General features: G+C 34.3%; 46 protein-coding genes (1 of these 46 only partly in view). 21 read left to right on the top strand and 25 right to left on the bottom strand.

Annotation, left to right across the window (positions count from 1 at the left end; translation table 11 throughout):
- Nucleotides 1-743, top strand: partial view of a dipeptidase gene (locus ASE21_RS08530; protein WP_057122171.1) — the 3' portion only. Its footprint begins 328 nt before the window's first position; the window shows 743 of its 1071 coding nt (coding positions 329-1071); its start codon lies off the left edge, out of view; the stop codon is at nt 741-743.
- Here ASE21_RS08530 and ASE21_RS08525 read toward each other — a convergent pair.
- Nucleotides 740-1516, bottom strand: a complete 777-nt coding sequence (locus ASE21_RS08525; protein ID WP_057122170.1) for a DeoR/GlpR family DNA-binding transcription regulator — start codon at nt 1514-1516, stop codon at nt 740-742. The genes ASE21_RS08530 and ASE21_RS08525 overlap by 4 nt on opposite strands.
- A gap of 184 nt (nt 1517-1700) precedes the next feature.
- Here ASE21_RS08525 and ASE21_RS08520 point away from each other — a divergent pair, with 184 nt between their 5' ends.
- On the top strand, nt 1701-4004 hold the full coding sequence (locus tag ASE21_RS08520) for a family 20 glycosylhydrolase (protein ID WP_057122169.1): 2304 nt from the start codon (nt 1701-1703) through the stop codon (nt 4002-4004).
- 251 nt (nt 4005-4255) lie between these two features.
- Here the strand turns inward: ASE21_RS08520 and ASE21_RS08515 are convergent, their stop codons facing one another.
- The 3 genes from ASE21_RS08515 to ASE21_RS08505 all read right to left on the bottom strand — a co-directional run bounded on the left by ASE21_RS08515 (nt 4256) and on the right by ASE21_RS08505 (nt 7779).
- A complete protein-coding gene (locus ASE21_RS08515) occupies nt 4256-5002 on the bottom strand; it encodes a succinate dehydrogenase/fumarate reductase iron-sulfur subunit (RefSeq protein WP_057122168.1) in 747 nt (248 codons plus the stop codon).
- Nucleotides 5003-5097: 95 nt separating this feature from the next.
- Nucleotides 5098-7098 (bottom strand): fumarate reductase/succinate dehydrogenase flavoprotein subunit, encoded by a 2001-nt coding sequence (locus tag ASE21_RS08510; protein WP_057122167.1) that lies wholly within the window; start codon nt 7096-7098, stop codon nt 5098-5100.
- Between the two features lie 15 nt (nt 7099-7113).
- Nucleotides 7114-7779 carry a succinate dehydrogenase cytochrome b subunit gene (locus tag ASE21_RS08505; RefSeq protein WP_057122166.1) on the bottom strand — a complete coding sequence of 222 codons (666 nt, stop codon included), beginning with the start codon at nt 7777-7779 and terminating at the stop codon, nt 7114-7116.
- Between the two features lie 355 nt (nt 7780-8134).
- Between ASE21_RS08505 and ASE21_RS08500 the strand changes: the two genes are divergently transcribed.
- On the top strand, nt 8135-9496 hold the full coding sequence (locus ASE21_RS08500) for a hydroxymethylglutaryl-CoA synthase family protein (RefSeq protein WP_057122165.1): 1362 nt from the start codon (nt 8135-8137) through the stop codon (nt 9494-9496).
- Nucleotides 9497-9686: 190 nt separating this feature from the next.
- On the opposite strand, the gene ASE21_RS08495 is transcribed toward ASE21_RS08500, so the two are convergent.
- Both ASE21_RS08495 and ASE21_RS08490 read right to left on the bottom strand, forming a co-directional pair.
- The gene (locus ASE21_RS08495) at nt 9687-10121 is read right to left on the bottom strand and encodes a GNAT family N-acetyltransferase (protein WP_057122371.1); all 435 of its coding nucleotides are present in this window, start codon (nt 10119-10121) and stop codon (nt 9687-9689) included.
- Nucleotides 10122-10125: 4 nt separating this feature from the next.
- Nucleotides 10126-10737: a hypothetical protein gene (locus ASE21_RS08490; RefSeq protein WP_057122164.1), complete on the bottom strand. Its 612-nt coding sequence runs from the start codon at nt 10735-10737 to the stop codon at nt 10126-10128.
- A gap of 565 nt (nt 10738-11302) precedes the next feature.
- Here ASE21_RS08490 and ASE21_RS08485 point away from each other — a divergent pair.
- Together ASE21_RS08485 and ASE21_RS08480 are read left to right on the top strand one after the other, a co-directional pair.
- Nucleotides 11303-12595: an aminopeptidase P family protein gene (locus tag ASE21_RS08485; RefSeq protein ID WP_057122163.1), complete on the top strand. Its 1293-nt coding sequence runs from the start codon at nt 11303-11305 to the stop codon at nt 12593-12595.
- 193 nt (nt 12596-12788) lie between these two features.
- Nucleotides 12789-13565, top strand: coding sequence for an alpha/beta fold hydrolase (locus tag ASE21_RS08480; RefSeq protein WP_057122162.1), 777 nt, complete (start codon nt 12789-12791; stop codon nt 13563-13565).
- Between the two features lie 76 nt (nt 13566-13641).
- Here the strand turns inward: ASE21_RS08480 and ASE21_RS08475 are convergent, their stop codons facing one another.
- Nucleotides 13642-14016 (bottom strand): hypothetical protein, encoded by a 375-nt coding sequence (locus tag ASE21_RS08475; RefSeq protein ID WP_057122161.1) that lies wholly within the window; start codon nt 14014-14016, stop codon nt 13642-13644.
- A 19-nt stretch (nt 14017-14035) separates the two neighbouring features.
- A complete protein-coding gene (locus ASE21_RS08470) occupies nt 14036-14356 on the bottom strand; it encodes a roadblock/LC7 domain-containing protein (RefSeq protein ID WP_057122160.1) in 321 nt (106 codons plus the stop codon).
- Between the two features lie 281 nt (nt 14357-14637).
- On the opposite strand from ASE21_RS08470, the gene ASE21_RS21835 reads away from it, so the two are divergent.
- The gene (locus tag ASE21_RS21835) at nt 14638-14781 is read left to right on the top strand and encodes a hypothetical protein (protein ID WP_157848774.1); all 144 of its coding nucleotides are present in this window, start codon (nt 14638-14640) and stop codon (nt 14779-14781) included.
- Between the two features lie 434 nt (nt 14782-15215).
- Here ASE21_RS21835 and ASE21_RS08460 read toward each other — a convergent pair whose 3' ends face one another.
- The 6 genes from ASE21_RS08460 to ASE21_RS08435 all read right to left on the bottom strand — a co-directional run bounded on the left by ASE21_RS08460 (nt 15216) and on the right by ASE21_RS08435 (nt 25118).
- Nucleotides 15216-17978: a PD-(D/E)XK nuclease family protein gene (locus ASE21_RS08460; RefSeq protein ID WP_057122370.1), complete on the bottom strand. Its 2763-nt coding sequence runs from the start codon at nt 17976-17978 to the stop codon at nt 15216-15218.
- 64 nt (nt 17979-18042) lie between these two features.
- Nucleotides 18043-19509 carry an OmpA family protein gene (locus tag ASE21_RS08455; protein ID WP_057122158.1) on the bottom strand — a complete coding sequence of 489 codons (1467 nt, stop codon included), beginning with the start codon at nt 19507-19509 and terminating at the stop codon, nt 18043-18045.
- A 113-nt stretch (nt 19510-19622) separates the two neighbouring features.
- Nucleotides 19623-20816 carry a glycine C-acetyltransferase gene (kbl, locus tag ASE21_RS08450; protein ID WP_057122157.1) on the bottom strand — a complete coding sequence of 398 codons (1194 nt, stop codon included), beginning with the start codon at nt 20814-20816 and terminating at the stop codon, nt 19623-19625.
- A gap of 80 nt (nt 20817-20896) precedes the next feature.
- Complete coding sequence (locus tag ASE21_RS08445) at nt 20897-24055, bottom strand: UvrD-helicase domain-containing protein (protein ID WP_057122156.1); 3159 nt, start codon at nt 24053-24055, stop codon at nt 20897-20899.
- Between the two features lie 139 nt (nt 24056-24194).
- Entirely contained in the window at nt 24195-24794 is a 600-nt protein-coding gene (locus ASE21_RS08440; RefSeq protein WP_057122155.1) for a lipoprotein signal peptidase, read from the bottom strand.
- A gap of 117 nt (nt 24795-24911) precedes the next feature.
- Nucleotides 24912-25118, bottom strand: coding sequence for a hypothetical protein (locus ASE21_RS08435; protein WP_057122154.1), 207 nt, complete (start codon nt 25116-25118; stop codon nt 24912-24914).
- A 181-nt stretch (nt 25119-25299) separates the two neighbouring features.
- Here ASE21_RS08435 and ASE21_RS08430 point away from each other — a divergent pair, with 181 nt between their 5' ends.
- Nucleotides 25300-25656 (top strand): roadblock/LC7 domain-containing protein, encoded by a 357-nt coding sequence (locus ASE21_RS08430; RefSeq protein WP_057122153.1) that lies wholly within the window; start codon nt 25300-25302, stop codon nt 25654-25656.
- Nucleotides 25657-25688: 32 nt separating this feature from the next.
- Nucleotides 25689-26069: a hypothetical protein gene (locus ASE21_RS08425; protein ID WP_057122152.1), complete on the top strand. Its 381-nt coding sequence runs from the start codon at nt 25689-25691 to the stop codon at nt 26067-26069.
- Nucleotides 26070-26313: 244 nt separating this feature from the next.
- On the opposite strand, the gene ASE21_RS08420 is transcribed toward ASE21_RS08425, so the two are convergent.
- The 5 genes from ASE21_RS08420 to gdhA all read right to left on the bottom strand — a co-directional run bounded on the left by ASE21_RS08420 (nt 26314) and on the right by gdhA (nt 34770).
- Nucleotides 26314-26694 (bottom strand): TraR/DksA family transcriptional regulator, encoded by a 381-nt coding sequence (locus tag ASE21_RS08420; RefSeq protein WP_012022792.1) that lies wholly within the window; start codon nt 26692-26694, stop codon nt 26314-26316.
- Nucleotides 26695-26701: 7 nt separating this feature from the next.
- A complete protein-coding gene (gene ileS / locus ASE21_RS08415; protein ID WP_057122151.1) occupies nt 26702-30103 on the bottom strand; it encodes an isoleucine--tRNA ligase in 3402 nt (1133 codons plus the stop codon).
- Between the two features lie 130 nt (nt 30104-30233).
- Nucleotides 30234-30947: a DNA repair protein RecO gene (gene recO / locus ASE21_RS08410; protein ID WP_057122150.1), complete on the bottom strand. Its 714-nt coding sequence runs from the start codon at nt 30945-30947 to the stop codon at nt 30234-30236.
- Between the two features lie 72 nt (nt 30948-31019).
- Nucleotides 31020-33299, bottom strand: coding sequence for a T9SS type A sorting domain-containing protein (locus ASE21_RS08405; protein WP_057122149.1), 2280 nt, complete (start codon nt 33297-33299; stop codon nt 31020-31022).
- 127 nt (nt 33300-33426) lie between these two features.
- Nucleotides 33427-34770 (bottom strand): NADP-specific glutamate dehydrogenase, encoded by a 1344-nt coding sequence (gene gdhA, locus ASE21_RS08400; RefSeq protein ID WP_057122148.1) that lies wholly within the window; start codon nt 34768-34770, stop codon nt 33427-33429.
- Between the two features lie 321 nt (nt 34771-35091).
- On the opposite strand from gdhA, the gene ASE21_RS08395 reads away from it, so the two are divergent.
- Nucleotides 35092-35886 (top strand): THC0290_0291 family protein, encoded by a 795-nt coding sequence (locus ASE21_RS08395; RefSeq protein WP_057122147.1) that lies wholly within the window; start codon nt 35092-35094, stop codon nt 35884-35886.
- 83 nt (nt 35887-35969) lie between these two features.
- Here ASE21_RS08395 and ASE21_RS08390 read toward each other — a convergent pair whose 3' ends face one another.
- The gene (locus tag ASE21_RS08390) at nt 35970-37112 is read right to left on the bottom strand and encodes a cystathionine gamma-synthase (RefSeq protein WP_057122146.1); all 1143 of its coding nucleotides are present in this window, start codon (nt 37110-37112) and stop codon (nt 35970-35972) included.
- Nucleotides 37113-37216: 104 nt separating this feature from the next.
- Between ASE21_RS08390 and ASE21_RS08385 the strand changes: the two genes are divergently transcribed.
- Together ASE21_RS08385 and ASE21_RS08380 are read left to right on the top strand one after the other, a co-directional pair.
- Entirely contained in the window at nt 37217-37960 is a 744-nt protein-coding gene (locus ASE21_RS08385) for a DUF3298 and DUF4163 domain-containing protein (RefSeq protein WP_057122145.1), read from the top strand.
- A 72-nt stretch (nt 37961-38032) separates the two neighbouring features.
- Nucleotides 38033-38860, top strand: a complete 828-nt coding sequence (locus ASE21_RS08380; RefSeq protein ID WP_057122144.1) for a hypothetical protein — start codon at nt 38033-38035, stop codon at nt 38858-38860.
- Nucleotides 38861-39045: 185 nt separating this feature from the next.
- On the opposite strand, the gene ASE21_RS08375 is transcribed toward ASE21_RS08380, so the two are convergent.
- The 3 genes from ASE21_RS08375 to ASE21_RS08365 form a co-directional block, all read right to left on the bottom strand.
- On the bottom strand, nt 39046-40185 hold the full coding sequence (locus tag ASE21_RS08375) for an ATP-binding protein (protein WP_057122143.1): 1140 nt from the start codon (nt 40183-40185) through the stop codon (nt 39046-39048).
- 104 nt (nt 40186-40289) lie between these two features.
- Nucleotides 40290-41045: an SDR family NAD(P)-dependent oxidoreductase gene (locus ASE21_RS08370; RefSeq protein WP_057122142.1), complete on the bottom strand. Its 756-nt coding sequence runs from the start codon at nt 41043-41045 to the stop codon at nt 40290-40292.
- Nucleotides 41046-41192: 147 nt separating this feature from the next.
- Nucleotides 41193-42065 carry an aldo/keto reductase family oxidoreductase gene (locus ASE21_RS08365; RefSeq protein WP_057122141.1) on the bottom strand — a complete coding sequence of 291 codons (873 nt, stop codon included), beginning with the start codon at nt 42063-42065 and terminating at the stop codon, nt 41193-41195.
- 212 nt (nt 42066-42277) lie between these two features.
- Between ASE21_RS08365 and ASE21_RS08360 the strand changes: the two genes are divergently transcribed.
- The 8 genes from ASE21_RS08360 to ASE21_RS08325 all read left to right on the top strand — a co-directional run bounded on the left by ASE21_RS08360 (nt 42278) and on the right by ASE21_RS08325 (nt 51599).
- The gene (locus ASE21_RS08360) at nt 42278-43282 is read left to right on the top strand and encodes an AAA family ATPase (RefSeq protein ID WP_057122140.1); all 1005 of its coding nucleotides are present in this window, start codon (nt 42278-42280) and stop codon (nt 43280-43282) included.
- A gap of 80 nt (nt 43283-43362) precedes the next feature.
- Nucleotides 43363-44226, top strand: a complete 864-nt coding sequence (locus ASE21_RS08355; RefSeq protein ID WP_057122139.1) for a DUF58 domain-containing protein — start codon at nt 43363-43365, stop codon at nt 44224-44226.
- 140 nt (nt 44227-44366) lie between these two features.
- On the top strand, nt 44367-46001 hold the full coding sequence (locus ASE21_RS08350) for a hypothetical protein (RefSeq protein WP_057122138.1): 1635 nt from the start codon (nt 44367-44369) through the stop codon (nt 45999-46001).
- Nucleotides 46001-47005 carry a vWA domain-containing protein gene (locus tag ASE21_RS08345; protein WP_057122137.1) on the top strand — a complete coding sequence of 335 codons (1005 nt, stop codon included), beginning with the start codon at nt 46001-46003 and terminating at the stop codon, nt 47003-47005. The genes ASE21_RS08350 and ASE21_RS08345 overlap by 1 nt, the downstream gene beginning before the upstream one ends.
- Before the next feature lie 86 nt (nt 47006-47091).
- Nucleotides 47092-48126 carry a VWA domain-containing protein gene (locus tag ASE21_RS08340; protein WP_057122136.1) on the top strand — a complete coding sequence of 345 codons (1035 nt, stop codon included), beginning with the start codon at nt 47092-47094 and terminating at the stop codon, nt 48124-48126.
- 42 nt (nt 48127-48168) lie between these two features.
- On the top strand, nt 48169-48945 hold the full coding sequence (locus ASE21_RS08335; RefSeq protein ID WP_057122135.1) for a tetratricopeptide repeat protein: 777 nt from the start codon (nt 48169-48171) through the stop codon (nt 48943-48945).
- Nucleotides 48946-49060: 115 nt separating this feature from the next.
- Nucleotides 49061-50812, top strand: coding sequence for a BatD family protein (locus tag ASE21_RS08330; RefSeq protein WP_057122134.1), 1752 nt, complete (start codon nt 49061-49063; stop codon nt 50810-50812).
- Nucleotides 50813-50852: 40 nt separating this feature from the next.
- Complete coding sequence (locus tag ASE21_RS08325) at nt 50853-51599, top strand: tetratricopeptide repeat protein (RefSeq protein WP_057122133.1); 747 nt, start codon at nt 50853-50855, stop codon at nt 51597-51599.
- Nucleotides 51600-51864: 265 nt separating this feature from the next.
- Here the strand turns inward: ASE21_RS08325 and ASE21_RS08320 are convergent, their stop codons facing one another.
- Both ASE21_RS08320 and ASE21_RS08315 read right to left on the bottom strand, forming a co-directional pair.
- The gene (locus tag ASE21_RS08320) at nt 51865-52437 is read right to left on the bottom strand and encodes a 5-formyltetrahydrofolate cyclo-ligase (RefSeq protein ID WP_057122132.1); all 573 of its coding nucleotides are present in this window, start codon (nt 52435-52437) and stop codon (nt 51865-51867) included.
- The gene (locus tag ASE21_RS08315) at nt 52424-53404 is read right to left on the bottom strand and encodes a succinylglutamate desuccinylase/aspartoacylase family protein (RefSeq protein ID WP_057122131.1); all 981 of its coding nucleotides are present in this window, start codon (nt 53402-53404) and stop codon (nt 52424-52426) included. The genes ASE21_RS08320 and ASE21_RS08315 overlap by 14 nt, the downstream gene beginning before the upstream one ends.
- Before the next feature lie 137 nt (nt 53405-53541).
- On the opposite strand from ASE21_RS08315, the gene uvrC reads away from it, so the two are divergent.
- Together uvrC and ASE21_RS08305 are read left to right on the top strand one after the other, a co-directional pair.
- Nucleotides 53542-55335, top strand: a complete 1794-nt coding sequence (gene uvrC, locus ASE21_RS08310; RefSeq protein WP_057122130.1) for an excinuclease ABC subunit UvrC — start codon at nt 53542-53544, stop codon at nt 55333-55335.
- A 9-nt stretch (nt 55336-55344) separates the two neighbouring features.
- Complete coding sequence (locus ASE21_RS08305; protein WP_082603451.1) at nt 55345-57624, top strand: patatin-like phospholipase family protein; 2280 nt, start codon at nt 55345-55347, stop codon at nt 57622-57624.
- The last annotated feature ends 47 nt before the right edge of the window (nt 57625-57671 follow it).

Here is a 57671-nt window from a genome sequence, read left to right as displayed (position 1 = left end):
AATCACTTTTAAAACAAATTGATTTATGGAACGACGGAACGCCAAACGATAAAAAACCAATTGGCTATATTCTGAGTTTAGAAGGCGCTGATTCTATTATTGATATTTCATATCTGGAAAAAGCATACAACTACGGATTACGAGCAATTGGCCCGGCACATTATGGTCCCGGACGCTACGCAAACGGAACAGACGCAACAGGAAAAATGAATCAAAACGGAATTGATTTATTAAAGGAAATGGAACGTTTAAATATTATTTTGGATGCTACGCATTTATGCGACGATGCTTTTTGGCAGGCTTTAGATCATTATAATGGCCCAGTTTGGGCAAGTCATAACAATTGCAGAGCTTTGGTTGACCATAACCGTCAATACAGCGATGAAATGATACTGGCTTTAATTTCAAAGGGGGCTGTTATTGGAGGTGCTTTAGATGCCTGGATGCTGGTTCCGAATTGGGAAAGAGGAGTTTCTACGCCGCAGGAAACAAACTGCAATTTAGAAACGGTTTTTAAACATATGGATCATATTTGCCAATTGGCCGGAAATGCTAATCATATTGGGATAGGTTCAGATCTTGACGGCGCTTTTGGAACAGAACAATCTCCCTATGATTTAAATACGATTGCCGATTTGCAAAAACTGGTTCTGATTTTTAAAAACAACGGCTACTCTGATGCAGATTTGGATAAAATCTTTCACCAGAACTGGATTAACTTTTTAATAAAAAACTGGGATTAGATAAAAACCAGACTTGGAACTGCCTTTTTATACGCTTGTAGTTTTTCGTCTGTAGGATCAACTTCCGTCACAACGTAATCCACTTCAGATAAACTGGCAATTTTCATTTTTAAAACCGTATCCAGTTTTTCAGAAATCGTAAGAATTGCTGTTTTTTCTGAAGCCTGAATCATTGCTTTTTTGACCTGAACCGTTTCCCAGTCAGAATCTGAGAAACCGCCTTCAATATCTAAAGCATTGGTTCCCAAAATTAATAAGTCCACCTTAATGTTCGCTAATTGATTGTAGACATCGCCGCTCACACACATTTGACTGTATGATGAAATGCTGCCGCCAATCATGATAATTTTGACGTTGGGTTTGTCTAAAAGTTCAACCGCAGACAAAACGGTGACGGTAAAAATAGTCAGGTTTAAGTCATTAGGAATTAAACGGATGAATTCTCGAATGGTGGTACCGCCGCCAATTAAAAGAACCATTCCGTCATGAAGCAGTCCTAAAGTTTTTTGCGCGATAATTTGTTTTGATTCGCCTGCATAAGTCTGATTAGAGGAAGAATGATGGTACGCTTTTGTCATCGCGCCGCCTTTTACTTTAATCAATAAAGATTCTGACTCAAGTTCGTTAATATCACGTCTTACAGTATCTTCTGAAACAAATAATTTAGCCGAAAGGGTTTCAAAACTTACACGAGTATGCAAGTTAATCTCTTTTAAAATAAGATTTTTACGTTCTTCTTTAGTGTAATTAACCACTTCATTATCATTATTCATGCGAATTCTTTTTTGAACAAATGTAAACAATAAATGCAATATTCTTGCGAAACAAATTATAACACAACGTAATTAAAAAGTTAATTGCACTATTTTAAAGACATTTAAACCAAAATACCTTTTGCAAAAAAAATGCAAACTATTTTACAAACCTTAAATTTGTTTAACAAACAAAAAAGTAACCATGCAAAAAAGTATATTTCTCTTTTTAATTTTCTTTTATTCTTTCGGAAATGCTCAAAGTACTTCCGGCAATATTTCTATAATTCCTGCACCAAACTCGTTTCAAACGACCGGCGACAGCATTCAGATAAACGGAAAAATTAAAGTTGCATTTGAAAAGAATAAATACAGTGCAAAAGAATTTAAAACTGCACAGATTTTTGAGTCGGCTGTAAATTCAAATACAGCAAATAAAAAAAGTAATATTGAAGTTTTGTTTATTGCCGAAAAGCCCTCTTTTTCTCCAAAAAAAGAAGCTTATAAAATCAATATTACATCTAAAAAAATTACCGTTACCGGAAGTGAAGAAGGATTATTTTATGCTGTTCAGAGTTTATTACAGCTTTTACCCAATAATCCCAAAAATCAGGAAGTAAAATTACCGTTTTTAACCATCGAAGACCAGCCCCGATACGGCTACCGCGGCCTTCATCTCGATGTGTGCCGGCATTTTTTCTCTGTTGATGTTATAAAAGATTTTATAGCACAAATGTCATATTATAAATTAAACAACTTTCACTGGCATTTAACCGATGATCAGGGCTGGCGAATTGAGATTAAAAAATATCCAAAATTAACAGAAGTCGGATCAAAAAGAGCACAGACTTTAGTGGGAAATAAATTCGAAAGATTTCCTTATTTTTTTGATGGAAATCCATACGGTGGTTTTTATACTCAGGAAGAAATTAAAGACATTGTAAAATTTGCCGAAGAGCGTTATGTCAATATTATTCCGGAAATCGAAATGCCGGGTCATGCAACTGCAGCCGTTACTGCTTATCCAGATTTATCGTGTTTTCCTGATCGAAATTATAAAGTCGCAGAATCCTGGGGCGTTTTTGAAGATATTTTTTGCGCGGGAAAAGAAGAAACCTTTACTTTTTTAGAAGATGTTTTAACCGAAGTTATAGCCTTGTTTCCGAGTAAATATATTCATATTGGAGGCGACGAATGTCCAAAGGCAAGATGGAAAGAATGCCCGAACTGCCAAAAACGAATTGCGTCTTTAGGTTTAAAAAACGAACACGAATTACAAAGCTACCTGACTACCCGAATAGAAAAATTCTTAAATGCCCATGGAAGGCAAATTTTGGGCTGGGACGAAATGCTCGAAGGCGGACTGGCACCAAATGCAGCCGTGATGTCATGGCGTGGAGAAGCCGGAGGAATAAGTGCTGCAAAACAGAAACATTTTGTAATTATGAATCTGGAACAGGTTTTGTATTTAGATTACAATCAGGGATATTCGCCTCAGGAACCTTTAACTATCGGACGATTAACAACGGTTGAAAAAATCTATAACTATAATCCAACTCCTGTCGATAGTTTAACGATTGAGGAACAAAAATATATTATGGGCGTGCAGTCGAATCTTTGGTCAGAATATTTAACAAGTCCGGCTAAATTAAATTATATGCTTTATCCGCGTTTATTTGCTTTAGCAGAAATTGCCTGGACCGAACCACAAAACAAAAACTATAATCGTTTTATTTTAAATCAGATTCCGCATCATTTAGAAAAACTGGAATCGCAAAAAAGACTTTATAAAGTTCCGACTCCTTTTGGTGCTGAAGAAACGGCTTTAATTGCATCAAAATATATTTTAGATTTAAAACCAACGATTAAAAACGGGCAGATTTTTTATACCATTGATGGCTATAATCCGGATGAAACGGCTGAACTTTATACCAAACCTGTAACGATAAATATTCCGAAAGGCGAATTCCGAATTATTAAAACGGTTCAGATAAGTCCCGGCGGAAGAAAAAGTTCCATCAATAAAATATTGGTTAGAAATCCGGAATTAAAATCGGCTTCAGCTATAAAACTGACCAAAAACGGATTAAAATTCGATTATTATACCGGAACATTCTTTCAGCAGACTCAGGATTTAGAATTGGCAAAACCAGTTAATTCAGGCATTTTCGAAGGCAAAATTAGTTCCGAAAAATGGAAAACGAAATTAGAGCGTTATATCGGTTTAAAATTCAGCGGTTATATCTTTATCCCGGAAACGACAAATTATACGATTTCGACTCTTTCAGACGACGGATCGAAGCTTTTTATAGATAATGAATTAGTTATAAATAACGACGGAATACATTGGCTTAATGAAGCTTTTGGAGCTGTTAAACTCGAAAAAGGATTTCACAAACTCAACATTAGTTATTTCGACCAGATTGGCGGCACAACTTTAAGTTGTTTTATACAGCAGGAAGGAAAAGAAAAACAAGAAATAAGTGCTACGCAGTTGTATTATGAGTAAAAAACAAAAAACGCATTCATTAATTTGAATGCGTTTCTTAATTTATTTAGAAGCTCTCATTGTTTTTATAGGTGTAATCGACATAAACCTGAGAGTAATTTTCAAAACTGATAATCAGCATTACGGCAAGTAAAATTCTTTTCATTAAAATGATTTTGTTTTTTGGGTTAGATTTTAAGTGAAAATAGGATAAAAAAAAACGCATTCAATTAATGAATGCGTTTTTCGAAATATACTAAATTGTTTTTGGATTAACCTTTTAAGCTTGCTGCTAAATATTCACGGTTCATACGCGCAATATTTTCAAGTGAAATTCCTTTTGGACATTCGATTTCACAAGCTCCTGTATTTGTACAGTTACCAAAACCTTCTAAATCCATTTGGTGAACCATGTTTAAAACACGGTCAGTAGCTTCAACTTTACCTTGTGGTAATAAAGCATATTGAGAAACTTTTGCAGAAACGAATAACATTGCCGAAGAGTTTTTACAAGTTGCCACACACGCTCCGCATCCAATACATGCTGCAGCGTCAAATGACTTATCTGCATCATCTTTAGGAATCGGAATAGTATTCGCATCGATTGTATTTCCTGAAGTATTTACAGAGATAAATCCACCAGCGTGCTGGATTCTGTCAAAAGAACTTCTGTCAACCACTAAATCTTTAATTACCGGAAAAGCTTTTGCTCTAAATGGTTCGATAAAAATGGTATCGCCATCTTTAAACATACGCATGTGTAACTGACAAGTTGTAACACCTCTGTCTGGTCCGTGTGCTTCACCGTTGATAAATAAAGAACACATTCCGCAGATACCTTCACGGCAATCGTGATCAAATGCAACTGGCTCTTCTCCTCTGTTGATTAATTGTTCGTTAAGAACGTCAAGCATTTCAAGGAAAGACATATCTGGTTCGATTCCATCGATAGGATATTCTACAATCCCTCCTTTATCTTGGGCGTTTTTCTGACGCCATATTTTTAATGTAAGTTTCATACCGTTTTAGTTTGAAAGTCATCAAGTCGAAAGTCGAAAGTCACCTGACACATTCTGCCTTTGGACTTTAAGACTTTGGACTTTCGACCAAATTCTTATTTGTAGCTTCTTTGAACTAATTTAATGTTTTCGTAATTAAGAGGTTCTTTGTGTAATACGGCATCGCTTGGTTTTCCTTTGTATTCCCAGGCTGCAACATATGCAAAGTTTTCATCATCACGAAGTGCTTCTCCTTCTTCTGTCTGGTATTCCTCACGGAAGTGACCTCCACAAGATTCGTTACGGTGTAAAGCATCTTTCGCGAACAATTCTCCTAATTCTAAGAAATCGGCAACACGAGTTGCTTTTTCCAGTTCCTGATTAAATTCGTAAGCGCTTCCAGGTACTTTTACATCTTTATAAAACTCTTCACGTAAAGCAGCAATTTCTTCGATAGCTTCAGTTAAACCTTTAGCGTTACGAGCCATACCTACCTTATCCCACATGATTTTTCCTAATTTCTTATGGAAATAATCTACAGAATGTGTTCCGTTATTATTGATAAATCTGTCGATTTGATCTTTTACGTTTTTCTCAGCTTCTACGAATTCAGGTAAATCTGTAGAAATTGGTCCCATTTTAATATCCGGAGCAAGATAATCTCCAATAGTATAAGGTAATACGAAATATCCATCAGCTAATCCCTGCATCAAAGCAGAAGCTCCAAGTCTGTTTGCTCCGTGGTCAGAGAAGTTAGATTCTCCAATTGAGAAACATCCCGGAATTGTAGTCATTAAATTATAATCAACCCACGTACCACCCATTGTATAGTGAACCGCAGGATAAATCATCATTGGTGTTACATAAGGATCTTCGTCTACAATTTTCAAGTACATCTGGAACAAGTTTCCGTATTTACTTTTAACGATTGCAGTTCCTAATTTAGTAACCAAAGCGGCATCATTAGCATCTAAACCTTTTACATAAGCTTCTTCAGTTCCGTAACGTTTGATCGCTGCTGCGAAGTCTAAGTAAACTGCTTCTCCGGTTTTGTTAACTCCAAATCCGGCATCACATCTTTCTTTAGCTGCACGAGACGCAACGTCACGAGGTACAAGGTTACCAAAAGCAGGATATCTTCTTTCTAAGAAATAATCTCTTTCTGATTCCGATAAATCTGTTGCTTTTTTCTTTCCTTCACGAATTGCCTGAGCATCTTCTAATTTGGCAGGAACCCAAATACGACCATCATTACGTAAAGATTCAGACATCAAAGTCAGTTTTGACTGATGATCTCCTGAAACCGGAATACAAGTTGGGTGAATTTGTGTGTAGCAAGGATTTGCGAAGAACGCTCCTTTTTTATGAATTTTCCAGGCTGCTGTTGCGTTTGATCCCATAGCATTTGTTGAAAGGAAAAATACGTTTCCGTATCCTCCTGAACCAATTACTACCGCGTGAGCAGAATGTCTTTCGATTTCTCCGGTAATTAAGTTACGAGCGATAATACCTCTCGCTTTTCCATCAACGATTACTAAGTCAAGCATTTCGTGACGGTTGTACATTTTAATTTTTCCACGACCAATCTGACGGTTCATTGCAGAATAAGCTCCTAACAATAATTGTTGTCCTGTTTGTCCTTGTGCATAGAATGTACGGGAAACCAAAGTTCCTCCAAAAGAACGGTTATCTAAAAGTCCGCCATATTCACGAGCCAATGGCACTCCTTGAGCCACACACTGGTCGATAATATTTGCAGAAACTTCAGCTAAACGGTGAACGTTTGCTTCACGAGCGCGGTAATCTCCTCCTTTTACAGTATCATAAAATAATCTGTAAACAGAGTCACCGTCACCTTTATAGTTTTTTGCCGCATTGATACCACCTTGTGCTGCGATTGAGTGCGCACGACGTGGAGAATCCTGAAAGCAAAATGCTTTTACGTTATATCCTAACTCTGCCAGAGTAGCCGCAGCTGAACCTCCGGCCAAACCTGTACCAACAACGATAATATCAAGATTACGTTTGTTAGCAGGGTTTACTAAATTAATATGATCTTTATAATTTGTCCATTTGTCCGCTATAGGACCATTTGGAATTTTTGAATCTAATGCCATTATAATTGATATTAATTATTGGTTGAAATGATGAAATAATGCGATAATTACGAAAGCGGCCGGAACTACAACTGCGAACCAGTATCCTACTTTTGCTAAAAATCTAGAGTATTTGTTATGCATCCCCATTGACTGAAGAGATGAACCAAACCCGTGCCATAAGTGAAAACCTAAAAGGATAAAAGACACACAGTATAAAGCCGTACGGATTGGGTCGTGAAATTTATGAACTAACTCGCCATAATATCTTGTAGCATCTGGTGCTGTTCCGGCTATGTATTTATAGCTTACTTCAGGAAACCAGAAATCATAAAAGTGCAATCCTAAGAAAGCCAAAATAACCAATCCAGAAATAATCATATTTCTAGAACTCCAAGAAGCATTTGCAGCTCCGTTGTATTTTGCGTATGCAATTGGTCTTGCTGCGCTGTTTTGAGCCGTAAGTACAAATCCCATTACGAAATGGAAAATTACTCCAAATGCCAAAATTGGCTGCATTACATACTGAATCAGCGGATTGTATCCCATAAAGTGAGAAGCTTCGTTGAAAACGTCTTCACTCAAAATAGAAATAAAATTTAAGGAAACATGCAGCGCTAAAAACGTGATTAAGAATATTCCCGAAAGAGCCATAGCTACTTTCTTTAAGATGGAAGCATTCAACTGTGCAGATTGTGCCATAAGTGTTTAAGTAGTTTGTTTTAAAAAATTAGACAAAAATAACGCAATTACCAAAGAACTACAACCATTTCGTTGTTATTTATAATCATTTTAAAATAGAGAACACCTAAGTATTTTTACTTACAAAACAAATACTGCTAAAAAATAATTCATTATAAAAAAACCAAAAACCTGCTTTTTAAGCTTTAGCGCCTAGATCAACTCTAAGTACATGACTAAAAATTTATCATATTGTTATTTTATTCAAAGTTTTAATTTATTTTCTTCAAAAGTGATTCTTAAGGTTCAATTTATAAGACCAAAAAATTGTCAGTCCGTCACATAGTTTTACCTTTAGCAGCTCAAAAAAATAAGAATGAAAACAGGAATTGACGCTATTTCTTTTGATGTAGCCAACATACATTTACCCATAAAAACTTTGGCAATTGCCAGAAATATTGAACCAGAAAAATTAGAAAAAGGTCTTGGATTATTAAAAATGACTTTTCCGGACGTTCATCAGGACGCGGTTGTGTTTGGTGCAAATGCTTTGACCAAACTAATTCAGGACAATCATATAAACCTACACGAAATCAGTCGAATTTATGTTGGTACAGAAAGCGGCATCGACAGCTCTAAACCAATTGCATCTTACCTAATTAGTTTAATGGAGCAAAAATTTGGCGAAGATTCTCTGGCCGAATGTGATGTTGTCGATTTTACTTTTGCCTGCATTGGCGGAGTCGACGCGATGCAAAACTGTCTTGATTTTGTAAAATTAAACCCTGCAAAAAAAGCAATCGTAGTTACAAGTGATTTTGCTAAATACGATTTGAACTCTGGCGGAGAATATACTCAGGGCGCCGGAGCTGTTGCAATGTTAATTTCCGCAGATCCAAAAATTATTGCTTTTGATGATAATTGGGCAACAAGCACAAAAGGTGTTTTCGATTTCTTTAAACCTTACAGAACGATTTCTAAAGAAGCGATTACTCAAAATACAAACAACGACAATTGGTTTGATAATTTAGAAGCCGAAATCGAAATTCATAAAGACCAGCCAGTTTTTGACGGTCAATATTCCAATCAGTGTTATATGGATCGTACGCGGAATGCGTATTTTTCATTCAAAAAATTAAAAAACACTACTGAAACCTTATATAATACCTGGCACAGCATTGTAATGCATTTGCCTTATTCTTTTCAGGGAAGAAGAATGTTGTCTGAAATTTACGCTTTAGACAATGCCGAAAAAATTATTTCTGATGATATTGCTCCTGCGGATTATCAGATAAAAATTAAAGAAATTGGCAAATCTGAGGAATACAAAAATTTTGTAACCGAGAAATTACAACCCGCAGAGTTGGCTTCTTCATTAATTGGAAATTTGTATACAGGTTCCATTTTCATGGGATTATTATCGACTCTGGCTCACTTTTATGATACCAAAACAGAAATTGCTGGCGAAAAATTTGGTTTCTTAGCTTACGGAAGCGGATCTAAATCGAAAGTTTTTGAAGGAACAATCCAGCCGGAATGGAAATCAGCTTTAGAAAAGGTGAAGCTTTTTGAAAATTTAGCCGAAAGCATAGAAATTGATTTCAACACTTACGAAAGACTTCATAAAAAAGAACAAAAAGAAAGTGTTAGAACTCCAAAACAAGAATGGGTTTTAGACCGAATCGAGAAAGAAATCCCAGTTTTGATTGGGGCGAGATATTATAAGTGGATTGATTAAATTCGAATAAAAAATTCCAAATTGCAATTATAAAAAACCGAAGCAAAAAGCTTCGGTTTTTTTATTTTACATATAGTTTGTCATTTCGACGAAGGAGAAATCTCCGTTAGAAGCTCTATAAAGATTGGATTATAGTTATGGAGTTACTTGCGAAGATTTCTCCTTCGTCGAAATGACAAAAAAACTGCCATCAAGAAATCGTAAACTTATTATACGACAAAGTAAAACCCAGATTTTCATAAATTAAAACATTTTCTAACCGCTTTTTATTCGTCGTTACTTCGATGCTTTTTAAATTATTTTGTTCTGAATAAAGAATTATTTCATCAACCAATTTTCTTCCGATACCTTTTCCGCGATGGTTTTTATCAATAAAAAACTCCTGAATTTCGCCAACCAAACCGCAGTGATGCAATAAGTTTTGAATATGAAACGTAATAAAACCTAAACTTTCGTTTTCATTTTCAGCGATTAAATAAAGATGGTTTGGATTTGAAATGTTTTCATTGAATATTGATTTGAAAGTTTCGAAATCAAAAATTTCATTTTCTAGTTCGCATATCGATTTGTAGACAAAGTCTAAGTCTTGGATTTGGATTTTTCTTATTTTGATGTTTGAGTTCATAATTTTATAAATTACCATAAACTACAATATAATCTGCGTAGCTTAACTTATCATCGAACCAATTTATTAGTTTATTCAAAAAAGATTGAACCTCCTCATCATTATTTTTTAGCATTTTTATTTCTCTTACAATTAATTGGCAAATTTCATTACTAAAAAAATTATGTCCTGTAATATCAAATGATTCCTGTCCTACAAAACCTAAATCATTACAAATGGGAAAAACAGATTCAAACAACCTCTGAACAAGATTAAAATCTTCTGTCGAAATAAAAACATCATTTCTTTTTTCTGTTTTATAAAATTCTCCTTTTTCATTTCCAGGCCACAAAACAAACCCAATTTTTGCGTCGGAAAATTTTCCTGTTCCTATTTTCACAGGCTTTTGGTTAATTCTTTCAGTAGTTTTTATTACATCCAAATTACAAATCTGATATTCTTTTTTAGCTGTTTCTTCATCACAATCTGTTGTTTTGCAAATTTCTATTATATTTTCATCATGGAAATCTTGTTCAGAAAGCACCACATCGCCATTATTCTTTTTGAGAAGTTCAATTGCCTTGTTCAAAGGAATAGAAATTTTGCTTCTTAATATTTTTATGCTTTCATTATTCATTGAACTAATAGAATTTGCTTTTTCTTAACGAAAATACTAATTAAAATCATTGTTATAAAAACTACTTGTAAAACCGTATTCGCGTGAGGGTAAAAGCCTTTTATAAAGCGATAGCGGAATAAAAGATATAGCCGAAGCCCGACCCAGAGGGACACGCCCAAAATATTAAGGTCCAAATTAAAATTATCGCCACAATTTTGTCATTTCGAGGAACGAGAAATCTCCGTAAGAAACTCGACAAAGATTGGCGATTTTGATTGCGGAGATTTCTCGTTCCTCGAAATGACAAGATTGGCGGAAAATCTGCCAAATCTGTGAGAAACAAACTTTGTACTGATCCTTCGACTTCGCTCAGGGAGACAAAACAGGACAAAAACTTTGCGTCTCCGCGACTTTGCGAGCAAAAAATAGTCCGTGCGTACTTTGCGTAAACCTTAGTGCACTTCACAGTTAAAATAGAACAAATCAAAATCCACAACAAATAAGAAAACTTTAATAAATCAATTTCCCGCTGTTTGCCTAAAAAACGTAATTTTGAAATTCGAAGTTCAAAAACGAAATAATTATGAAATATCATCAAATAAACAGTGGTCTTTTTGTAAAAAACCGCAGAAAGTTCATGGCAGAAATGAAACCTAATTCTGTTGCCGTGTTCAACTCCAATGACATTTATCCAATCAGCGCCGACAGTACTTTGCCGTTTGCGCAACACAGGGATATTTTTTATCTGAGTGGTGTCGATCAGGAAGAAAGTATTTTACTTTTGTTTCCGGATGCTCCTTACGAAAGTCAGAGAGAAATTCTTTTCCTAAAAGAAACCAACGATCATATTGCAGTTTGGGAAGGTGAAAAACTAACTAAAGAACGTGCTTTTCAGGTTTCGGGAATCAGAACCGTTTATTGGTTACAGGATTTTCATAAAATTTTGAACGAAATGATGACGTATGCCGATACGATGTACATCAATACAAACGAACATTACCGCGCAACTGTAGAAACAGAAACCCGCGAAGCTCGTTTTGTAAAATGGTGGAAAGAGCGTTATCCAGCGCACAATGTGGCGAAAAGCAACCCAATTTTACAGCGCATTCGTTCTATAAAAGAAAGCGAAGAAATCGATTTGATTCAGCACGCTTGTGATATCACAGAAAAAGGTTTCCGCAGATTATTAGGATTTGTAAAACCAAATGTTACCGAATACGAAGTGGAAGCCGAACTGGCGCACGAATTTATACGTAACCGTTCTAAAGGTTTTGCTTATACACCAATTATTGCTTCTGGAAACAACGCGAATGTTTTGCATTATATCGAAAACAATCAGCAATGTAAAGCAGGAGATTTGTTATTGCTTGACGTTGCGGCAGAATATGCAAACTATTCAAGCGATATGACCAGAACGATTCCGGTTTCTGGAAAATTTACAGATCGCCAGAAAGCAGTTTACAATGCTGTTTTGAGAGTGAAAAATGAAGCTGCAAAAATGTTGATTCCAGGAACGCTTTGGAAACAATATCACGTTGAAGTCGGTAAAATCATGACTTCTGAATTGCTTGGTTTGGGCTTAATTGACAAAGCCGATGTTCAGAACGAAAATCCGGAATGGCCTGCTTACAAAAAGTATTTCATGCACGGAACGTCGCACCACATGGGACTTGACACGCACGATTACGGATTACTTCATGAACCAATGAAAGCAAATATGGTTTTCACCGTTGAACCGGGGATTTACATTCCGGCAGAAAAATTCGGAATTCGTTTAGAAGATAATGTTGTGGTTCAGGAAAAAGGAGAACCTTTCAACTTAATGCGCAATATTCCGATTGAAGTAGACGAAATTGAGAGTTTGATGAATTCTTAAAATGAAAACACAATCAGGATTACTATATAGACGGCTTTCAGAAATGAGAGCCGTATTTTTTTAAAGCATATCAGAAATATAAGTGCATTTAATTTGAACTCAATTGCTTATATTCTTTAACTGAAATGAACTTATATTTCTGATATGATTTTACCTTTTTTATCTTTGCACTTTACATTATAAAAACAAGATTTTGAAAAATATCCTATATAAAAACACTAAAATATCTTTTACAGATTCTGGAGAAGGAAATGCAATTGTACTGCTTCACGGCTTTTTGGAAAACAAGACAATGTGGAAAGAATATGTTGAACTGTTTTCAAAAAAATATCGTGTTATTACCATTGATTTATTAGGTCACGGAGAATCTGATTGTTTGGGTTATGTGCATGAAATGGAAGACAATGCAGGTGCAGTGAATGAAGTTTTGGAATATCTGAAAATTGAAAAAGCTGCAATTCTTGGACATTCTATGGGAGGTTACGCTGCTTTGGCTTTCGCCGAATTATATCCGGAAAAAACACAAAAAATAGTTTTACAAAATTCAACTTCTAAAGAAGACAGCGCTGAGAAAAAACTAAACAGAACCCGAGCGATAAAAGCCGTAAAACAGAATTATGTGAATTTTGTGAGTTTGGCAATCGCTAATTTATTCAGCGAAAATAACAGAACCCGTTTAGCAGACGAAATTGAAAAAGTACGAGAACAGGCTTTAAAAACCCCTTTGCAGGGAATTATCGCTTCTCTTGAAGGAATGAAAATAAGAAAAGACCGTGAATGGCTTTTACATGAAAACCGATTTTCGGTTTTATTGATTTTAGGCAAAAAAGATCCGGTTTTAAATTATGAAGAAAATCTTGCCCAAATAGAAGATACAACTGTAGAGTTAATTTCTTTTGAAGACGGACACATGAGTCACATCGAAAATAAGGAAGAGCTAAAACCTATATTATTAGATTTCTTCAACTAAATAAAAACACTTTAAAAGCAGAAAAGGCCATTCCGTATAAATCGGAACAGCCTTTTCTTCATTTTGGGGGCAAAACTTATAATTTCGAAATAATATCTTTCTTGAATTTTCCCAAAGTTGCTCTTGTTAATCCAAGATTAGCTTTTTTGGCGTCGACAGCTAAGTAAATAAAATACTGTCCATCTTCAGAAACATCTATAATATGTATTTGATCCGTCAATGTAATTAAAATATCGTTTATTTTTTGATCTAATCCTAAAGCTTTAATGGCGTTTATTTTTGCTTTTACAACTTCTAAATTATAAGCAGATGCTAATTCCGGATCAAAATCTGGATTTACAGAAAGTGAGCAATAAGACATTCCTGTCTCAACCTCAGTTACTGAAACTGCAATAAATCCGCTAACATTCTCTCTTAAATCATTTTGAAAATTCTGTAAAAAATCTGACATGTTTGTATATTGGTTTGAATTAATTATTAAAAACGGTATCCATTTTTCTTAGCAATAAACCCATTTTGCTAATATCTTTAGAAAGTAAGGCTACACAATTATCGTCCTGATTTTTATTTGCAACCACGATGCCGTCATTGTTTTTAATCATAACTTGTTTTAGATCGCCATTGTTAACATCTTCAGACATTTCTAAACACATTTTTAAAATCATTCCAATCATTGCCGCAACATTTCCATCATATTCTAAATTGACAGATTCCAGCAAAATTCCATCTATATTAAAACTAATTCCAGATTCTGCTCCAGTCTCTTCTACCAGTGTATTTAAATCAATCATAAGGCTGTTAATTATTTAAAAAGTCAAAGTTATTTGTAATAAGTAAAACTGTGCTATAAACACATGTTAAAAAAATGCGGTACACAACTAGCTGAACCACTTTTATTTATAGTATAATTTATCGCATTGTTTAAAAGAAAATCCTTAAAAATATTTAACAGAAAAAAAGGAATTGCCCGAATTTCAAACATTTCAATCCATAAAATTCAAAACACACCTCTTAGAGGCTCAGATAATCAGTTTAATAGAAGTTTTTCTTAAATTTGCAAAAAATTATTCCAATGAAAACAGTTGACGAATTACGCTTTGATTTAAATGTAAAATTGATGAAGTTTAGAAGATTTCGTTTTGAAAACGGACCGGTTAACAATACGAATTCACAAGAACCTGAAAAAAAAGGCTTTTTCAAAAAAATATTTAGTTAAAAACTACTTACAAAAAGCTGCGATAATTATGCATTGATAATTGCAGCTTTTTCCTTTATGATGTGAAGCTTACATTTTGCAAAAAAAATTAATCACTTTTAGTCAGGATTACATTTTCAAAATCGTGTTAATAAGCTTTACTTTTTTCTATGTCGATTTTTTTATCTTCTAAAATTGATTTTCAGACAGAAAACAATTTATTACACAGCCTTGAAATAAGTCAATTCAGTAAAACTAAAAAACTGATTTACGATTCAAATTCAAGGAATTTTAAAGTGCTTTTCTTAATTTATTTATTTTCTCATGTAACAGCAATTTCATTCGCAAATGTTAAAAAATGCAATATTTTGTTTAGCGCTAAATAAATTTGATCATTAAAAATGTTCCGCTCTCTAAAATAAATCAGTTTAAAATAATGAAAGCTTTTGGGCTTATTAGATTTTTTCTTCAAAAGGAATACTACTGTCAAATATTTCACTCAGCAATAAAACTAATTCCTCTGTATAACTACTTAAAATAGCTTTGCTCACTGTTATCTCCAAATCTCTTTCTTCTCTAAATCCGAAAGGCAGAAATCCAGATTTTAAATTTTTAAAAGAAATGATTCCAACTTCTATTGGCGTATCTCCGGCTTGTTCCTCAAACATAAAGGCATAAGCTAGAACCTGAATAATTTTGTCGTTTTTAAGCTCCTGTGTTAATCCATTCCATGATTTAAGGATAACATTTGTTTTTTCGACTTTTCCGGTCTTATAATCGATAATTCTTATTCTGCCGTTCCGAAGTTCGATTCGGTCGACATTTCCTTTTATTAATACCGGAAACGGCAGACCTGGATGAATTAAATTTCTTTGAAAAGTTTGTTCCAAAGCAATAATCTGAATCGCGTCTCCATTTCTGACAGATTCCAATTCCATTCTAAGGAAATTAGAAACATTTCGCTTGGCAACTTCAAATGCCAGAAGGTTTCGCCCTTTTTTAATTTCCCCTTCTTTATAAACCAATTTGAATTGTTTTAAAACTTCTTCATCCAACAAATCAAAACGGCTCAATAAATCAGATTCTGAAATAAACTTCCCTATAAAAGGTTCGTATAAAACTCTTAATGTTTCGTGAATAATGGTTCCAAGTGTATTTAATGCAATGTTTTCCTCTACTTCTTCGACTTCCCTAATTCGCAGGATTTTTTGAAAGTAAAATTCAATTGGGTTTCGAATGTAACTCGTTAGCGCTGAAGGAGAAAATCCGGCAGCGGCAATTTCTTTTAAACGTTCCATAACCGCTTCTGATTTCGGAATAACCATTGGCTGATAAGCCGTTGCCGGCAAAACTGGGTTATAGATATCAAAAGTCAAACTATGTTTTGATTTTTTCTCTACTTCTAACTGCGTTATAAAACGGCTTCGCTCACCGGCATCTAATCCATCATTTTCTGTATTATATATCAAATAAATGTTTTTCGCCCGCTGTAGCAAATGATAAAAATGATAGGTATAAATTGCATCTTTTTCTTTAAAAGTAGGCAGGCCCAATTCTTTTTTAACATCGTAAGGTATAAATGAATTCTGAGATTTTCCTGCTGGAAATTTCCCCTCGTTCATAGAAGTTATAATTACGGTTTCAAAATCAAGTACACGACTTTCAAGGACACCCATAATTTGGAGACCGCGCAAAGGCTCTCCTTCAAACGAAACTTCTGCCACATCGATTATCTGCTTATAAATTGCGTGAAGTGTGTCTATATTATCTATATGCTCATGTTGAGAATAATAATTAATAAGTTTATTAATTACCTTAAAAACAGCATATACAAAAGTTTTTGCTATTTTTTCTTCTTCATTATCATTGTCAAAATTTTGCTTTATAAGAAGTAAAATTGCAGAGATATTTTCCAGAACAGCAATCGATCCGTTTTCCCATTTTTGAAATAATAAAGAAAATAATTGTGATGGATTTTGATTAAGTTCTAAAATTTTATTTAGTGTAATAAACGTATAGTTGTTCTCTTTAATAATTCTAACAATATGATTTGTCTTTGCATAAGGCTCCACTAATGGATGCGTCAAAATATCCAAAACGTCTTTATAATAAAAAACATAACTGCCGCCAGTCCGCGAGAGTGCATTTGTATGCATTTTGAAAAACTTAGCAACCAAAATCTGTGATGGATTATTCTTGCCGGAATATCCCATTGTTATATTAAGTGCGCCAACTGAAGCAGGAAGAGAATACAAAACCGGGATTAATAAATTTTCCTCCCCTAAAACTATTGCAGTTTTATCAAGAGAAGCTGTAGGGTTTTCATTTATCAACTCTTCTATAATACTTCCGGCCAGCTTAGCCTGTCCAATGGTCTTTGGAGTGCCAATTATTTTAATATTTTTAGACTGGGAAAAATCATCCACAATCCACTCAAAAGGATGAAATTTATAGTGTTTCCAACTTTCTTTAAATCGGCGGACAAAAAGCCCTGCATCATGATAAGGATCGTTTAAAAATGCCTGATCAACATCCCAATAAATCTTAGCCTGATCTAAAGCTAAAAGATGCTGCACAATCTTTTCTTCGGCTGCATTTAAAGCATTAAATCCGGCAAAAATAAAATTGCGGTTTACAATTGTGTTTGAAAAATGATTTAGATTGTTTACCGCTTCTCTGTAAATTAAACCTTGATAACCAATTGATTTATTTAAAAGATGACTGTAAAGTGATTCGTAATACAGAGGGAGTAACTTCCAAAAATCAATATAATTTTCTAAAAGCTTAGTTTTGTTTTCAACTTCGATTCCCCATTTTTTAATATCTTCAATATCTTTCAGATAAGATAAAACATGAGCGGGGTCCAAAAGATAACGATCGATTTCATTAAAATCCTGAAGAAGTGTTTTTGCCCAGTTAGCAAACAATTCAAAAGACTGCTGATGCTGTTTTTCAGTAACCGATAAATAAACTTCATAAAACTCAAATAATAACTCAATAGAATCTACAGATCTTATTGATGCAACATCCTGTACAAAATCTTCTATACTAATAATTTCAGGAGAAAGAATTGTTTTTGTGGTTTCTTTTTTAAGCGCTTCGATTAAAAACACCTTTGTCCTTTTGTTAGGTAAAACAATGGTGGTTTCTGCAAGTTTATCCGAATATTCGTGAATTACAACAGCCGCAATTTTATCTAGAAAAGAAGTATTTATCATTTGATAAAAATAAAAAAAGCCATTCAATTAAGAATGGCTTTTAGTATTTTATTTACAAAGTAAATTATAGTTTACCTTGGTATTTAGAACCTACGTGTTTAATTTCAGTTCTTCTGTTTTGTGCTTTACCTGCAGCAGTTTTGTTACTTGCAACTGGTTGAGAAGATCCAAATCCTTTAGCTTCTAAGTTTTCTGGATTAACACCTCTTTGAACTAATGCATCTAATACAGCTTTAGCTCTGTCTTCAGATAATTTTTGGTTGATTTTAGCAGAACCAGTGTTATCTGTGTGTCCTTCAATGCTGAATTTAGCGTTTGGATAGTTTTTAAGGATTTCTTTAATAGCATCTAATCTAGCTGGAGTTTCTTTATCACCAGTTTTGAAAGTAGCTTTACCAGAGTTAAAGTAGATAGCTCTTGCTTGAACTTTAAGATCTTCTAAAGCTTGAGAGCTTACTTCTGGACATCCTCTGTTACTAGCTGGACCAGCAACTGTAGGACAATCGTCATCTTTATCTAAAACCCCATCTTTGTCAGCGTCTAAGAAAGGACAACCACCATTTTCTTTAGGACCAGCAACTGTAGGACATTTATCATCTTTATCAGCGATACCGTCACCGTCAGTGTCAGGACAACCTTTTAAAGCAGCTAAACCAGCAACATCTGGACAAGCATCATCTTTATCAGCAACACCGTCTCCGTCTTTATCAGGACATCCGTTTAATGCAGCTAAACCAAATTCGTTTGGACAAGCATCAGAAGCGTCAACGATTCCGTCTCCGTCTGTATCAGGACATCCGTTGAATTGTTTTAAACCAGCAACATCTGGACAAGCATCATCTTTGTCATAGATTCCGTCTCCGTCAGTATCTTTACCTCCGAATTTGAAAACTAAACCTGCAGTGTGTTGGAAGTGAGATGGAGCATCTGGAGTTCCAGAAGCATCTTCTCTATCTCCACTTACAGACCATTTGTATCTTGTAGCTAACTCAAGACCAATAGCATCAGTAAACCAGAAAGTTAAACCAGCACCTGGGTTAACAGTTCCGTAGCTGCTATCTCCAAAGAAAGTATAACCACCACCTACAGATAACGAAGGATCAATCACTTTAGATTTGATTAATTCCTGAAAGCTGTATTTAATAGTAGCATCAATTCCGTAGTACATTAAGTCTCCAGGATTGTAAACAACCATTCCTCTTCCATCATGCCCTGCAGCATTTGGAGCAAAAACAACATATTTATCAATTTTGTTTACAGATCCTTGTAAACCAACTGAGAAACCACTACCAACATATCTAGACACTCCAATGTAGGATAATGACGGAAGAATATTCCAGTTATTTTTTACATCAAATGGCTGAGAAAAGTGTGCTGGGAAAAAGTCAACGTGTTCTGGACTTGCACTAGTCCTTGTATCCACGGCATTAACCCCAAAAGAGATCGCCCATGGATTGTTACTGTCTTGCGCAAAAGAGCTTACACCCATCGCCATCATTACAGCAACTAAAAGTTTGTTAAGATGTTTCATACTTAATTTTTTTAATTACAATTTAGTTAATTACAAGCAAAAGTAACACCAAATTTTTTAAATACAAAATCAAATGTTAAAAAAAACCTACAAAAATTACTCGAATGTGGTAATTATATAACTTTTAACATTTTACCTGTTAATTTAAATGCTTCTATCGCTTTGTCTAAGTGTTCCTTAGTATGAGCTGCCGAAAGCTGCACCCTGATTCTGGCCTTGTCTTTAGGCACTACCGGGAAGAAAAACCCAATAACATAGATACCTTGTTTTAAAAGTTCATTTGCCATTGTTTGTGACAATTTTGCATCATACAGCATAACTGGTACAATTGCCGAATCCCCATCTATAATGTCAAATCCTGCTTTTTTCATTCCTTTCTTAAAGTAATTAGTATTCCATTCTAATTTATCTCTAAGTGCTGTGTCTTTCTCTAATATTTCAAAAACTTTTATTGAAGCACCAACAATTGATGGCGCTAAAGAATTTGAAAATAAATATGGTCTTGAGCGCTGACGCAAAATTTCAATTATCTCTTTTTTGGCTGTTGTGTATCCGCCCATGGCTCCGCCTAATGCTTTACCCAGCGTTCCTGTTATAATATCAACACGCCCCATTACTCCTTTTGCTTCAAGCGTACCTTTTCCTGTTGCACCAATAAATCCCGCAGCATGGCATTCATCAACCATTACCAGAGCATCGTATTTGTCAGCCAGGTCACAGATTTTATCTAATGGCGCTACTAAGCCATCCATAGAAAAAACACCATCGGTTACAATTAGTTTAAAACGAGTTCCTGCTTCGGTTGCTTTAATTAACTGCTCTTCCAGATCTTCCATATTGCTGTTTTCATAGCGGTAACGCGCCGCTTTACACAAACGCACACCGTCGATAATAGAAGCATGATTTAAGCTATCTGAAATAATTGCATCATTTTCTCCCAGCAAAGGCTCAAAAACTCCTCCGTTAGCATCAAAAGCAGCAGCATATAATATAGTGTCTTCTGTACCATAAAAATCTGCAATCTTTTTTTCTAATGTTTTATGAATATCCTGAGTACCGCAAATAAAACGTACTGACGACATTCCGAAACCATGTGTGTCCATTGCATCTTTTGCAGCCTGAACTACCTCCGGATGCGACGATAGTCCTAAATAATTATTGGCACAAAAATTCAAAACTTTTTCGCCAGTCGAAATTGTAATCTCTGCACCTTGGGCGGAAGTTATAATTCGCTCTTTTTTAAAAATACCATTTTCTTCGATTGTCTGCAGCTCACTTTGCAGATGTTCTTTAATTTTACCGTACATTTTTTTCTATTTAAAACGTTAAAAATTAACAACTTACTCTCTAAATAAGAAGTTATTCCTTTAACATCTGATTAATTTTTTCACAAATTTACCACTTCAATTTCCGATCCTATATATACCAAAACCTTTTTTAACACTTTGTATCCTAAATCTTCAATAGCATCCTGATATTCTTGAATTTGCTGCTGGTATTTTGAATTTATTGCACCAGTTTTATAATCCAGCAAATAAGCTTCCTGATTATTATTTAGCACCACACGATCGGGTTTAAGAATTTTTCCATGTTTTTGAACTATAGTCTGCTCATTTAAAACTTTGATATTCCCATCAAAACAAATACTTAATTCAGGATGGTTTACAATTTCGTAAAGGGTTTTAAGAACCATTTCTGATTGATCGACCGTTATTAAGCCATTTTCCAGCGCTTTGGTTACCGCAAGATCCACATCAGTTTTGTCTTTAATAAAAGCCATGATTTCATGCACAATATTTCCGTACGAAATTGCTTCCTGCTGATGTGTTCCCCACATTAAGGCTTCCCGCTGCGCAATTTTTATATTTTTAGGATTTAAAACTTCTTTTACAATCGAGATTTCTTTTACCAAATCAACTGATTCTTCAGATTTCGAAAGTTTTGTTTTATTTCCAAATTCGTATTCTAATTTTTCAGAATCATAAATTCCTTTATGCATCAAAAATTTAATAAAATAAGATGCCATATTATGAGGCAGTTCACCGTCTTTTCTTTCTTTTAAAGACTGAGAAATAATATATAATTGTTCTTCGGCACGGGTTAATGCCACATAAAGAACATTAATATTATCCAGCAATTCTTCTTGTTTTTTCAAATTAAAAATAACCGAAGCACTTTCTCCAAATCCCTCAACTGCACTGCTGTTATCTATTAAAGCTTTTGGAACGCCAAGATCTGCTTCTTCCGCATCGAGCCATAATTTATCTTTTGGTTTTCGATTATAATCTTCTTCTGCAAAAGGCATAATTACAACCGGAAATTCCAATCCTTTAGATTTATGAATTGTCATAATTCGCACTGCATTATTTCCTTCCGGAGAAGGAATGCTGAATTTCTCAGAATTCTTGTCCCAATAATTAAGAAAATCTGCAATTCCGGCCTGATTTCGGATATCTCTTTCCAAAACAATATCAAGAAAAAACTGCACATAAGCATTTCCTTCCAAAGGAAGAATAAACTTTGAAATAATTATTTCAACCGCTTCATAAAGTGATTTTTTTCTAACATTTTCAAACGAAAGCGAAACATCAAATGTTAACAGCCATTTCTCAAAGTCTTCTTCAAATTTTTGCTGCATCCCCTGTGCGATAAAATCATGAACCGACATTTCGATTTCTTTATTGCCGGCTAAAAAATGCAGAAAATTGGCTTTTGATTCTAAATCGGCATTGTTGTTTAAATATTTTAAAAGGTTAATAATCAAACGAACTTCCGTAGCATTCTGAATCATTAATGTTTCTGAAGATAAAAGCGGAATTCCCTGCTCAGTCAAATAATTAGCAACTGCAATTCCCTGATCTCTTTTTCGGGTCAAAATCACAATATCTTTATATTCAAATCCTTCACGAACTACTTTTTGAATTGTATTTAAAACAGCCAAAACATACAAATCTGATTTTTCAACTACTTCTTCTTCATCTGCAAAATCATTTTTTTCAATTACAGGAAGAAAAGAAATATTTACATAACCGCCTTTTTTGGAATTTGTGTTTTGAAAACTATGATTTTCATATAAATCTTTGTAATCTTCATTTGAAAACTCTCCGGAAATCAATTTAAAAAAGGTATTATTAAAATCAATTACTTCACTGTAACTTCTGTAATTTGTATTTAAATGTTTTATCGCTTTATCCGGATTATTAAACGGATTTCCCTCTTTACTCAATTCAATAAATTGTTCTGCTTTTCCTCCTCTCCAGCGATAAATAGATTGTTTAGGATCGCCAACAATCATTAACGTTCCTTTATTTCCCAAATCATCGAGACCGGAAAGTGAATTATCAATAAGCGGAATCAGGTTTTGCCATTGCATTTCGGAAGTATCCTGAAATTCGTCTATGAAAAAATTTCGATACCGTTCGCCCAAACGCTCATAGATAAAAGGCGCAGGCTGATTCTGGATTTCGCGATGAATGATCGCATTGAATTCTGAAATTGATAATATATTTTGTTCGGATTGAATTTTGGCCAGCTCATTACTAACCGTATTCAGCAAAGAAAGCGGCGTAATATTTTTCAGGAATGCTTTATAGAAATCTCTTTTTTCAAAGTTTTTGTAGATTTTCTCCAGTATTTGAAGCAGTTCCGGAATGATACTTTCGATTAATGATTTGTCTTTAGCCGTTTTATTAATCGCAATATCATCAAACTCATGAAAAGTTTTATTTCGCGGATTGAATTTTCCCTCACGAATACTTTCTAAATGATTTGGAAATGTTCCCCGGGAAAAAGATTTTAAATCGATTCCGTTTTTATCAATTAAAGCAAGTGCTTCAGTTGCAAACTCTTCATTTTCTGATTCCAGCTCTTTGCACAAAGCCAGCATTTTCTTTTTAATTTCAACAAACTCTTCGATTGTTTTATCATTAAAATGAAGAATCTCATTTCGATTATTTTCATTTAAAACCAAACGTCCGGTTTCCAGAATTTCACGTGAAATATCCCAGCTTTTATCATCGTCGGTTTTTTCCATCGTAAAATCGATCAGCAGTTTCGTCAGTGTTTCATCCTGTCCTGCTTGTGCAATAATGGCATCTACGGCTTCAACAAGTAAATTTTCAGTATCAAGCGTAACTTCAAAAGTCATCGGCAGATTCAAATCATGTGCAAACGCCCGAATTACCTTATGAGTAAATTTATCAATGGTAGAAATATCAAAAGCGGCGTAATTATGAATTAAATGCTTTATGATATTTTGAGATTTTACCTTTAACTGAATAACCGAAAGTCCCGTTTCCCGGGATAAATCTTCCATTAAATCAACAGCTTTCGCAGAAGGCTCATCTTTAGCAAATTCAGACAAGCTTCCCACAATACGGCTTTTCATTTCATGAACCGCTTTGTTGGTAAAGGTGATCGCCAAAATATTACGATAAGCATCATTTTTTGGCGAAGAAAGAATAATTTTTAAATATTCCTTAACCAAAGTATACGTCTTTCCTGATCCTGCAGAAGCATCATAAATAGAAAAAGACGGACTTTGCATAAGCTTTGGTTTTTGTACCGTAAAAATAGTACAATAATATCAATCCTCAATAATGAAAAATTCCAAATTCCAATATCTGCTTACGATACATCACAGATATTGGAATTTGGAATTTATTTATTTTGGAATTTTTAAATCCTTATGCGTGTTTTGGAAATGCTCTTTTATTAAAAACTAATAATATTCCAACTCCTGTAGAAATTGCCATATCGGCAACGTTAAAAATAGCATTGAAAAACATAAAATGCTTACCTCCAAAAAATGGAATCCATGATGGAAGATCTCCTTCCCATATTGGAAAATAAAACATATCTACCACCAGACCATGAAACCAGGTTCCGTATGGATGCGGCGAAAAAAGTGTTGCCAAATTATGTTCGCTGCCGTCAAAAATCACTCCGTAAAAAACAGAATCCACAATATTACCGGCCGCACCGGCAAAAATCAAAGCAATTGAAACGATTAAATAAGTCGAATGACGTTTTTTAACGGCATCAGCCAGCCAGTATCCAATTCCAAATACTGCAAAGATTCTAAAAACGGTCAAAATCAATTTACCATATTCTCCAGGAATTTTTGTTCCCCACGCCATTCCTTCATTTTCAATAAAATGGATTCTAAACCAATCAAAAAGCACCACTTCTTCTCCTAAGACGAAGTTTGTTTTTACATAGATTTTAGAAATCTGATCGACAATTAAAACTAAAAATATAAGGAAATATGCTTTTCTTAATGACATTTTATGATTTTTTGATGCGCAAAAGTAACAATTTAATCAAAAAAAACGCTCCATTAGGAACGTTAATTGTTTTGTAATAAAATTAAAATCAACAATGTGATTTGATTTTAATCAAACTTATTTTTTTGCGGTTGCTTTTGCCGGACTGTCTGAAAAGAATTCCGATAGTGATTTAAAGATTCCTTTACTCGGTTTTCCAGCCGCAGCTCTCTTTGCTTCTGCCTTTTTAACTTCTGCTTTGAATTTGACACGTAATTTTTCAAATTCCTTCATTCTGTGCTCCACATCAGAATTTACATCTTTGAATTTCAATACTTTAGCCATGGTGTAAGTTTTTTAAGTAAAAAAATAAAATATTTAACGATTTGGTTCTACAATGATACATAATTTAATTTATATTTGTTAACATTAATTAACAATTGTTTAGGTCAAATCGCAACTATATCCATAATACATTACCAAAAACGAATTAATTATAAACATTTCCCCCAAACCTTACAAAATTATGAATGAAATAACTACTATTCTAAACAACTTTTTGGTTGAAACAAAAGCTAGTGCAGCTTTAATCTTAAACGGAAAAGGAAAATTGATTACTTCTCTTAACCTCGACTACAGCGACAGCATTGCAGCCATGAGTGCTGGAATTTTATCCATGAGTGAAAAATTTCTAATCGATTTGGAGAAAGGATCGTTAAAACAACTTTACCTGAAAAGTTCTGATGGAGTTGTCGTCGGAAACAAAATCAGCGGTTCTAACTTTGTAATTGCATTTTCAAAAGAAGGAAGCAACCTTGGTATACTTATGCATTCTACCGATGAATTATCTGTAGAACTAAGCAAAAATTCCCTATTAAAATAACATACATCTATTAACCACAAACCCCAAAAACTATGAGCAATGATTTTTTAAACGTTTTTTTGAATGAAATGAAAACTAACGTAAATGGCTTTATCGCTGTTGCAGTAACAGAAATTGAAACAGGATTAAGCTTTGGCAATATAACGGTAGACTCTACTTTTGATCCTGAACTTGCTGCAGCTTATAACCTTGAAGTTGTAAAAGCAAAATTGAATGCTGTAAAAGCCTTAGGCCTAAATCAGGATATTGAAGATATTTTGATTACACTTTCAAATCAAATTCACATTATTGACATTTCGCCAAACAAAAAATTCATGATTTATCTTGCTGCTGATGCTAGTAAAGCGAATCTTGGAATGACAAGAGCAGTCTTAAGAAAGCACAAAGCAGATTTGGAAAAGAATCTGGCGTAACAATTTTACTTATAAAAACCGCTTCTCATCAGGCGGTTTTTTTGGATCTTATTCTAAAATTCTCAAGTAATTATACTTGTTTTATTCCTACAAAAAAAGTGCGTTTCTGTAAAAAATTATTTTGACTAATTATAAATAATTTCTTTCAATATACGGCTTTCTCAGCAAAACCAAGTATTAGTAAAGATTAAACAAAAAAAACGCCCCTAAAAGGAGCGCTTATTTTTATGGGATAATAAAAATATTATCTCTGCAAGTTTTTAGCTTCGATACTCATTGTAGCATGAGGAACGATTTTAAGCCTTTCTTTGCTGATTAATTTACCTGTTACTTTGCAAATACCATATGTTTTATTTTCAACACGGAATAAAGCGTTTTTTAAATCGCGAATAAACTTTTCCTGTCTGATAGCCAACTGCGAGTTTGCTTCTTTTGACATGGTTTCACTTCCTTCTTCAAAAGCTTTAAAAGTTGGAGAAGTATCGTCAGTTCCGTTATTCAAATCATTCATATAAGCACTTTTGATCAAATCAAGATCTTCTTGTGCCTTTTTTATTTTTGCCTGGATTATTTCTTTGAACTCTGCTAAATCTGCATCAGAGTATCGTGTAATTTCATCTATCATTTTATAATTATTTTGAAATTAATATCATTGTTTTAATATCATCAAACTCAATTTCTGTGCCGTTTTCTAAAGCGTCACTAAAAACCAAATTGTCTGTTAGTGTTTCAGACTTAATATAGCCTTCGTTTTTTAGAACGGCATTTTCTAAAATACCGTCTCTTTTTATTTGTACCTTAATCTTATCAGTAACTTCAAATCCTGAATCTTTACGGATATTCTGAATTCTGTTTACCAATTCTCTCGCGATACCTTCATTTTTCAATTCTTCAGATATTGTAATGTCAAGCGCGACTGTAATTCCGTTTGAATTTGCAACCAGCCATCCTTCGATATCCTGCGATGTTATTTCGACGTCTTCTAATGATAAAGTTACATTATTTCCTGCAATAACAATATCTAACGTTCCCTGCTTATCAAGCTGATTGATCTGATCTGCAGAAAAACCTTGTATCTCTTTAGAAATCAAGCCCATATCTTTACCAAATCGTGGACCAAGAGCCTTAAAATTAGGTTTGATCTGCTTCACTAAAATACCCGAAGCATCGTCTAAAAGTTCAATTTCTTTTACGTTTACCTCTGCTTTTACCAGGTCAGAAATGGCTTCGATTTCAGCACGCTGATTCTCGTCAAGTACCGGAATCATTACCTTTTGCAGAGGCTGGCGAACTTTAATCATCTCTTTTTTACGCAATGATAAAACCAAAGATGAGATCGTCTGCGCCTTCTGCATTTTGCTTTCCAACGTTTTATTAACAAAGTTTTCGACAAATTTTGGGAATTCAGCCAAGTGAACACTGGCAAAATCCTCGGTTCCCGTTGATGTTGTCAAATCTCGGTACAATTTATCCATAAAAAATGGAGCTACCGGAGCGCTTAATTTACTGATTGTAAGCAAACAAGTATAAAGCGTTTGGTAAGCTGCAATTTTATCTTTAGCATATTCTCCTTTCCAGAAACGACGACGGCATAAACGAACGTACCAGTTACTTAAGTTTTCCTGAACAAAGTCAGAAATGGCTCTTGTCGCTTTTGTCGGTTCATAATCTTCATAACATTCATCAACAAATTTGATTAAGGTATGAAGTTCAGAAATAATCCATTGATCGATTTCCGGTCTTTCGTTTAACGGAATTTCCGCTTCAGCGTATTTAAATCCGTCAATATTCGCATACAGCGAGAAGAAAGAATAGGTATTGTATAAAGTTCCGAAGAATTTACGTCGAACCTCAGCAATTCCTTCAATATCAAACTTTAAGTTGTCCCACGGATTTGCGTTTGAAATCATGTACCAGCGTGTGGCATCAGGGCCATATTCTGCAATGGTTTCAAAAGGATCTGTTGCATTCCCTAAACGTTTAGACATTTTTTGTCCGTTTTTGTCTAAAACCAAACCGTTTGACACTACATTTTTGTACGCTACTTTATCAAAAACCAATGTTCCGATTGCGTGTAATGTATAAAACCAGCCACGGGTCTGATCTACTCCTTCAGCAATAAAATTAGCCGGAAAATCTTTGTTTTCATCAATTTTATCTTTGTTCTCAAAAGGATAATGCCATTGTGCATAAGGCATTGCTCCGGAATCAAACCAAACATCAATTAAATCACTTTCGCGCTTCATTGGTTTTCCTGACGCAGAAACTAAAGTGATTTCATCAACTACATTTTTGTGCAAATCAATTAAATCATAATTTGATTCAGACATGTTTCCGATTTCAAAACCTTTAAACGGGTTTTCTTTTTGAAAACCTGCTTCGACAGATTTCTCAATCGCATTGTATAATTCTTCAACAGAACCAATCAGAACTTCTTCTTTTTTGTCTTCAGTTCTCCAGATTGGCAATGGAATTCCCCAATATCTAGAACGAGATAAGTTCCAGTCGTTGGCATTTTTAAGCCAGTTCCCAAAACGTCCTTCACCAGTAGATTTAGGTTTCCAGTTGATAGTTTCGTTCAGGTCGAACATTCTATCTTTTACATCGGTTACTTTTATGAACCAGGAATCTAGTGGATAATATAACAACGGCTCATCAGTTCTCCAGCTGTGTGGATAACTATGTACGTATTTTTCAACCTTAAAGGCTTTATTTTCTTCTTTTAATCGAATAGCAATTTCAACATCTACAGATTTCTCAGGAGCTTCACCTGCATTGTAGTATTCGTTTTTAACGTATTTCCCCGCTAAATCTCCCAAATGAGAAGTGAATTTTCCTTGTAAATCTACTAATGGAACTGCGTTACCGTTTTCATCTAAAACCAACATTGGCGGCACTTCCGGCTTTGCTTCTTTTGCAACTTTAGCATCATCTGCACCAAAAGTCGGCGCAGTGTGTACAATTCCGGTTCCGTCTTCAGTCGTAACAAAATCTCCTGCAATTACTCTAAATGCATTTTCAGCATTTTCATAAGGCAATACGTAAGGCAGCAATTGCTCGTAACGAATTTCAACTAAATCTGCTCCTTTTGCTTCGGTTAAGATTTTATATGGAAGTTTTTTGTCGCCGTTTTTCACATTATCAAAATCGGCATCGTCTTCACTTAAGAAATATCCTTTCCCAAATTGTTTTCCCACTAAATTTTTAGCCAAAACAACATTGACTGGCTCAAAAGTATATTGATTGAATGTTTTTACTAAAACATAATCGATTTTTGGTCCAACTGTTAAAGCGGTATTTGATGGTAAAGTCCATGGAGTTGTCGTCCATGCCAAAACGTGAATATCTCCAAAACCTTGTAAAAATGAAGGCAATGTTTCCGGCAAAGTTTTAAACTGCGCTACAATCGTAGTATCTGTAACATCTCTGTAAGCTCCCGGCTGATTTACTTCGTGAGAAGATAATCCTGTCCCTGCTTTTGGAGAATATGGCTGAATCGTGTAACCTTTGTACAACAAACCTTTATCGTAGATTTGTTTTAAAAGCCACCAAACAGATTCCATATATTTTGGTTTATAAGTCACATACGGATCCTCCATATCTACCCAATAACCCATTTTTTCGGTCAAATCATTCCATACATCGGTATAACGCATTACGGTTTTTTTACACGCTTCGTTATATTCTTCGATAGAAATTGTTTTACCAATATCTTCTTTTGTAATTCCTAATTCTTTTTCGGTACCTAATTCTACAGGTAAACCATGAGTATCCCAGCCGGCTTTTCTTTTTACCTGAAAACCTTTTTGAGTTTTATATCTGCAAAAAATATCTTTAATCGCACGTGCCATTACGTGGTGAATTCCCGGTAATCCGTTTGCTGAAGGCGGACCTTCAAAAAATACGTAAGGTTCTGCACCTTCGCGAGTGGTTACACTCTTTTCAAATATATTTTCTTTCTTCCAAAAATCAAGAACTTCAGACGCTACCGTTGGTAAGTCAAGTCCTTTGTATTCAGTAAATTTTGTACTCATTTTATCCTTTTCTTAAACGAGGTGCGAAAGTAAGGAATTTTGAGGAAAATAGATAAAAGATGAGGGAAAAAAGACCGAATTCAGGAAATTTCAGGTAGATTCCGCAACAATTATGGGCGTTTTGGTCGGTTTAAGAGAAAACTTCTTTTAAAATCTCTAAAGATTTTGGTTTTTTGAATCCTTCTAAATGAAAACTATAATAATCAACCAGGATTTTAAGCAGGATTTGTCTTTCTATAACATGAAAGATTTTTTGATCATTATCAAACTTTAAATCAATTAGTTTTTTAAACAAATTTGTTTCGTGTTCTGAAAGCACATTTCCTTTATTAAAAAGTGTAAAAACACCATCATTCATTTCAAAATGAGGAAGATCAATTTCTGATACATCAGGATAAAAACCTAAATATTGCGTGATTTCTAAAAGTAAGATCAAATGAAAATTTGAAATTTCATTATGATTGTCCAGCCAGGTTAATGCTGTTTCCAAAAACAGGAAAAGCTGTTCGTTTTTTTCTTCTTCCTGAATGGAATAATGAAGCATTTCTGAAAGAAACATCACCATTGTACTTTTGACGATATCGGTATGGATAGTCTGAAACGGAACAGCACTTTTTATTTCTTTAAAATTTTCCAAAGTCCCTTTATTTTTATGAACAGCCTCAATTTCTAAGATTGAAAAAGGCTGAAAATAGGCAATTTTCTGACTTGCCTTTCTACTCGAAAAAGCATCACGTACAAAATAAGATTTTAATCCGTTTGAAAGCGTAAAACATTTTACGATCAGGCTTTTTTCCTGAAATTTTAAAGATGAAATTACTATGGCTTTTGTTTTGACGAGCAAAATTTTAGATTTTTAGACTTCTTATATATTAGACTTCTAGATTATACCTGACTTTCGACTTTCAAACTTTGACTAACGTATAATCATCACTTTTTTGACTTTTGTTTCACCGCCATCCTGGGCAGAAATAAAAATCATATAAACTCCTGAGGCAACTTTATATCTTCCAAAAGCAGTTGTATCCCATTCTATTGTTCCGCCTTCAGAAGTAGTTTCATAAACAAGGTTTCCTTCAATATCTGTAATTTTAATATTGGCTTTATCAATTAAGCCTGCTACTTTTACCGTTCCGGAATAAGTCGGCCGCACCGGATTTGGATATACATAAACATTATTTAAATCTTCATTTGCTCCGGTTGCAATTCCTTTAAAAGAAATCATTCCTTTATTGGTTACAATAAAAACTTCTCCCGTCGTGCTGTTAATTTTAATGTCGTTTATCGTATTACTTGGCAAAGGCGAATTGTTTATAGTAAAATGATACTTCGTTTCCTGACCGTTTGGCGAAACCATAAAAATACCAGAATCTGCAGTTCCAATCCATTTATTGTTTGCTCCGTCTACTACTATTGAAGTAATAAATTGCTCATACATTAATTCCTGAGCCAGATTATCTTCTGTAATAATGATTGGATTTGCCTTTAGCGGACTGTCGGATTGAAAATTACTGACATTCGACAAAACTCTTAAGCCTTTTGTTGTTCCAATCCAAAGCTGATTTTTTGTGTCAATCGCAACAGACCGGACATCTACAATTGGCAAATTTCCTGTATCAGCGCCCGTTGTTATTTTTTTGAAAACATTTCCGCTTTCGCTAAAAGCAATCACGCCGTCACTATTGGTTGAAATCCATTTTACGTTATTTTTATCAATAACAATATTTGCGTAACTCGTCGATTCGGCATTATTCAAAATAGAGCTGGTTGCGTAGCTCTGCCACTGACCGTCTGTTTTTAAAACTTTTAATCCGTTTTTAATCCTGCTGTTTGTTACCCACAAATTTCCCGCTTTATCAAATGCAGTTCCGTTAATACGAACATCAATATAACTTGGCCCTTCATATGTTAAAGTTTCGAGACCGCTGTTCTTTTCATTATATAAAAAATTCGGAATATCATCTTCAATTCGGAGTAATCCTGAGAAAAAAGAACTTGCATACACCTGCTTTTCATTATTTGGATTAATGATTACACGCGTTATAGATTTTGCATCGTAAACTTCTGAATATGGAATATTTAACCATTTTGAGTTATTAAATTTACTTATACCATAACTATCTAAGTCATAAGGATTGTAATAAGTATCGTAATCTCCGTAAACAGCCCAGATAGAATTTGGAGAAACATCTATTGAAAAAATATTATTTCTGGAAGGACCGGACGGCGTTATATTATCAAAATTTCCAACTGCAGAAAGTGTTGTAGAAAACAAGCCGTTTTGTTTAGTTCCGATATATAATAAATCTCCAACAAGAGTTGCACAGCAAAAAGTGAGATTGATTTCCGGCAGCTCTGTATTTACAATTTGTCGGTTTAAAATCATTTGATTACTATAGACATAAACCGAAGTTAAGGTTGTTACCAGCAAATTATGATTTACCGTGCGGATATCCAGAGCGGCCTGCGGAAGCTGCTGAAAAGCCACAAAATTACTCGCATTATATCTGTGAATATTTCCTGTGGAATTAACCCCAATAAGTTCTGTATCTAAAGTCGAAATCCCTGACCAGTTTCCTGTATTTACAACAGTCCATTGGCTAAAATCATTTAAATTGGGATTTGTAATATCCGCTCTTCTGATTCCGCTTGAAGTTGCGGCGAAAATAAATCCGTTAAAAAAAGCGGTTTGTTTTACACTAATCTCAGCACCATTATCACCAATAAAATAAGTATCTCCAAATTGCGAAGTTGTGAGATTGAATTGTACAATACCAAAATCGCAAGAAACATACAATGTCCCGTTATGTTCCATTAAATGATTAATTTTTTTAATGCTTGCCGATAATTGTTTATTTATAATATCTACTTTTTTTATGATGCTCCCATCAGATTCATTAATTACAATCATTAAACCATTTTCATAACCCACGATTGTTTTTTTGAAAGCTTCACTATAATATACAGCAGAAATGGTCTGTCCTGAAAGTCCATCGACAGTTGTTGTTGTTTTTACAGAATTGGAAGCCGCATTTTTAGAAAATAAAGCATTCTCTGAAGCTGCAAAAACAGCTGTCGACGATTCTGAAACATCTTTTATTTCATTAAATGAAAAGTAACCCTGCCAGGATAATCCCTGAGCAAAGCCAGACTGGAATATTAATAAAAATAAAACGTAAAGAAACTTTCTTATCATTTTTTATGTATATAGACAGACAAATATACTACAAACGAAAGTATTTGAATTTTCTTCTTTATTAAATAAAAAAAATGCTCTCGATTTATCATAGATAAATGAGAGCATTTTTCAATTGTAATTAATCTTAAACTACACCCTGAGCAAGCATAGCATCGGCAACTTTTACAAATCCGGCAATGTTAGCTCCTTTTACGTAGTTTACATATCCGTCTTCTTCTGCGCCGTATTTTTTACATTGATTGTGAATTCCAACCATAATGTCTTTTAATCTCAAATCTACCTCTTCACTTGTCCAGTTCAAACGAATAGAGTTTTGTGTCATTTCTAATCCAGATGCAGCAACACCACCGGCATTTGCAGCTTTGCCCGGAGCAAAAAGCACTTTATTATCTAAAAACAGTTTTATAGCATCTAAAGTTGAAGGCATGTTAGCCGCTTCAGTAACGCATAAAACACCATTATCGATTAATTTTTGAGCATCTTCTCCGTTTAACTCATTTTGAGTTGCACAAGGAATCGCAATATCTACTTTTACTTCCCAAGGACTTTTTCCTTTATGGAAAACAGCATTTGGGTATTTCTCTAAATATCTTTCCGCTCTGTTATCACCCGTTGCTCTCATTTCAAGCATGTGATCAATTTTTTCTCCGGAGATACCTTCTTCATCATAGATATATCCATCAGGTCCTGAAATTGTAAGCACTTTACCGCCAAGTTCATTCACTTTTAGGGCTACACCCCAGGCCACGTTTCCAAATCCTGAAATTGCAACTCTTTTACCTGTAATTTCATGTCCAATTGTACGAAGCATTTGATCCGTAAAATAAACCACGCCATAACCTGTAGCTTCTGGTCTGATTAATGAACCACCGTAAGCAAGTCCTTTTCCGGTTAAAACTCCGGTAAATTCATTTCTGATTCTTTTATATTGACCAAATAAATAACCAATTTCTCTGGCACCAACCCCAATGTCTCCGGCAGGAACGTCTAAGTCAGGACCAATATGACGGCATAATTCTGTCATAAACGATTGGCAGAAACGCATAATTTCGCCATCAGATTTTCCTTCCGGATCAAAATCAGAACCTCCTTTACCTCCACCCATTGGAAGTGTTGTTAAACTATTTTTGAAAACCTGCTCAAAAGCTAAAAATTTTAAAACTGATAGGTTTACAGTGTGATGAAATCTGATTCCTCCTTTATAAGGCCCAATCGCTGAGTTCATCTGAATCCTGAAACCTCTATTTACAATTATTTCTCCTTTGTCATCAACCCATGGAACTCTAAAGATTACAGACCTTTCCGGTTCTGCAATTCTAAGAAGTAAATTCTTCCCATCATATTTTTTTCTTTCCGCGATAAATGGAATTACTGTTTCTGCAAATTCTCTAACGGCCTGAAGAAATTCCGGCTCGTTTGGATTTTTTGACTCAACAAGAGCCATAAATTCATTTATTTTTTGTTCCATTTTAAAATAAATTATTCAAATAATAGTTTTAAACTTAATCAGTTACATATAAAAATCCGTTTAAGAAAACGTTTTCGTATAACATACAAAGATATAGCAAAATCACGATGGTTTGTTATTTTTTTTCGTTTTAGAAACAGAATTGTGTAATTTTTAAACAAAAATAAGATTCCGATTTTACACCTCCGAATTTACATCAAATCATGCAGGTTAAAGTCAGAAAATTAAGTGTTTTGTTATTAATTTTTTAATACAACTATTTAATATTTTGTTTGGAGTATGTTTTTTATATATTTGCCAATATTTTGAAAGCCCTAGAAGATGTTTAAATACCTATATTTCACGATTTTCGCCTTATTTGGCATTACGAATATTGCCAACGCCCAATCAGATCTTGCACAAGAAGTAGGAATTATTTTCGGCCCCGTAACTTTTCAGTCCGATTTTGGAGAAAGACATAATTTTGATACCAACGTTGGTAATACCGGATTTGGTGTCGGAATTGTTCACTTCATCAACTTTTCTGCAAACAACAACAGAGAAAGTTTCTTTACAGAACATTTCAAAGTCAGATCAGAACTATCGTTCAACACCACAACTCTTAACCATTTTGGAGGTTACCTCGAAACCGCAAAAAATAAGTTTGCTGTTTCGCAGTTAAAAGCGATGAGTGGTAAATCAACCTTATTAAATATTGGGGCGCAGTTAGAATTTTCTCCATTCATGAAAATTCACGATTTCGAAAACACAATGGGAGGTTTTAGCCCGTACGTGAGTGTAGGATTCCTGGCAAGTTATTACTCTACAAAAGTAAGTTCAACAATGGGAGAATTAGGACTTCCTTCGACAACTTTTCCAAAATACTTAACTCCTTCAGATGGGCATCAATATGGTTTTGCCAGTGAAAACGGAGTAGCATTAGCAGCAACAGTCGGTGTAGGATTTCACTATAAATTAACGACAATGAGCGATTTGATGTTTGAAACACGTTTTCAGGCATTCAACTCAGACTGGATTGACGGTTTAAATCCAAATAAAGACTTTTATCCTGAAAATAAGTCAAATGACTGGCAGGTTTGGTTTAATGTTGGATACATTTATTACTTAGAATTCTAAATCTAAAATTACAATATTAAAAAATCCCAAATTCCAAAATTATCAATTGGAATTTGGGATTTTTATTTTTGGGATTTCTTCAATTAAGATAATGCCTGTTCTAGATCTGCGATTAAGTCTTCTGCATCTTCAATCCCAACGCTTAATCGAACTAAATCGTCTGTAATACCAACTTCTGCTCTTTTATCTGCAGGAATAGAGGCATGTGTCATTAAAGCCGGATGATTAGCAAGTGATTCTACGCCGCCTAAAGATTCTGCCAGTGTAAACACTTTTAATTTCTCTAAAAACGCAATTGAATCTTCTTTTTTACCCGATTTGAAAGTAAAAGAAACCATTCCGCCAAACGCTTTCATCTGCTTTTTTGCAATTTCATGAAATGGATGATTTTCTAATCCAGGATAATAAACTGTATTTATCTTTGGATGTTTATTTAGATATTCCACTACTTTTTCTCCGTTTTCGCAATGTCTCTGCACTCTTAATGCTAACGTCTTAATTCCTCTTAAAACCAAAAAACTATCCATTGGACCCAAAGTTGCACCAGTAGCAAATTGCTGAAAATGTAATTGTTCTCCTAAAGCTTCATCTTTCACAATCAAAGCTCCCGCAATAACATCAGAATGTCCTCCTAAATATTTTGTTGCCGAATGCATTACAATATCAGCTCCTAAATCAAGTGGTTTTTGCAAATATGGCGTTGCAAAAGTATTATCGACAGCAAACCAGATTTTATGCTCTTTTGTGATTTTTGCTACTTCTGCAATATCTGCTAATTTCATTAATGGATTTGTCGGCGTTTCTACCCAAACCAATTTTGTGTTTTCATTAATTAATGACTTCAGTTTTTCAAGGTCGGTCATATCTACAAAATGGAATTTTATTCCTGAATCTTTGTAAATTCTGGAAAACATACGGTAAGTTCCTCCGTATAAATCATCCATTGCGATAACTTCATCGCCTGCCTTAAACGATCTTAAAATACAATCTGTAGCGGCCAGACCAGATGAAAAGGCTAATCCGCGGGTACCATTTTCAATACTTGCCAAAGCTTCTTCTAAAGCTGTACGAGTAGGGTTAGACGCGCGGCTGTACTCATAATCAGCCAAAGGCTTACCCGGACTTGTCTGAATAAAAGTTGATGTTTGATATACCGGCGGCATTACCGCTCCTGTACTTGGATCATGATGCTGACCACCATGTATTACTTTTGTATTGAATTTCATATAGTTATAAATTTTAAGTCCATAATTGTCGCACAAATTTACCGCTTAATTTATTTTATCCTGATACAACTTCTTACCTTTGTAGATAATTAACACTTTTTGATATGAAAAATTACATATTTATAATCTTTTTGTGTTTGATTTTTACAAGTTGCAAAAAAGAGCTTTCATTTGAAAATGAAACCTTTGAAGAAAAATCTACAATTCCGTGCAAAAATGACTGCCCGAATATCACAATAGAAGTCCCGGTTGCTAAAAATAAAAAAATTATTGCTGACAGCATTAATAAAAAAGTTTTCGCTGTTATAAAAGAGATTGTTTATTTTGGAGAAGATTCGACAAAAGTCAACGATTACAAATCGTTGTCAAAATCTTTTATTGCTTCTTATGAAGAAATGCATAAAAAATTTCCACATGATACTTTTGGCTGGGAAGGAAAAATAAAAGGAAATATTGAGTTTGAATCTGATCAGCTTATAAACATTAAAATAGATCATTATACTTTTACTGGCGGCGCTCACGGCTATCAGGGTTTCAGGTCTTTGCTTTTCAATAAGAAAACAGGAAAAGTCATTTTTAATGAAGACCTTTTTACAAATGAAAAAGAATTTAAGGCTTTCGCAGAAAAAGAATTCAGAGCCAAATACCATATTCCGGAAAAAGCGAATATTAATGCAACCGGATTGATGTTTGAAAATGATACATTTCAACTGCCTCAGAATATTTTTTACACTTCTGAAGGTTTGCTTCTATATTATAATTCATATGAAGCCGCGTCATACGCCGACGGCCCGAAAGAAATCGTATTTCCGTATGATAAAGTGGGTAAGTATTTAAAATTTCAATAGTAAAACAGTAAATTAGTAAAATTCTTACTTTTTGTATATTTGCAGATAAATACAACCGCAAATATATTTAGAATGGATTCAAAACAATTATTCAGATTTTACAATAGTAAATTCGATTTATCAAACTGGATTGACGAAAAAGGTCAATTAGCTCAAAATGAAGATGAAATAAAATGGTTTAATTGTGGAATTAACGAAGATTTTAATCCTAAAATAATTAATGAAATACTAAAGAGTTTTTTTTTAGAAGATGAAGTCTATTTATGCATTTCAGCAAATAAAAGCTCTTTAGTTAAAAAATCAACTGCAGCAGATGAAATTGGCAAGATTCTTCACAAAAAAGAACTTGCCATAATGGATCAATCATTCACAAAAATTATGTTTTGTTCATCAGACGGAATATTCAAAATTGGAATGATAAGAAATTTTCCGGAAAATCGTGTAAAACCATCTGGAGAACCTCTCGCAGTATCATTTACTGCAAATATGACAGATAGCGATTATACAAGTAAAGTTGCCACAATAATCAACAAATATATTTGCAATCTTGAGAATGAATTACATAAAGATTATGGTGGTTCTATGGAACATCTATGGATAGACTTTCAGCTTATTGAAGAGCACAAAACATATCCATTTCGATTTCAGAAAAGAGTAGAAATCCCTACTTCGTTCACCGAATTTTACTCCTATAATGTAGGTCATTATAGTGTGAGACCAGATTTTGTAAAGATGCAAATGTTATCATCTGAAGAAGAAATTTGTTCCTATGTATTTGAACTTTTATATAAATCAACTCAGATTCTAGAAGAAAAACAGAAGAAATTAGAAGGTTTTAATGTGACCGCATTTCGATTGGATTTTTTATCTGCCTGCAAGAAATTAGGATATATAATTTGACATAACTTTTTTTGTAATACGATTCCATTTTAAATTGCAAAAGAAATTTGGCTAAAGCATATATATCTTCAAATTTCACCTCTACCTAAAGCCAGAGACAATTCAAAAAATGTGTTAGACGCACTAGGTGCGTCTCTACAGAAAAAATCTTAGAACCTCAGTATCTCAGAATCTTAGAATCTTTCTCATTGAACATCATATTTCATTTTTCTCAAAACACGTAAAGCTTCTTTAAACGATAAATAAGCCTGACCAAAAGGTTTTAGAAGTAATTTGGCATCGATTAATTTTTGTTTGGCATCGTCAAAGCCATTCAAATAACAAATCATAAAAGTAGAAGGAAGATTTTCTAAGTCTTTTAATTCCCGCTCAGATAACGAAACTCCTTTTTGTAATTTTTGAAGAAGTGCAATGTTGGCATTATAAATATGAAAAAGCATTCGCTTATTAAATTCGGGAGGCTGAAAAAGTATTTGACGGTCAATTTTATAATAACCATTATCGAAGAAATGAATAGTTTGCTCTTCCAGCGGATAATAACTTGTTTTATCATTTAGTCCAAGCGGAACATATTCTGTAATGGTAAAACTATCATCATCAAAAACAATAGTAACTACATCCTGTGCCGAATAAAAAAGTTTTACCTGTTCGTTTATCAGCTCAATATCTACGCGGGACAAAAAGGTTTTATCCCGGGATTTTTTTGGAACTCCTGCCCAGCAAATCACAAAGAGTTCTTTAAAAACACGGTATTTTGGCGACATATCTTTATGCCTGAAATTCATAAAATCAATCACACCGTCGAGTGTATACTGAATACTGTTTCGGGAACTATTTTCGATCCCGATTACGGTTTCTGTATTTTGGTAATTTTTCTCAATTTCGCCTTCAACCGGAATAGAATTACTTCCTCTTCGTACAAAAACGCTGTTGGCAGCAATTGTATGTATTCCTTTTTTAAAATAAGATATCTGGCTTTTTGGTTTAATGGTAACCAGACCAATTACTTTATCTTTTGGAAGATTAGGAAACGGTACATTTTCGTATTGAATCCTGGGAGGATTTTCCAGAAAAGCATTGACAAGATTCTGAATCCTGCTGTCGTCGAAGAAATCGTCGCCAACAATTTCGTTGTCCTGATCTTCAACACCAACCACGATATAAGAATTATTCGCCGGATTTGAATTGGAGAGTGCACAAATATGTTTTAAAAACTTAGCTTTCCCTTCTCTCGAATGAAGATTCAACTGCCTTTTTTTATCATAAAAACTGCTTTCGTCGTTATGAGCGAGTAGATTTTTTATTAAAAGGCGTTTATTAATCATACTTTCTATTTTTTATAACAGCTAATCAAAATTGCAAATTAAAATCGTAATCTTAAAACCTAAAAAAAGACGCACTGCTGTGCGTCTCTACAAATAAATTCTACTTAAATATTTTTCTTAACGATGGTAGAAGAAGCCTGTGCGGTACTCATCACAACCAAATCGGCTATATTTACATGATACGGCCTTGAAACCACAAAATGGATAATATCGGCAATATCTTCTGCCTGAAGCGGATCAAAACCTTTATAGACATTTGAAGCTCTTTCTACATCTCCTTTAAAACGCACTTCACTAAATTCTGTTGCAACCATTCCGGGATGAATTGCACCAACTCTGATTCCAAATGGATTTAAATCAATTCGCATTCCGGCAGTAATGGCATCAACGGCATGTTTCGTTCCGCAATATACATTTCCGTTTGGATAAACTTCTTTGGCTGCAGTTGAACCAATATTAATAATATGTCCAGAATTTTTTGCGGTCATTTTCGGAATTACCGCTTTTGACACGTATAAAAGTCCTTTTACATTTATGTCAATCATGGCATCCCAATCATCCAAATCTCCCGTTTGAACAGGATCTAATCCGTGTGCATTTCCGGCATTATTAATCAGAACATCAATATCTGAAAATTCAGCCGGAAGAGCAGCGATTTTTTCCAAAACATCATTTTTATCACGAACATCAAAAGAAAGCAAATGCACTTCTGTAAAAGCAGAAAGTTCTTTTTCTAATGCTTCTAAACGGTCTTTACGCCTTCCGCAAAGCACCACTTTATAATTGTTTTTTGCCAGAATTTGAGCGGTAGCTTTTCCAATTCCGCTTGTAGCGCCAGTAATTAAAACTGTTTTTTTCATTGTTGAATTATTTTTTTTGCCACAGATTAAAAAGATTCACACAGATTAAAAAAATCATTTTAATCCTTTTAATCTGTGGCAGAATATTTTAAAACTTAAAATTTCGTTTTCAAGTGAAAGCTAAAAACTGCGACTGAAAACTAAATTTTAAGCCACATCGTCTCCCATACTTTCTGTCCAGATCGCAAACCAGTCTTCTTTATCCATTTCAAGTTCTACTGCTTTGGCTAAAGACTGGATTCTGGCAACGTTAACTGTTCCTGCAATTGGAATAACATTTGCCGGATGTTTTAAAATCCAGGCCAATAAAAGTGTATCTGCGCCCAAATGATATTTTTCAAGCAAGGTTGAGAATAGTTTTTTCAAACGACGGGTTTTCTTGGTATCTTCTCTAAAAACAGTGCCAAGCGGATTCCATGATAATGGCCTGATTCCATTTGTCTGCATATAATCCAAACTTCCGTCAACCATCGGTTCAAAATGTGTGGCCGAAAATTGTACCTGATTATAGCTTATTTCTGTTTTCTGACGAATTAATTCGGTTTGGGAACTAGTAAAATTAGAAAGTCCGAAATCAATAATTTTTCCTTCCGATTTTAATTTTTCAACTGCTTCTGCAATTTCATCAGCCTGCATTAGCGGACTTGGTCTGTGCAGTAAAAAAACATCAACATAGTCTGTTTTAAGTTTCTTTAAAGATTCTTCAACAGACCAAATGATATAATCTTTAGAATAATCATAATGTTTAATTTTGTTGCTGCGGTTTTCTGTCACTAACTGAATTCCGCATTTTGTAATCAATTGTAATTTTTCCCTCGAAATCTTAGTGTTTTTAAAGGCTTTACCAAAATCGGCTTCGGTGGTATAATCTCCGTAAATATCGGCGTGATCAAAAGTTGTGATTTTGTTTTCGATACAAATCTGTATCATGTTTTCCATTTCTTTAGGCGAAAGGTTTTTATCCCAGACACCCCAATTCATAGTGCCCGAAATTATAGGCGATAATGCTGTTTTGCTCATGGTTATATTGAGTTATTTTTGCTAATAAATATGCTATTATAAAACATAATCACCAAAGTTCTTAAAAATATAAAAATAGATTCACAATTCGTCCTTAAAATTAGGTGATTGGTCGAAGTTTTAACCATTCTTTAACATCTTACTTCTCAAAAAATATTCAATTTGCACTCTCAAAAATTAGGCGTTAAAATCAAGGTTTTAAAAATATTTATATGGAAGAAAATACAACGACTTTAGACATTAGAGCGATAAATGAAAAAATTGAGAGAGAAAGTGCTTTTATAGACCTTCTTACAATGGAAATGAACAAAGTTATTGTGGGCCAGAAACACATGGTCGAACGTCTGTTAATTGGTCTTTTAGGGCAGGGACATATTTTACTTGAAGGTGTTCCGGGTTTGGCAAAAACTTTAGCGATCAACACTTTGTCGCAGGCAGTTCAGGGTTCTTTCAGCCGTATTCAGTTTACTCCGGATTTACTTCCTGCCGATGTTATCGGAACCATGATTTACAATATTAAAGCAAACGAATTCTCTATAAAAAAAGGGCCGATTTTTGCTAACTTCGTTTTGGCCGATGAGATTAACCGTGCGCCTGCAAAAGTTCAGTCTGCACTTTTAGAGGCAATGCAGGAAAAACAAGTTACGATTGGCGATACAACCTTCAAATTAGATCGTCCGTTTTTAGTATTGGCAACACAAAACCCTGTTGAGCAGGAAGGAACATACCAGCTTCCTGAGGCACAGGTTGACCGTTTCATGTTGAAAACAGTTATTGATTATCCAAAAATTGACGAAGAGCGTTTTGTAATCCGCCAGAATCTAAAAGGAAGCTTTGAAAAAGTAAATCCGGTAGTTTCTGTAGAGCAGATTTTACGAGCACAGGAAGCTGTTCGTGAAGTTTACATGGATGAAAAAATCGAAAAATATATCTTAGATATCATCTTTGCTACACGTTATCCGGAAAAATACAAACTTGCCGACTTAAAACCGCTTATCAGTTTCGGGGCATCTCCGCGTGGAAGTATCAACTTAGCCAATGCTGCTAAATGTTACGCTTTCATTAAACGCCGCGGTTATGTAATTCCGGAAGATGTTCGTGCAGTTGTGCATGATGTATTGCGTCACAGAGTTGGGATAACATATGAGGCTGAAGCCGAAAACATTACTTCTGTAGACATCATCAATAAAATCGTAAACGAGATTGAAGTACCTTAAAAATTTGTTTCAGGTTTCAGGTTTCAAGTTGTTGAAAAACGAACTTGAAACTTTTAAACTTTAAACTTTAAACAAATAGAATGGATACAAAAGAGCTTTTAAAAAAAGTACGGAAAATAGAAATCAAAACCAAAAGACTGAGCAATCATATCTTTTCGGGTGAATACCATTCTTCATTTAAAGGACGCGGGATGACTTTCAGCGAGGTTCGTCAATACCAATATGGCGATGATATTCGTAATATCGATTGGAATGTAACCGCACGCTACAACGAAGCCCACGTAAAAGTTTTTGAAGAAGAACGTGAATTAACCATGGTTTTAATGGTTGATATTTCGGGTTCTGAAGGTTTTGGTTCAAAAAGTCAGTTTAAAAAAGACATCGTAACCGAAATTGCGGCAACGATGGCTTTTTCGGCTACACAAAATAATGATAAGATTGGACTAATCTTATTTTCTGACAATGTTGAATTATACATTCCGCCTAAGAAAGGAAGATCACATGTTTTAAGAATCATTCGTGAACTGATCGAATTTGAGCCAAAAAGTCATAAAACAGATGTGGCGCAGGCTTTAAAATTCTTATCGGGAACTCAAAAAAAGAAAGCCATCGTTTTTATGATTTCAGATTTTATGTCTGAAGATTATGAACAAACCTTAAAAATTGCTTCAAAAAAGCATGACCTTACAGGTGTTCGCGTATATGACATTCGCGAGGAAAAAATTCCAAATTTAGGAATGGTAACCATGCTGGATGCAGAAACCGGAAAAACACAGTTAGTCAACACGGGTTCAAAAGAAGTGCGAATGAATTACGAAAAACATTATCAGGAAAGAGTAAACTATTTCAAAGATTCATTTCGTAAATCTGGTGCAGGTATTGTAAATACAAGGGTCGACGAAAATTACGTTACTAAACTATTAGGTTATTTCAAATCAAGATGATAAAAATTTAGAATGCAGTTTTTAGATCTTAGATTTATTTTTCTGCCTAAATTTTTCAAATAAAAATCCGCTTAATCTGTGTCATTCGTGTTGCATTTTAAAGCATTTATTTTAGACTAAAATCTGAAATCACAAATCAAATGAAATTAAAGTTTTACATATTTTTATTTTTACTTTCTTCAGCTGTTTTTGCGCAGAGCAAACAGATTGAAACAAGTATTGACACCACAAAAAATAAAATTGGTGCTGAGTTTAAGCTTACGCTGAAAACTATTGTGACGTCAACACAGAAAGTCGAATTTCCAAAACTGAAAACTATTGGTCCTTTAGAAGTCATTCAGTCTTACCCAATTGATACGGTAAAAAAAAATGACACTTATGAATTGATTAAAAAATATGGTTTAACTCAATTTGATTCAGGAAAATATACGATTCCGTCCATTAAAATTTTAATTGATAAAAAACCATTTTTATCAGATTCCATCCGTGTTGAAGTGGCAAATGTAAAAGTAGACACTTTACAGCAAAAAATGTATGACATTAAAGATATTACAGCTGCCGACAATTCAATTGGCGACTGGTGGAAATATGTTTTGGCAGTGGTTGTTATTTTAGCAATTGGTGTTGGAATTTATTGGTTTGTCAAAAAAAATCAAAAGAAAAAAATTGAGCAGGAAGTTTATAAAACACCTATAGAAAAAGCAACAAGTTTATTAAATAACCTGGAATCAAAAGAGCTTGTTCAAAAAGGCGAAATCAAGGAATATTATAGTGAGCTGACGGATATTGCCCGTAACTATATTGAAGAAGCAATTCATATTCCGGCGATGGAAAGTACAACTTCTGAATTAATTCAGGCAATCAGAACTGCTTCTACTAAAAAGAAAATGACTTTAACCCCGGAAACGGTTGAAAATCTGGAACGCGTTTTACGTCAGGCCGATTTAGTGAAATTTGCGAAATCAAAACCTTTGGATTTTGAAATCACAGAAGACAGAAATAAAATCCAGAGAGTAATTTTAACCCTTGACAAAGCCATTCCGACGGAAGTCTCTACTGAAGAAGAAGATCAGTTATTAAATGAAGCACAAAGACAAAAACAAATTGAGCTTCAGTTAAAAAAACAAAGAAATAAGCGTATTGCAATTGCAGTAGGTTCTGTAGCATTTTTATTAATAGCGACGACTGCTTTTTTCATCGTAACAAAAGGTTTTACTTATGTAAAAGATAATGTTATCGGTCATCCGTCTAAAGAATTATTAGAAGGAGAATGGGTAAAAAGTGAATACGGAAATCCGGGCGTTATTATTGAAACTCCAAAAGTTTTAAAACGTATGGACGCATTAAAAACGCTTCCAAAAGAAACAATGGCGCTAATTAAGGAAATGCAGCTTTTTGTATACGGAAGTATGATCGATAATTTTTACGTAGCCGTTTCAACAACAAAATTCAAAACTCCGACTGATATTGATTTATCAAAAGCATTAGAAGGAAGTTTAAAAGTTATCGAACTTCAGGGCGGGCAGAATATTATTGTAAAACAAGAAGATTTTCAGACAAATCAGGGCATTCAGGGAATAAAAGGGTATGGAACAATGACAGTTTTAAATCCGGCATCTAAAACGAGTTTAAAAGGTTATTATGAAATCCTTCTTTTCAAACAAGATCAGGGATTACAGCAAATCATCATTTTCCATGAGGAAGGTGACACTTATGCGAACGACATTACAACCCGAATTTTAAATTCTGTTGAACTTAAAAAAGCAAGTAACTAATGAATAATCAGATCACTTTTTTAAATCCGGAATTCTTTTGGTTGTTTCTTTTAATTCCAATCGCTATTGCATGGTATTTTTGGAAAAGAAATCAGCAGTCGGCGACATTAAAAATGAGTTCAACAGCAGGTTTTAAAAACAGTCAGTCCTTATTGACCAAATTAAAACCTTGTTTATACGTTTTCAGGATTATTGCTTTAAGTTCTTTAATTATTGCTCTGGCAAGACCAAGAACGGTAGACATCAGCAATCAGACTAAAACAACAAAAGGAATAGACATTGTAATGGCAATTGACGTTTCCGGAAGTATGCTTGCCAAAGACTTAAAGCCAAACCGTATGGAAGCTTTAAAAAGAGTAGCTGCAGATTTCGTTGAAGAAAGACCAAATGACAGGATCGGATTGGTTTTATACGCTTCTGAAGCCTATACCAAAACACCCGTTACAAGTGACAAACCTATCATTCTGGAAGCCATAAAAGGAATTCGATATGATACAGTCCTTCAGGATGGAACCGGAATTGGAATGGGACTGGCAACAGCTGTAAATCGTCTTAAAGACAGTAAAGCAAAAAGCCGTGTAATCATTTTATTGACAGATGGTGTAAATAATGCCGGATTTATTGAACCGGAAACAGCTGCAGATATCGCAAAACAATATGGAATAAAAGTATATACCATTGGTCTTGGAACAAACGGAATGGCAGAATCGCCTTATGCTTATGCACCAAACGGAGGCTTTTTATTCAAAATGCAGAAAGTTGAAATTGATGAACAGCTAATGAAAAGCATAGCACGCAAAACCGATGGAACGTATTTTAGAGCAACAAGCAACGATAGACTGGCTCAAATATATAACTCGATTAACAAATTAGAAACAACTGAAATCCAGGAATTGAAATTCTATGATTATGATGAAAAATACAGGGTTTTTGTTTTACTCGCAGCATTTTTATTATTGTTAGAAGTTGGTTTACGAAATACAGTTTACAGAAGCTTTATTTGATTTTAAAAATCAAAAAATCCCAAATTCAAAAATTCCAAATTACAAAAGTTGGAATTTGGAATTTAAATATTGGAATTTAAAATTTTATGGAATTAGACGAAAAAAAATATTTATATCTCTTACTCTTACTCCCAATTGTGGTGTGTATTTTCCTTTTCAATATGTATTGGAAAAGAAAAAAACAACGCGAATTTGGTGATTTGGAAATGGTGAAAAAACTAAGTCCGGAACGATCTGTTTTTAAACCGGTTTTAAAATTATCGATTTTGCTTTTGGCATTGGCGTGTTTGATTATCGGTTTGGTAAATCCGAAAATTGGAACAAAAATGGAAACTGTAAAACGTGAAGGTATTGATATTGTTTTTGCGGTAGACGTTTCTAAAAGTATGCTTGCCGAAGATGTTGCGCCAAGTCGTTTAGAGAAAAGCAAACAGTTAGTCTCGCAGATTATCAACTCATTAGGAAGCGACAGAATTGGAATTGTAGCTTACGCAGGAAGTGCCTTTCCGGTTTTACCCATAACATCTGATTACAGTGTGGCAAAAATGTTCCTGCAAAGTATGAGCCCGGATATGGTTTCATCTCAGGGAACTTCTCTTGATGAAGCGATTCGGTTATCATCGACTTATTTTGATGAAAAAAGCAAAACGAGTAAACTTCTGATTTTAATTTCTGATGGTGAAGATCATTCCGAAGGCGCTTCTGCAGCTGCGGAAGAAGCCAATAAACTTGGAATGAAGATTATTACAATTGGTGTTGGAACAGAAAGAGGAGGAACAATTCCGTTAAGAGAAAACGGCATCGTTAAAAATTATCAAAAAGATCAAAACGGGCAGACTGTTATTACAAAACTAAATCAGGAAGGTTTAAGAACGATTGCAAAAGCCACAAAAGGCGGATATGTTTATGGAGGAAATACCAAAGAAGTTTTGGAATATATCAAAAATGCTTTGAACAATATTCAGAAAACCGAATTTGAATCGACACAAATGGCCGATTTTCAATCGCAGTTTCAGTGGTTCATTGGTTTTGGGTTCCTGCTGTTATTTGTAGATATTTTCCTTTTGGAAAGAAAAACAAACTGGATAAAAGAGTTGAATTTATTCAACGAAAAGAAATAAAGATTCCGCTCAGATTCGGAACAAAAAACATAAAAAATCAGAATGAAAAATTTACTTCTTTATATTTTACTAACGCTTCCTTTTGCAGTTTCTGCACAGGAAAAAGACAAGACATTGCCTGATGCCAATGAAGAATATAAGCAGAATAAATTTAGTGATGCAGAAGCAAATTACAGGATTTCGGCATCAAAATTTTCTAAACGTGCGGCTGGTGCTTATAACTTAGGGAACTCTATTTACAGACAAGATCAGGCTTCTGAGGCAAAATATGCTTACGCAAATGCGATAAAAATTGCTAAAACAAGAACTGAAAAGCATAAAGCATATCATAATCTCGGAAATGTCTTTATGAAAGAGAAAGATTATACAAAGGCAGTTGAGGCCTACAAAGAAGCTTTGCGCAATGACCCGACGGATGATGAAACGCGTTATAATTACGCGTATGCCAAACAAAAGCTAAAGGAAAATCCTCCGAAAAACGATAAAAATAAAGACAAGAATAAGGATAAGGACAAAGACAAAGACAAGGATAAAAATAAAGACAAGGACAAAGACAAAAATAAAGATAAGGACAAGGACAAAGATAAAAAAGACGACAAGGGCGATAAAGACAAAGACAAAAAGGATGGTAAAAACGACCCGAAGAAAGACGATAAGTCTGACAATAAGGGAGAGCCAAAACCTATGCCTGGCGGAATTTCAAAAGAACGTGTCCAGAATTTACTGGATGCAGTAAACAATGAGGAAAAGAAAATTCAAGATAAAGTAAACGCCCAAAAAGTAAAATCAAATCCTAAAAAACCAGAGAAAGACTGGTAGTTTTTTGGTTAATCGTGTATTCGTTTAACTGTTAATTCGATCAAACAATAAAACAATAAAAAAAACGATTAAACAAATTAACAATTAAACAGTTAACAAAAACTGACAAACATTAATGAAAAGATATTTAATTTTATTACTATTCACTTTTCAAGGACTTATGGCTCAGGTTCAGTTTGAAGCCAGAGTAAGTAAAAACACGCTTGGACTTAACGAAAGACTGCGTATCGATTTCATCATGAATGTTGACGGAGATAATTTTGACCAGCCGGCATTTGAAGGTTTTAAACTTGTTGCCGGACCAAGCCAGCAAATCAGCCAGTCCTGGGTAAACGGACGAAGCTCTTTTCAAAAAATATATTCCTATATTTTACAGCCTGAGAGAAAAGGAACTGTAATTATTAAACAGGCTGCTATAGAATATAATGGACAGATTTACAAAACGTCTCCCATAAAAGTAACTGTTACGAATGCTGTTGCACAAGAAAGAGATCCTAACGATTACAGGCAGCAGGGAGGCTCAGGAACTGAATTATTAAAATTAGTTGCAGAGGTTTCTAAAACTACACCTTACTTAAACGAACCTATTACGGTTGTTTATAAACTATATTTTAATGAAATAGGAGTTACCGGATTCCGGGAACTTGCAAAACCTAAATACAACGATTTTTGGAATCAAAACATTGATATCAAACAATTGACAATGGAAGAAGGAAGTTACCAGGGTCAAAGATGTCATTATGTAGTATTAAAGAAAACTATTTTATATCCTCAAAAATCAGGGAGATTAACTATTGAACCGCTTTCATTAGATATTGGCGTACAATTGCCAACTAATCGCCGCGATATGTTTGGTCAGATGATTATTGCCGAAGATAATAAAGTAGTAACTACAGGTGCGAGAACGATAAGCGTAAGACCTCTTCCTGAAACTGGAAAACCAGAAGGTTTTACAGGTGCAGTTGGTAATTTTAGTTTTAGGGTTACACCATCGAGAACAACATTAAAAAGTGGTGAAGGGCTGGACTTGCTGGTAAGCGCCTCGGGAACAGGAAACATGAAATTGTTTACACTGCCAAAACCTGTTGTGCCAAATGCATTAGAAATGTATGATCCGGTTCATGACGAAAAAGTAACCACTTCATTGTCCGGAATGTCTGGAAAAATTACAGACAAATACACTATTATTCCACAATACAAAGGAAAATACGCAATTAAGCCAATGACCTTTTCGTATTTTGATTTGAGTACAGGATCGTACAAAACCATAACTTCTCCTGAAATTATGGTTGATGTATTAGACGGACCAACTTTAGCAGAAGCGAATCCTTCAAATGCATCTAAAAACGTAATTACGAAAACAGAACAATTCAAATATATTAAACCAAAAACAACTTTAGTCAGCATTGCTAAAGATGATTTCTATGGTTCAGATCTGTATTATATATTATTGTTTTTCCCTTTTGCCATTATTCCGATAATTATTTTGGCTAAGAAGAAAAAAGAAGCAATTGACAGCGATATTACAGGAAACCGAATCAGAATGAACAATAAACTTGCGAAGAAATATTTATCGCAGGCTAAAAAACAACTTAATAATAAAGAAGCATTTTATATTGCATTAGAAAAGGCAATGCATAATTTCTTAAAAGCAAAACTGCATATTGAAACCTCAGAAATGAGTAAAGACAATATTCGTGAACTGCTTTTATCGAGAAACACAAATCCGGAAACGGTTCAGGATTTCCTTAATTTGACTGAAAACTGCGAATTTGCGCGTTATGCTCCGGCATCAAGTGCTTCGATTCAGCAGGATTATGATAAAGCGGTTTTGATTATTTCAGCATTAGAAAAACAAATCGTTTAGTTTAATTTATTCAAAATCCGACAGGTTTAAAAAAATACGAATGAAAAACATACTTTATCTCTTTTTATTAATTTCACAGGTTTTCTTTGCTCAGAGCAGCTTTGAGAAAGGAAATGCTTTTTACCAAAAGGGACAATATCAGGAAGCTGTTCAGGTTTATGAAGATATTATTAAAGAAAATAAACAGCAGTCGGCTGAGTTGTATTTTAATCTGGCAAACAGTTATTATAAACTCAATAAAGCTGCACCTTCTATTTATAATTATGAAAAAGCTTTAGTATTAAAACCAAATGATGCTGAGACTTTAAATAACCTGAAATTTGCCAAAAAACTAACAATCGATGAGATTAAAGAAGTTCCAAAAGTGGGATTCGCAAAACTGATCCAGAACTTTACCGGTATTTTTGATTACAATCAATGGGCAAAAATTTCTGTTGCTATTGGCTTTTTGTTTTTGCTGAGTTTTATTGGGTATTATTTTTCGCAGCTTAGTATTACCAAAAGAATTTATTTCATTGGGATGTTTATTCTCTTGGTTGCTTTAATCTTAAGCGTTTCAGCCGGAATGTCTGAAAAAGATCATTTTGATAACGATCGCCCTGCTATTGTTTTTGCAGAATTAAGTGAAGTCAGAAGCGAACCTCAAAAAGCGGGTTCTGCAATTTTTCTGCTTCATGAAGGTGCAAAAGTTTACGTTATGGAAACTGTCGGCAAATGGAAAAAAATCGAATTAACAGACGGCACGGAAGGCTGGATTGATGCTTCAACTATTAAAGAAGTAAAATAAAATTTTAAATTCTAAAAATATAAATTCCAAATTCCAAAATTATAAATTGGAGTTTGGATTTTTTTAAACGATCGCATATCGTAGAGACGCACCGCAGTGCGTCTACCTACCATTTGTCGATATGCTGGGCGTAGACGCACTGCGGTGCGTCTCTACGATATGCGTTGTGGAAATTTAAAACGGCAAAAAAGTTTGTGCAATTCTTGTAATTCGCGGCAAAAAATCTCAGATAAAATTAATTCGTATAATTCGCGGCAAAACAATCTCAAATAAAATTATAAACCTTTTCAGGCGTTACACAATAATCTAATTTGATATCCGATTCAAAAACATCATCGATTTGACTGACTGATTCAAAAAAAGAAAGACCAATTTTTATAGTTTCAGGTTTGCAGCCGGCTAAAAATTTATCATAAAAACCTTTTCCATAACCAATTCTATTCCCAAAAATATCAAAAGCCAAAAGCGGTACAAAAACAACTTCGATATTTTGAGTCGGAACCGGAAGTCCGTTTACCGGTTCTGGAATATTATATTCGTTTTTTTTGATTTTGGTATTATCTGTTAACAAAAAATGAGCCATTTCCCTGGTTTCAAAATCACTTTTTGAGATCACGATTTCTTTATCTTTTCCCGAAAGTAAATGGAGAATAAATTCGGTATCAATTTCTTTTTGTTCTACAATTGGAAGAAAAACATGGTAATAGGTTTTATCCCAAATAGGCAGCCGAATTAAATTGTTGGCAATTGCCAGACTTTTTTCTTCGATATCATTTTCAGAAAGTGCTGCCCGAAGATTTTTATAGTGAATTCGTAATTCTTTTTTACTCGTCGTCATTTAAAGGAGAATTTTTAGATACGTGATAAATAGCGTCGCCTTCGTAAACAATTGGCGAATGATTGGCATTAATAACATATCCGTCATGCGGTGCTTTTACTTTTTGTTCAAACTTTCCAAACGGATCTGTAATAATCGCCAATATAGTTCCTTTGGTTACAAATTTACCAACCATATTATAATCATGGAGCAGACCGGAACATTTTGCACGAAGCCAGACCGAATATTTTATATAAATAGAAGACTCAGCAGCCGGTTCGATAATGTGTTTTGGTTCAAGCATATTAAGATAATTCAGTAATCGCTTTACTCCTTTGATGCCTTCATTAGCCACAGAATCATTTATATCGAGCGATTTTCCTCCTTCAAAAAGCAGCATTTTTATATTGGCTTTCTCACAGGTATTTCTAAAAGAACCGCCAATATTTTTTGAATAAAGCGTAAAAGGCGCACTAAAAATATCCGCCAGTAATTTCAATTCCATATTGTTTTCGGTAATTCGAATCTGCGGAACATTAAAACGGCTTGCTCCTCCGGCATGAAAATCGACAGCGTAATCTATAATCGGTAAAATTTCTTCTACAATATGATAAGCAAATCTGCTGGCGAGAGAACCTTTCTTACTTCCCGGAAAAACCCTGTTTAAGTCGCGGCCGTCAGGAAACTCGCGTGATTTATTCACAAAACCATACATATTGATAATTGGAATACAAATAATAGTTCCTCTTACCGGACGATTTATTTTTTTACTGATAATCTGCCGAACGATTTCAACACCATTAATTTCGTCGCCGTGAATTCCTGCCGAAAACAAAACAACTGGGCCTTCAAGCTTTGAGCGGCGCACAATTACAGGAATATTAAGTTTTGTTGTAGTATGTAATCGCGCTATTTCGACATTTATGGTTTTATGTTCTCCCGGCAAAATTGATTCACCGAAAATAACAAGGGGCTTACTATTTTTCATGTAGAATTATAAAATCTAAATATAGAAATTATTCTTTTGATTTCGTAAATTTGAAACTAAATCACTGTTAAGCTTTTTTCAGGAATCAGAATGGTTTTTTTAAAACGCTTTTCAACTATCTTCAGAAATAAAAAAGAATGTCACAACCGTCCTTAGATCTACAAATTCTCACCTTACCGGACAATCCCGGTGTGTATCAATATTATGATAAAGACGGGAAAATTTTATATGTAGGCAAAGCCAAAAATTTAAAAAAAAGAGTCTCCTCTTACTTCAATAAAATACACGACACAAGGAAAACTAATGTTTTGGTTAGAAAAATCGTAACTATAAAACACATTGTTGTTCCCACAGAAACTGATGCGCTTTTATTAGAAAACAATTTAATTAAAACGCTTCAGCCAAGATACAATGTATTACTGCGAGATGACAAAAGTTATCCGTGGATCTGCATTAAAAAAGAACCTTTTTCAAGAATATTCCTGACCAGAAGAATGATAAAAGACGGATCTGAATATTTTGGTCCGTATACTAATTTTAAAATGGTTTATACCATTCTGGATTTAATAAAAGAACTGTATCCGTTAAGAACCTGCAACTACGATTTGAGTAAATCAAATATTGATTCGGGTAAATTTAAAGTATGTCTGGAATATCATATCGGCAATTGCAAAGGACCATGCGAAGGCATTGAATCTTTGGAAAATTACCAGAGACAAGTCGATGCAATCCGGGAAATTTTGAAAGGAAATTTTAAGGAAAGCATGAAAGATTTCAAGCGCTTAATGAATCAATATGCGCAGGATTTACGTTTTGAAGAAGCACAGAAAATCAAAGAAAAAATAGAAATCCTCGAAAATTACCAATCAAGATCGACGATTGTAAATCCAAAAATCACAAATATTGATGTGTTTTCGATTGTTTCAGATGAAAGTGCGGCTTATGTCAACTTTTTGCAAATTTCCCATGGCTCGATTATTCGTTCGCACACTTTAGAAATGAAGAAAAAACTGGATGAAAGTGATGAGGAATTATTAGAACTGGCGATTGTTGAGCTTCGTGAGCGTTTTCAGTTAATGTCAAAAGAAATCATTGTTCCTTTTGAAATTGATCTGGGCGAAAACATTAAAACCACCGTTCCGCAGCTTGGAGACAAAAAACAGATTTTAGATTTATCGATTCGTAATGCGAAATTCTACCGGATTGAACAACTGAAGCAATTACAAATTGTTGATCCGGACAGACACACCAACCGGATCATGGCGCAGATGCAGAAAGATTTACGCCTTCCGGCTGAACCCCGACATATAGAATGTTTTGATAACTCCAATATTCAGGGAACAAATCCGGTTGCGGCCTGCGTAGTTTTTAAAGATGGAAAACCGAGCAAAAAAGATTACCGTCATTTTAATGTAAAAACGGTTGAAGGTCCGGACGATTTTGCTTCGATGACCGAAATCGTATACCGTCGTTACAAAAGATTATTAGACGAAAATGAACCTTTACCGCAATTAATAATTATTGACGGTGGAAAAGGACAGTTATCTTCTGCCCTGAAAAGTATTGATGAATTAGGTTTAAGAGGAAAAGTCGCCATTATTGGAATCGCAAAACGTCTTGAAGAATTATTTTATCCGGGCGATTCTATTCCGCTTTATTTAGATAAAAAATCAGAGACCTTAAAAGTAATTCAGCAATTGCGAAATGAAGCACACCGATTCGGAATCACATTTCACCGTGACAAACGAAGCAAAGCTGCACTTAATTCTTCTGTAGAAAGTATCCCGGGAATTGGCGAAAAAACAATGCTGACATTAATACAACATTTCAAAAGTGTTAAAAGATTGAAATTAGCATCAGAAAAAGAAATATCTGCCGTTATCGGAGCATCAAAAGCCAAAAAAATTGTCGACTTTTACAAAACCAATTAGTAATTCTTTATGCGCCTAAATCAGTTGTCCGTTCCAAATAATTTTTCAAAAGGATTTTCTTCAAATTCCGTTTGGAGCCTGGCAGCTGTGCTTTTTATGTTTTTATTGCCGGCAGAAAAATCATTTTCGCAGGAAATAAAACAAGACAGTATAAAAAGACCAAAAATTGGTTTGGTTTTAAGCGGCGGCGGTGCCAAAGGTTTTGCCCACATTGGTGTTTTAAAAGTTTTGGAAGAAGCCGGAATCAAAATCGATTATATTGGAGGAACGAGTATGGGATCTGTTATTGGCGGACTTTACGCTTCCGGATATAATGCTTCACAAATTGATTCTATTTTCAAAAAAACCAATTTCGATGAATTAATAAACGATTATATTCCGCGTTCTTCAAAAAACTTTTATGGCAAAAAAAATGACGAATTGTACGCCATTGTTTTGCCGTTTAGTAATTTCAGAGTCGGCATTCCCGAAGCACTTTCAAAAGGAATGTACAATTATAATCTATTAAGCAGTTTAACCCGAAATGTGCGTCATATTCGTGATTTTAATAAACTGCCAACTCCGTTTTTATGTATAGGAACCAATATTGAAACCGGTGAAGAAGTATTGCTGAATAAAGGAAATCTCGTTCAGGCCATGATGGCAAGTGCCGCTTTTCCTTCTCTTTTTACTCCTGTAGAAATCGACGGAAATTTATTGGTCGACGGGGGCGTTGTAAACAATTACCCAATTAAGGAAGTTCGTAATCTTGGCGCTGACATTATAATTGGTGTTGATGTTCAGGATGATTTAATGAAGCGAAAAAACTTAAAAAATGCTACCAGAATCCTGGTTCAGATTACCAATCTGCAGTCGATCGATAAAATGAAAAGCAAAATAAAGGATACCGATGTTTATATAAAACCGGACATTCGTGATTATGGTGTAATTTCATTTGACAAAGGAGAGGAAATAATCAGAAAAGGTGAAGAAGCTGCTTTTGCCGTTTATGAAAAAATTAAATCTTTGGTAAACGAAGACAACTTTTACAAAAAACCAAAATTAAAAGTAGCAACTGATACCATTCAGATACAAAAAATAAACACAGACAGATTAGACAATTATACTAAAGAATATATTCGGGGAAAACTTCGTTTTAAACCCGGAAGCACCATTACATATGATGATCTGAAAACCGGAATCAATAATTTGAATGCTACTCAAAACTTTAGCACTATTTCTTATTGTTTACAGCCAGACGGTGCAAAAGATGATCTTGATTTAGTTTTAAAAGAAAATCCAACACAGACTTATTTAAAACTCGGCCTGCATTATGACGGTCTTTATAAAAGTGCCGTATTGCTGAACCTGACCCATAAAAAAACATTCTTAAAAAATGATGTTACTTCGCTTGACATTATTTTGGGAGATAATTTTAGATATGACTTCAACTATTATGTAGAAAATGGTTTCAACATCAGTTTTGGTTTTCGTTCCAGATTAAATCAGTTTAATCGAAATGTCACCACAAGTCTGAGCGGAATAATTTCAGAAAATCCAAACCTAAACTTAATAAATGTTGATTTTTTGGATTTGAATAATCAGGCTTATTTTCAGACCATTTTTGTGCAGAAGTTTTTAATGGGCGGAGGTTTGGAATATAAATACCTGAAGATAAACTCGCCTACACTTTCAAACACAGAAAACATAATCGATAAAAGTAATTATTTTAGTGTTTTTGGTTATTTAAAATACGATTCGTTTGATAACAAAAGTTTTCCTCGTTCGGGATTATATTTTTCATCAGATCTGCAAACTTATTTAGCCTCATCAGATTATACCAATAAATTCAAACCCTTTTCTATTGCAAAAGCAGAAGTAGCGGCAGCCAGAACTTTATTCAGAAGAGCTACAGTAAAAATTGGTGCCGATGCAGGATTTAATATTGGAAGCGACAGTATTGCCTTTTTTGATTTTATACTGGGAGGTTTTGGATACAACAAAATCAATAATTTCAATTATTTTTATGGATATGATTTCTTAAGTATTGCCGGAAATAGTTTTATAAAAGCTGACATTACTTTAGACTATGAAATTCTGAAAAAAAATCACGTAAATTTTTCTGCCAATTTTGCCAATCTTGGAGACGACATTTTTACAACGGTAGACTGGATCTCTATGCCTAAATATTCAGGCTACGCAGTGGGTTACGGATTAGAAACTATAATTGGTCCTATTGAAGTTAAACAATCGTGGTCGCCGGAAATGTCAAAAAGCTTTACCTGGTTTAGCATTGGATTTACTTTCTAAACTGATTTTTTGGAAATATTTTATGTTATAAATAATATAATATGTAA

The sequence above is a fragment of the Flavobacterium sp. Root901 genome, from assembly GCF_001429765.1.
Taxonomy (GTDB): Bacteria; Bacteroidota; Bacteroidia; order Flavobacteriales; family Flavobacteriaceae; genus Flavobacterium.
Note: the sequence above shows the minus strand (reverse complement) of the source record. Positions and strands in the feature narration are given on the sequence as shown.

Coding starts and splice junctions, on each gene's coding strand:
- ASE21_RS08525 (WP_057122170.1), bottom strand. CDS start 1,516: ATGAATAATGATAATGAAGTGGTTAATTACACTAAAGAAGAACGTAAA.
- ASE21_RS08520 (WP_057122169.1), top strand. CDS start 1,701: ATGCAAAAAAGTATATTTCTCTTTTTAATTTTCTTTTATTCTTTCGGA.
- ASE21_RS08515 (WP_057122168.1), bottom strand. CDS start 5,002: ATGAAACTTACATTAAAAATATGGCGTCAGAAAAACGCCCAAGATAAA.
- ASE21_RS08510 (WP_057122167.1), bottom strand. CDS start 7,098: ATGGCATTAGATTCAAAAATTCCAAATGGTCCTATAGCGGACAAATGG.
- ASE21_RS08505 (WP_057122166.1), bottom strand. CDS start 7,779: ATGGCACAATCTGCACAGTTGAATGCTTCCATCTTAAAGAAAGTAGCT.
- ASE21_RS08500 (WP_057122165.1), top strand. CDS start 8,135: ATGAAAACAGGAATTGACGCTATTTCTTTTGATGTAGCCAACATACAT.
- ASE21_RS08495 (WP_057122371.1), bottom strand. CDS start 10,121: ATGAACTCAAACATCAAAATAAGAAAAATCCAAATCCAAGACTTAGAC.
- ASE21_RS08490 (WP_057122164.1), bottom strand. CDS start 10,737: ATGAATAATGAAAGCATAAAAATATTAAGAAGCAAAATTTCTATTCCT.
- ASE21_RS08485 (WP_057122163.1), top strand. CDS start 11,303: ATGAAATATCATCAAATAAACAGTGGTCTTTTTGTAAAAAACCGCAGA.
- ASE21_RS08475 (WP_057122161.1), bottom strand. CDS start 14,016: ATGTCAGATTTTTTACAGAATTTTCAAAATGATTTAAGAGAGAATGTT.
- ASE21_RS08470 (WP_057122160.1), bottom strand. CDS start 14,356: ATGATTGATTTAAATACACTGGTAGAAGAGACTGGAGCAGAATCTGGA.
- ASE21_RS21835 (WP_157848774.1), top strand. CDS start 14,638: ATGAAAACAGTTGACGAATTACGCTTTGATTTAAATGTAAAATTGATG.
- ASE21_RS08460 (WP_057122370.1), bottom strand. CDS start 17,978: ATGATAAATACTTCTTTTCTAGATAAAATTGCGGCTGTTGTAATTCAC.
- ASE21_RS08455 (WP_057122158.1), bottom strand. CDS start 19,509: ATGAAACATCTTAACAAACTTTTAGTTGCTGTAATGATGGCGATGGGT.
- kbl (WP_057122157.1), bottom strand. CDS start 20,816: ATGTACGGTAAAATTAAAGAACATCTGCAAAGTGAGCTGCAGACAATC.
- ASE21_RS08445 (WP_057122156.1), bottom strand. CDS start 24,055: ATGCAAAGTCCGTCTTTTTCTATTTATGATGCTTCTGCAGGATCAGGA.
- ASE21_RS08440 (WP_057122155.1), bottom strand. CDS start 24,794: ATGTCATTAAGAAAAGCATATTTCCTTATATTTTTAGTTTTAATTGTC.
- ASE21_RS08435 (WP_057122154.1), bottom strand. CDS start 25,118: ATGGCTAAAGTATTGAAATTCAAAGATGTAAATTCTGATGTGGAGCAC.
- ASE21_RS08430 (WP_057122153.1), top strand. CDS start 25,300: ATGAATGAAATAACTACTATTCTAAACAACTTTTTGGTTGAAACAAAA.
- ASE21_RS08425 (WP_057122152.1), top strand. CDS start 25,689: ATGAGCAATGATTTTTTAAACGTTTTTTTGAATGAAATGAAAACTAAC.
- ASE21_RS08420 (WP_012022792.1), bottom strand. CDS start 26,694: ATGATAGATGAAATTACACGATACTCTGATGCAGATTTAGCAGAGTTC.
- ileS (WP_057122151.1), bottom strand. CDS start 30,103: ATGAGTACAAAATTTACTGAATACAAAGGACTTGACTTACCAACGGTA.
- ASE21_RS08405 (WP_057122149.1), bottom strand. CDS start 33,299: ATGATAAGAAAGTTTCTTTACGTTTTATTTTTATTAATATTCCAGTCT.
- gdhA (WP_057122148.1), bottom strand. CDS start 34,770: ATGGAACAAAAAATAAATGAATTTATGGCTCTTGTTGAGTCAAAAAAT.
- ASE21_RS08395 (WP_057122147.1), top strand. CDS start 35,092: ATGTTTAAATACCTATATTTCACGATTTTCGCCTTATTTGGCATTACG.
- ASE21_RS08390 (WP_057122146.1), bottom strand. CDS start 37,112: ATGAAATTCAATACAAAAGTAATACATGGTGGTCAGCATCATGATCCA.
- ASE21_RS08385 (WP_057122145.1), top strand. CDS start 37,217: ATGAAAAATTACATATTTATAATCTTTTTGTGTTTGATTTTTACAAGT.
- ASE21_RS08380 (WP_057122144.1), top strand. CDS start 38,033: ATGGATTCAAAACAATTATTCAGATTTTACAATAGTAAATTCGATTTA.
- ASE21_RS08375 (WP_057122143.1), bottom strand. CDS start 40,185: ATGATTAATAAACGCCTTTTAATAAAAAATCTACTCGCTCATAACGAC.
- ASE21_RS08370 (WP_057122142.1), bottom strand. CDS start 41,045: ATGAAAAAAACAGTTTTAATTACTGGCGCTACAAGCGGAATTGGAAAA.
- ASE21_RS08365 (WP_057122141.1), bottom strand. CDS start 42,065: ATGAGCAAAACAGCATTATCGCCTATAATTTCGGGCACTATGAATTGG.
- ASE21_RS08360 (WP_057122140.1), top strand. CDS start 42,278: ATGGAAGAAAATACAACGACTTTAGACATTAGAGCGATAAATGAAAAA.
- ASE21_RS08355 (WP_057122139.1), top strand. CDS start 43,363: ATGGATACAAAAGAGCTTTTAAAAAAAGTACGGAAAATAGAAATCAAA.
- ASE21_RS08350 (WP_057122138.1), top strand. CDS start 44,367: ATGAAATTAAAGTTTTACATATTTTTATTTTTACTTTCTTCAGCTGTT.
- ASE21_RS08345 (WP_057122137.1), top strand. CDS start 46,001: ATGAATAATCAGATCACTTTTTTAAATCCGGAATTCTTTTGGTTGTTT.
- ASE21_RS08340 (WP_057122136.1), top strand. CDS start 47,092: ATGGAATTAGACGAAAAAAAATATTTATATCTCTTACTCTTACTCCCA.
- ASE21_RS08335 (WP_057122135.1), top strand. CDS start 48,169: ATGAAAAATTTACTTCTTTATATTTTACTAACGCTTCCTTTTGCAGTT.
- ASE21_RS08330 (WP_057122134.1), top strand. CDS start 49,061: ATGAAAAGATATTTAATTTTATTACTATTCACTTTTCAAGGACTTATG.
- ASE21_RS08325 (WP_057122133.1), top strand. CDS start 50,853: ATGAAAAACATACTTTATCTCTTTTTATTAATTTCACAGGTTTTCTTT.
- ASE21_RS08320 (WP_057122132.1), bottom strand. CDS start 52,437: ATGACGACGAGTAAAAAAGAATTACGAATTCACTATAAAAATCTTCGG.
- ASE21_RS08315 (WP_057122131.1), bottom strand. CDS start 53,404: ATGAAAAATAGTAAGCCCCTTGTTATTTTCGGTGAATCAATTTTGCCG.
- uvrC (WP_057122130.1), top strand. CDS start 53,542: ATGTCACAACCGTCCTTAGATCTACAAATTCTCACCTTACCGGACAAT.
- ASE21_RS08305 (WP_082603451.1), top strand. CDS start 55,345: ATGCGCCTAAATCAGTTGTCCGTTCCAAATAATTTTTCAAAAGGATTT.